Genomic DNA, 57,671 nt, shown 5'->3' on the forward strand with positions numbered 1-57,671 from the left:
CGTCCGCGCGCGACGGGAACCACTTGGATTTCACCTCGATGAGCACGTCGAGATCGAACCGGTCGAGCGGACCGACGTCGTGGAACCGCAGGATCACGTCCCCGCCCCGCAGATCCCCGTCGTAGGGCTCCTCGGGGCACTCGACCGCCAGCGAGACACTGCGCGGAAGGGTCCGGGCGAGTTCCTTCTTCACCTCGGTGCTGACGCGATCGGCGCAGGTGACGTCGATGATGGGCATGCATTCATCCAAGCAGTCGAGAAACCATCGCTGCCGTACCGGTCCGCTCCCGGCTGATCACGCGGGCCGGGCCGGTGCCGACTGCACGCGCCATGCCCCGAGGCGGTGGGGTCCCCGGGCCTGTCGTACCGCCGCGCTAGGTCGAGGCGAGGTCCGCTTCGTAGCGATCGGTCAGCGCCGCGACCCGGTCGGCCGGCCAGGGGCAACGCACCTCGCCCTGCGACGCGGCGAAGAAGAGTTCGAGGTGGACGTGCCAGGCGGCGAGCAGTTCGGCACGGGCCGAGGCGAGTTCGCGAGGGACGGTCTGGGTCAGTGCGACGTGGACGCCGAGGTCGGGGTCGGCGTGGAACTCGAACCGGACGACGCCCGCGGCGGTGCCGTCGTGGCGCCACTCGTACGCCAGCGCGGTGGGCGGCTCGACCACGGTGAGCGGGCCCGCCTCGACGTGCTGGTTGGTCGCGCGCAGTGGCGCTGTCTCGCCGACGGCGGGGGCACCGTCCTCGACCAGCAGCCCCCACAGCGTCTCCACCGGCTGCCACATCATGTCGCGGTCGAAGCGCAGGACGTAGCCGTCGGCGGTGGTCTCGCAGGTACCGGTGTCGAGGCCGAAGGCGGCGATGTAGTGCTCGAGGTCGGCGAGCCAGGCGCCCTCCGCTGCGGCGGGCGCGGCGCCGTCCAGGGCGGCGGCGAGGGCGGCCAGGCAGCGGTCCCAGCCGACCGCGGTCCGCGCGGCGCCGCGCCTGCCCGCGGCACCGCCGCCGAGTACGTGGGTGAACACCAACAGGGTGCCCGCGCCGTCGGGCACGAGTTCGAAACGCAGTACGTCCCGATTCCAGCGGAACATGTAGACCTTCGGCGGATCCACTTCCAGCACTTCGCCCTCGGAGGTGGCGTCGGTGGTGTCCGGCGCGTCGGCAAAGGTGAACCGCATCGTCGCGCCGGGACGGACCTCGGTGTCGACGGTCGCCGGGAACCAGGCGGCCATCTCGCGCGGATCGCTGATCGCGCGCCACACCTTCTCCGGCGGGTGCGCGAACCGGCGTTCCATCCGCAGGGTGGGGGCGCCATCGAGAGTGTGCAGGTGAGCTCGGGGGTCGGTCATCGTCGTCCTTTCCGCGGGGCGGGCTCGTCGGGCATCGTGTCGAGGTGGCGTTCGAGGGCGTCGAAACCGGCTTCCCACATCCGCCGGTACGGCGCGAGCCACGCTTCGATCTCGGCCAGCGGCTCGGGTCGCAGCCGGTACCACCGTCGCTGCGCGTCCTGGCGCACCGCGACCAGTCCCGCGCCGCGCAACACCTTGAGATGTTTGGAGACCGTCGGCTGGGCCAGGCGCAGCTCCTCGACCAGATCCCCCACCAGCCGCTCCCGCTCCCGCAGCAGATCCAGGATCTGCCGGCGACGGGGTTCGGCCAGTGCCTCGAACGTTGATGCCATACCGGCAATATAGCCGATTGGGAATATAACGGCCAGCGCGGCCGCCTGCCGACGGCGCGCTGGAGCGCGTTAGGCGCTGAGCATCATGCAGAAAACCAACGACCACCCGCCGTAAACAAAAAGTGGCGCAAATCACCGGGGCGTGAATACCACTGCGGTGCAGAAGTTTTCGTGAGAGCGGGCGCAAACAGCAAGGACAGCGCCGCCGACGGAGACCGTAACGAAATATCGCCGCACTCCAATATGGGATCGGTGCCCGGGCCGATGACGGATCCAGTCCCGGGTACCCCGCACCGGGGAAGCCGCCAGGCACACCGAGGCGGTTCCCCCGGATCCGAACCCGAGAACGACCCGTGACCGTGGGGAGGACTGCTGATGACCCAGGTGCATCGACCCGACGACGAAGCACCACAAACCCGTTCGGCCCAGCCCGCCGTCGCCGCGGTGGCGATCGCCGTCGCGGCGGCGATCCTGATCGTGCTGATGGTCGTGGCCCGCGCGCCCGAACCGGGCGACACCGACCGACCCGCCCCGGCGACCGCGGCGCCGAGCGGCCCGGCGCAGCCGGCCACCGTGGGATGCCCCGGGCCCCGTCCGGTCGCCGACCCCGAGCTGGCCGCGTTCGTCGGCGGACTGGATCTGCCCGCCGGCGCCGAGGTGATCGCCGCGGACATCGACACCGAGGTCGGATTCCCCGGCAAGATCGGCGTCGAGATCGACTTGTGCCTACCGGATTCGGCCGGCGTGGCGGCGCTGCGGCCGGTCGCGACCCGCATCGCGGGCGCACTGCAACCGACCGCGCTCGGGGCGCGCACGGTCGTGCTCACCGTCACCGACCTCGCGCCCGACCGACGGGTGGAGGCCCGCCTCGAAGACCCGAACTTCCCGCTGAGCCGGTGGAAGACCCAGCCGTCGCGCGCCGCCGAACTCGTGCAGTGGCACGTGGTCACCGAGTAGCCGCCGTCGCCGGTCAGCTCGGGGACTGCGACGCCGCGGCGTGCGGGTCGAGATCACGCAGGGTCAGGCGGTGCCGCGGAGGCCGGTCCAGGATCCGGTGCCGCGTCACCGCCTGGTCCGCGCCCACCCGCAGCAGTTCCCCGACCGGCAGATTCTCCCAACCGGGGTCCTCGTCCATCCGTTCGCTGGCGACGACGACCGCCGGGTACCGGGCCAACGGTCCCGACCGCGCGCGCATCCGCCCCGCCGAACCGCTGTGCTCGAGATGCCTGCCGTGCCGCCCACCGGCGCTGCGCCGCAGCACGAACAGATCGTGGGTGTCCGGGTAGCGCAACGCCCAGAGTTCGGTCGCGGTGATGAGCACCAGGTTGATCGCGAAGACCGGCAGGGTCGCGGCCACCCAGCGGGTGGCCGCCGCGATCCCGGCGCCGACGTCGCCGCCGTGCGCCTCGATCTGCATGGTGATCAGGGCGAACAACCGCTCGGAATCGGTGTCACCCGCGACGAGCGCGCGGTACTCGCCGAGCTCGGCGTCCAAGCGCTCCAGATCGCCGAGCACGCCGTTGTGCGCGAACAGCCTGCCGTGCTGGGTGAACGGATGAGTGTTGACCGCCGACAGGCCGCCGGTCGATGCGTAACGGATGTGGGCGAGGAAGGTCTGCGAGACGAATTCCTGGGCCTCCCGACCGAAGGCGGCGTCCCGGTAGGCCGCGATCGGCTGCTTGCGCACCACGGGCGCGCCGTGCTCGTCGAAGACCCCGAGCCCGGTGCCGTCCGGTTCGCGGCGGCTCTGCTCGGCGAGACTGTCCGGAGCCTCGAGCAACCAGAAGGTCGCGTGCACCCGCTCGGGCGCGGCCGACAGGCCGAACAGACGACACATGGGCTCCTCCTGTCCCGGGCGGTCACCGCGTGCCGGGCACGTACCCCCGTCCGTGCGACGGAAACCGGTCAGCCCAGCTCGATCCGCACGATGGCACTGTCCGGCCACAGCGTCCGGGCCCGCGCCCGCCGCCCGCGCCCGCGCCATCGTGGAATGGGGCATCGCCTGCACCTGCCCCACCTTGGCCGAATGCAGCTGCGGCGCGCACCTGCACGCCCCGCCAGCGGCGACCACCGGTCCGCGATAACTACCGAATCGCCGTTCACTTTCCGCTATCCTCCGTGGGCAGAGCAACCCGACCGCATCGTCTCACCGAGGAGCCGCATGTACCCCGGCGCACACGTCGACAGCTTCCCCGACAAACCGGCCCTGATCATGGCCGAGAGCGGCGAGGTACTGACCTACCGCGAGCTCGAGGACAACTCCGTCCGGCTCGCCCGCCACCTCCGGGCGGCGGGCCTGCGGCCCGGCGACCACCTCGCCCTGCTCTCCGGCAACGACCCGAAGGTCTACGAGGTCTACTGGGCCGCTCTGCGATCCGGGCTTTACATCACCGCGGTCAACCGGCATCTGTCGCCGAGCGAGATCAGCTACATCGTCGACGACTGCGGCGCCCGCGCACTGATCGTCTCCGCGGCGCTCGCCGAGTCCGCGGAGAAGGTCGTCGCCGAGACGCCCGCCGTCGAGATCCGCCTCGCCTTCGGCGGCGACGTGCCCGGCCACGCCTCCTACGAGGACGCCCTCGCCGCGTCCTCCCCCGAACCGCTGTCCGACCAGCCGCGCGGCGCGGACATGCTCTACTCCTCCGGCACCACCGGCCGGCCCAAGGGCATCAAGCAGCCGCTGCCGCAGCGCCAGGTCGGCGACGCACCCGGCGACACCTACACCGCCATCTTCGGCCCGCTCTACGGTTTCGGCACCGAGACCGTCTACCTCTCCCCCGCACCGCTGTATCACGCGGCGCCGCTGCGGTTCGGCGGCGTGGTGCACGCCTTGGGCGGCACCGTCGTCGTGATGGAGAAGTTCGACGCCGAGGCCGCGCTGGCCGCGATCGAGCGCTACCGCGTCACGCACAGCCAGTGGGTGCCGACGATGTTCGTGCGCATGCTCAAGCTCGACGAGCAGGTGCGCACGCGCTACGACGTGTCCAGCCTGAAGGTGGCCGTGCACGCGGCCGCCCCGTGCCCGATCGACGTCAAGCGCGCGATGATCGACTGGTGGGGGCCGATCCTGCACGAGTACTACGCCTCCACCGAGGCCAACGGCGCCACCTTCATCGACAGCGAGCAGTGGTTGCGCAAGCCCGGCTCGGTCGGCAAGGCGGGGCTCGGCGTCATCCGGATCTGCGGCGAGGACGGCAAGGAACTGCCCACGGGCGAGGTCGGCACGGTGTACTTCGAGCGCGAGGACGTGCCCTTCGCCTACCACAACGACCCGGCCAAGACCGCCGACGCGGTCCATCCCGACCATCCCACCTGGACGACCACCGGCGACATCGGCTACGTCGACGACGAGGGCTACCTGTTCCTCACCGACCGCAAGGCGTTCATGATCATCTCCGGCGGCGTGAACATCTACCCGCAGGAGATCGAGGACGCACTCGCCCTGCACCCCAAGGTGTTCGACGTCGCGGTGATCGGCGTGCCCGACGAGGAGATGGGCGAATCGGTCAAGGCCGTCGTCCAGCCCGCGCCCGGCGCCGACCCCGGCCCCGACCTGGCCGCCGAACTGCGTGACTACCTGCGCGAGCGCATCGCCCACTACAAGGTGCCCCGCAGTTTCGACTTCGCCGACGACCTGCCCCGCACCCCCACCGGCAAACTCGTCAAGGGAAAGCTGCGCGCCCGGTATCTGTGATCGGGGTGGGCCGTCCTCGTCGGCGTGCACCGGCCCACCGGGACGGTCCGTGACGGACCGGCGTACCGGGCCGGGAACCGCTCAACGGGCGGGCACCGAGGCGCGCGGCTCGCCGGACGTCGTCGGGTCCGTCGGCTTCTTCGCGGGCAGCACCACCGCGGCCGCGATCGCGGCGAGGGCGAACAGGGCGGCGGTGACGGCCAAGCCGAGGGCGTAGCCGCTGTTGAGGGCCGCCGGATCGGTCGCGCCGCCGGTGCGCGCGGCGGCGACCGTGGCCAGCGCCGCCACGCCGACGCTGCCGCCCAGCTGGCGGGCGCTGTTGAACACGCCCGAGGCCATCCCCGCCTCATGCGCGGGCACGCCGATCGTGGCGGCGCCGGCGACCGGCGCCAGACACAAGCCCATGCCGAGTCCGCCGAACAGCGCCGGGCCGAGCACATCGGTGAGCACGCTGCCGTCCGGGCTGATCAGGGCGAACCAGCCCATCCCGACCGCGGCCAGCGACCCGCCCGCCACGATGAGTCCGCGCGGCGCGCGCACCGCGCCCAGACGCAGCGCCAGTACGGTCCCGACGACCACGGCCAGCGAGAACGGCAGGAACGCCACCCCGGTCGCGCCCGCGCTCATGCCCAGCACCTGCTGCATGTACAGCGACGCCAGGTAGAAGGCCGCGAATTGTCCTGCCCCGGCCAGGAATACGAAGAGATTCGCCCCGCCGGCCCACCGGCTGCCGAGCAGGCTCAGCCGGACCAGCGGCGCGGCCACCCGCGTCTCCACCGCGACGAAGCAGGCGAGCAGGGCGGCGGCCGCGGCGAGCGTCGCCAGGGTGACCGGCGAGGTCCAGCCCACGTGGTCGGTGCGCACGACGCCGATCACCAGCAGGCCCACACCCGCGGTGGCGAGCAGGGCGCCGAAGACATCGAGACGATCGCGCGCGGCGGCCCGCCGGTCGGCGGTCACCCCGGCGAGCACCGCGGCCAGCGCGAGCAGCACGAACGGGATGTTGATCCACAGGACCCAGCGCCAGTCGGCGTATTCGGTCAACACGCCGCCCAGCAGGACGCCGCCCGCGCCACCGACAGCGTTGGTCGCACTCCACACCGCCAACGCGCGCGCCCGCGCCCGCCCTTCGGTGAAGGTGGTGGTGAGCGTGGCCAGCGTCGCGGGCGCGATGGCGGCCGCCGCCACGCCCTGCACGGCGCGCGCCGCCACCAGCTGCCACGGTGCCTGCGCGAATCCACCGGCCGCCGAGCCTGCTCCGAACACCATCAGACCCACGACGAACACCCGCCGCCTGCCCACCAGATCGCACGCCCTGCCCCCGAGCAGCAGGAATCCACCGAAGGTGAGCGCGTAGACATGCACCACCCAGGACAGATCCACCGGCGCGAACCCGAGGTCGGCGCGGATCGCGGGCAGCGCGACGTTCATGACGGCCATGTCCAGTGCGACCAGGAACTGCGCGACCGCCACCGCGGTGAGCGCGGCACGGTGGCGCCCGTCGACATCGTTTTTATACATGTATAAAAACTAACCAGCCGATCGGGTGCTGTCCACACCTTCCCCCGCCCATGCGCCAGGATGGGTACATGCCCGACACGTCCGCGCGCACCGGCCGCCCGCCGAAGATCTCCCGCGCCGAGATCGTCGCCGCCGCCGAGTCGATCATCGACGCCGAGGGCGTCGACAAACTGACGATGCGCCGGGTGGCCGCCGAACTCGGCTGCACCGCGATGGCGCTCTACCACCACGTCCGCGACAAGGACGACCTGTTACGCCTGGTGCTCGACGACTACGCCGACCGCGTGCAGTGGCCGGCGCTGCCGGACGACCCCCGCGAGCGGATCATCGTGGCGGCCACGGCGATGCACGAGGTGCTCTCGGCCCGCCCGTGGATCGTGGAGGTTCTCACGCGCGGCGACCTGTTCGGGATCTCCGCGCTCTGGGTCGCCGAGACGATCGTCGACGCGGCGTGCGCGTACGGCCTCGCGCCCGCCGACGCCGTCGGCGTCTACCGGACGATCTGGCACTACACCGCGGGCGAGATCATCGTCCGCACCGGCTCCGCGCGCCGCGCCGCCGAAGGCCGCCCCACCTTCCGCGAGCAGGTCTTCGCCGACCTCGACCCCGACGTCTACCCGCGGCTGGCCGAATGGGGCCCGCGGTTCGTGACCCTCCCCGACAGCACCTACGCCACCGGGCTCCCGGCACTGGTCGACGGTTTGCTGCACCGAGCGGGCGACCGCTAGGCCACCCGGTCGGCGGAGGCTCAGCGGGTGGTGTAGCCGCCGTCGATCGACAGTGCCGCGCCGGTGACGAAGGACGACTCGTCGCTGAGCAGGAAGGCGCAGAACGCGGCGATCTCCTCCGCCGTGCCGATCCGGCCGAGCGGATGCAGTCCCGCCACGTGCGCCTCCCCCTCCAGGGTGGCGCCCATCGACGTGCGGAAGCCCGGCGTATCGATCGCACCCGAGAGGACCGCGTTCACCCGCACACCGCGCTCGGCGCCCTCGAGCGCGACCGCCCGGGTGAGTCCGACGACGCCGTGCTTGGCGGCCACATACGGTGCCACCGTGGCCATTCCGACCACGCCGAGATTGGAGGCGTTGTTGAGGATGGCGCCGCCGCCGGACGCGGCGATGGCCGGAACCTGGTGGCGCAGGCCGTGGAAGACGCTGGTCAGGTTCAGCCCGAGATCGGCTTCCCACTGGCCGGGCGTGAGTTCGTGCACCGACCCGGCCGCGGTCACCCCGCCCGCGTTGTTGAACGCCGCGTCGAGCCGCCCGAACCGCCCCATCGCGGTGCCGGTCAGCCGTTCCATATCGGTGGCGACGGTGACGTCGGTCGGCACGAACACCGCCGTGCCGCCCTCGGCGCGGATCTCGGCCGCCAGCCGCTCCCCCGCCGCCACGCCGCGCGCGCCCAGCACGACCGCGGCGCCCTCGGCGGCCACCCGCCGGGCCACCGCCCGCCCGACCCCCGAGCTCGCGCCCGTCACCAGTACCACCTTGTCGGCGAATCGCATTGCCATGACCGGTCTTTCCTTCCGCTTCGGAGTTCCTGCCACTCCAGTCAAGCGGTCGGCCGCCCGGTGTTCCGGCGGTTTCCGGACATCACGTTGACGTGTCATGTAATCGGCTCGCGGGCTCCACACAGCCACCGTCCGCGATCGCAGCGCCCGCGCCCCGGTCGGCCGTCCGTGTGCCAGGATCGATTCCATTCAGTAGTGCTATGCACCACAGGTACCGGTGGGGTCGGCTACCCGAGACCGATGCCCGCGGCCGCCAGCTCCTGCCGCACCGTGTCGAGAGCGAGGATCTCGTGGATCCACGTGGGCGTGGTGAGGCGTCGGTGTGCCGCTGCCCGGACGGTCAGGGCGGCGACCACCGCGGTGGCCAGTGATTGGCCACGGCCGGTGGCCCAGCGTGTCGGACCGTCGGCGGGCCGGGCGAGGATCACCCACCGGTCTCCGCCCGGCATTCGCCGTGGCGTCAGCGCACGGAGCGCGGGCGCCCACGTCAGCGCGGCCAACCCGGTGGTGGCCAGGCGGGAGTCCATTCGCAGATAGGTGCGGACGGGAACGGCGAAATCGCGGGTGAGCCGGTGCTGATCGGCGAAGTCGGCGCGGAGCGCGGGAAACGGTGGGTAGCCGGACGGTGCGGGCAGGGCGAAGCGCGCGGGCCGGGTGAAGTTGCGGACGGCGCTGCCGTCGGCGTCGGCGAAGTGCCGTCCCAGCAGCCCGTAGGTCCAGGCGGTGGCGGCCGGGCCGTGGCGTTCGCCAGCGCCGAGTCCCACCATGATGTCGACGGGGCCGGGCCCGTTCGCCAGCGCGTCGACGGCGAGCAGGGTGGTCAGCCCGGGCGCCAGTCCGACTCCGAGGACGACCGGCCCGTCCACGCGCTCCAGGGCCCGCACGTAGCCGGAGGTGGCCGAGATCTCCAGGAACGCGATGCCGCGACCGGCGCACGCCGCGGCGAGCCGGACGTCTTCGGTGCCCGCGCAGTTCACCACGGTCGATACTCCCGCGAGTGCTGCCGCGACGCTGTCCAGGTCGGTGACGTCGAGCGCCCGGTCCGCCCGCGTCGCGTCGCGTCCGGCGGCGAGCGCCGGGATGCCCTGCGCGCGGAGCAGCCGGACCAGGTGAGCGCCGACGGCTCCGTAGCCACCCAGCACCAGCACGGTCATCGGATCGCCTCCGATGCCGGGCTCCCCGGCTGGCCGCCGCGCGGCGGGAGCAGTTGCCCGACCAGGGCGTCGGTGGCCCAGGCTTCCCACTCGGCGCCGGTCCAGCCGCGGTCGTGCACGAGCAGCCGGTAGGTCTCGGGAGCCAGGGTGGCGAGGGCGATGTCGGCGGCACGGGCGGCGGTGAGGCCCGCCCGCAGCGGCGTCTTGGCGGCGAGCGCCTCGGCCAGCCGGAGCTGGACGGTGTGCCGCTGGGAGACGTTGATCTGCCAGAGTTCGGCGAGCTCGGCGTCGGTCGCCGCGGCCGAGCGGATCACCTCGAGCAGCGGACTCACCCGCGCGTAAATCGTTGCCGCGGCCGCGACTTGGAGCCTGATCTGTTCGGCGGGCGCGGCGGCCATCGCCGCCGCGAACCAGGGCCGGTCCATGGTGGCCACCGGTTCGGTGTCGCCGGCGATCTCGACATCGAGGAGCTCGGACAAGATCGCGCGTTTCGTGGCGAACGTGAAGTACAGCGTCTGCACCGCCATGCCGGCCTGCTCGGCGATGGCCTTCATGGTGGTCGCGGTGTAGCCGCGGGTGGTGAACAGTTCCCGTGCCGCGGCGAGCATCTTCGCCCGATTGGCCGAGGCCTTGGCGGCCCGCACGCCGGTGGTCTTCCCTGTCATGCCGCACATCCTACTTGACTAGAGCGGTACTCCAGTGAACTATCTTCACTGTAGTGGCGCTCTAATGAAAGGTTGTGCTCATGTCGGGCAGAGGTGTACTCGGGGCGCGGGACCGGCTGGTCCTGTTCCTGATCACGGTGGTCGAACTGGTGGTTTTCCTGGACACCACCGTGCTGAACGTGGCGCTGCCCAGCATCGGCACGGACCTCGGGCTCGACGAGGCGGGACTGGGTTGGGTGACCAACGCCTACTTGTTGGCCTTCGGCGGGTTCATGCTGCTCGGCGGGCGCGCCGCCGACCTGCTCGGGCCGCGCCGGGTGTTCGCGGGCGGCCTCGCCGTGTTCACGGCGGCCTCCGCGCTGGCCGGATTCGCCGGCACACCGGCGGTTCTCATCGCCGCCCGGGCCCTACAGGGCCTCGGCGCGGCCGTGGTGATCCCCGCCCAATTGGCGCTGCTGGCCGCGACGTTCACCGGCCCCGCCGCGCGACATCGCGCCTTCGGGGTGTGGAGCGCGATGGGGGCGGCGGGCGCCGCGATCGGCACCGCGGTCGGTGGGCCACTCACCGATCTGTTCGGCTGGCCGTCGATATTCCTGATCAACCTGCCGGTGGGCGTGGCGGCGCTGGCCTTCGTCCGCGTGCTCCCGCCGGATCCGCCGCTCCCGGTCCGTGCCGTCCGCCGGCTCGACGTGCCGGGGGCGATCACCGGCACCGCCGCGCTGTTGATCATCGGGTACGCCGTCGGCGCGCTCGGCGACGCCTCGACGCGCACCCTCGCGACGGGACTGCTGGTGACGGGTCTCGCGCTGCTGGCCTGCTTCGTGGCGCTCGAAGCCCGCAGCACCCGGCCGTTGATGCCGTTGCGGCTGTTCACCGTTCGCCAGGTGAGCGGATCGGCTCTGGTCAACGCGCTGGTGGGCGCCGCCCACGTCCCCACCTTCGCACTGCTGGCGTTGTACCTGCAGAACACCCAGCACTACAGTCCCACCGCGTCCGGCCTCGCGGTGCTGCCGGTGGCCGTGGTGAACATCGTCGTCTCCCGCACACTGATCCCGTACGCGCTGGACCGGCTCGGCTCCTGGCGGGTGCTGGCCGGGGGCCTCGGGCTCCAGGCGGTGGCCATGGCGCTGTTCGCCCGCCTGCCCGAGCACGGCAGCTATCTCATCGATGTGCTGCCGGGGGCGGTCCTGCTCGGCATCGGCCTGCCCGCCGCGTTCGTCGGCGTGACAGCGCCCGCGGTGACCGCCGTCGACAAGGCCGACGCCGGGATCGCCGCGGGCATCGTCAACACCGCCCAGCGCGTCGGGTCGGGCATCGGGGTCACGGCGGTGCTGCTGCTCGCCGAGGTGGTGGCCCGGCACTCCACCGCCCCCGACGCCTACCGGATCGGGCTGAATCTCGCCTTCGCCGCCGCGGCCGCCCTCGCCGCGATCGGCGCCCTGCTCACCATCGCCCTGCTCCGCACCGAGACGACGCCGACCGCGGAGTCCGCGACGCCGGCCGCGGTGCCGGAGTGACGCGGGAGAACTCGCGACGCCCGGCCTCGTCGACCCTTCCGAACGCCCGGATCAGCCCGCGGCTTCGGGACGGTCGGCGAGGCCGAGTCGTAGATGCTCGCTGTGGTAGACCGCTTCGTCGAGCAGTTGGGCGACGTGGTCGTCGTAGAGGCGGTAGACGATCTTGCGGCCGACGCGGCTGCCGGTGACCAGTCCCAGGTTGCGCAGCAACCGCAGCTGGTGCGAGACCGCCGACTGTTCCATGCCGACGGCCTCGGCCAGTTCGGTGACCGGGCTCGGGCCCTGACGGAGTTCGGACAGGATCAGCAGGCGGCTCGGCGTGGCCAGCGCCTGCAGAGTCGTGGCGACCTGCGCCGCGGCGTCGGCATCCAACCGCGCCGTGGGGCGGCTGCGCCCCTCGACTCCGTGTCCCATGACCCAGGAGTGTACGCCGGACCGCGCCCGTCGCCGCGCACAATAAATGAAGACGTGTTCATGCTTTCTGATATCGTGCCTACCGTCCGTGACGCCGTGCAGGAGGTAGCCCGTGTCCGCGCCGACCCGAACCCCGGCCCGCCCGGTGCCCGCGCCACCGCGGCGCAGCCGCACCCCGATGTTCGCGCTACCCGAAACCCGCTGGGCCGCAGCGGCGCTCGCGCTGTTCCTCGCGGGCTTGGCGGCGCAGCTGGCCGGCGCGCCGCCGTGGACGTGGTGGACGCTGTATCTGGCCTGCTACGTCACCGGCGGCTGGGAACCCGGTCTGGCGGGGCTGCGGGCGCTACGGGGCCGCACGCTCGACGTGGATCTGCTCATGGTCGCCGCGGCGATCGGCGCGGCGGCGATCGGCCAGATCACCGACGGCGCCCTGTTGATCGTCATCTTCGCCACCTCGGGCGCGCTCGAGGCCATCGCGACCGCCCGCACCGAGGACTCGGTGCGCGGACTGCTCGACCTGGCACCCGACACCGCCACCCGCGTCGTCGACGGTGCCGAGCAGACCGTGCGGGCGGCCGATCTCGAGATCGGCGACGAGGTGCTGGTGCGCCCCGGCGAGCGGATCGCGGCCGACGGAACGGTGGTGTCCGGCGGCAGCGACGTGGATCAGGCCACCATCACCGGCGAGCCGCTGCCGGTGGGCAAGACGGCCGGCGACGAGGTCTTCGCAGGCACCTCGAACGGCACCGGGACGCTGCGGATCCGGGTGGACCGGCGCGCCGCCGACTCGGTGGTGGCCCGGATCGCCGCGATGGTCGAGGAGGCGGTGCGGACCAAGGCGCGCACGCAGCTGTTCATCGAGAAGGTCGAGCAGCGGTACTCGGTCGGCATGGTGGTGGCCACCCTGGCCGTGTTCGCGGTGCCGATGCTGCTCGGCGACACCCTGCAACGGGCGCTGCTGCGGGCGATGACCTTCATGATCGTCGCCTCCCCCTGCGCGGTGGTGCTGGCGACCATGCCGCCGCTGCTGGCCGCCATCGCCACCGCGGGGCGGCACGGCGTGCTGGTCAAGTCGGCGGTGGTGATGGAACGCCTCGGCACCACCACCCGGGTCGCATTCGACAAGACCGGCACCCTGACCCGCGGCGTCCCCCGGGTCGCCGAGCTGCACGTCCTCGACGCCGCCCACTCCCCCGACGAGGTGCTGCGCCTGGCCGCGGCCGCCGAACATCCCAGCGAACACCCGCTGGCGGCCGCCGTCGTGGGTGCGGCCCGTGAGCGCGGTCTGCGGCTTCCGCCCGCGGCGGACTTCGTGGCCGTTCCCGGCCGGGGCGTGGCCGCGACCGTGGCGGGCAAGCGCGTCGAGGTCGGCTCCCCCGCCGGAATCGCGCGACCCGCGCCGCAGCTGGCCGCCGCGGTCGGGCGCGCCCACGACGCGGGGCACACCGCCGTCGTCGTGCGCTGCGACCAGCACCCGATCGGGGTACTGGAGGTGGCGGATCAGCTGCGCTCCGAGGCGCCCGCGGCGGTGGCCGCCACGGCGGCGCTGACGGACGCGCCGCCGCTGCTGATGACCGGCGACAACCATGCCACCGCGACCCGCGTCGGCACGGCCACCGGCATCGGCGACGTCCACGCGGAGCTGCTCCCCGAGGACAAGGTCGAGCTCGTGCGCGCGCAGCAGGCGGCCGGGCACACCGTCGCGATGGTCGGTGACGGCATCAACGACGCCCCGGCGCTCGCGACCGCCGACCTCGGCATCGCGATGGGTGGCGCGGGATCGGACCTCGCGCTGCGCACCGCCGATGCCATCGTCGTCCACGACGACCTCACCACCGTGCCCGCGGTGATCGCGCTGTCCCAGCGCGCCCGGCGGGTGGTCGTCGCCAACCTCACAATCGCCGCGACCTTCATCGTGGTGCTGGTCGCCTGGGACCTGCTGGGCACCCTGCCGCTGCCGCTCGGCGTCGCCGGGCACGAGGGCTCCACGATCCTGGTCGCCCTCAACGGGCTGCGACTGCTGCGCGGCGCGGCCTGGGACCGCGCCGCGCGCACCGCCGCCTGAGCTCAGGCGCGCACGGGATTCGGCGGTAGTCGCCCAGGGCGTCGTCGAGGCGCTTGGCGTCGCGACGCACCCCGATGGCGGTGATGATCTCCATCACACCGAGCACGATCAACCACACCCCGGCGACGAGGGTGAGGGTCGCGACCGAGGTGACCGGCCAGACGATCAGCACGATGCCGGCCACCACGGTCACCAGGCCGAAGAAGCCCTGCCAGCCACGGCCGGGCAGCGCCGGTTCCGAGATCGCCGCGACCAGCACCGAGACGCCGCGGAAGAGCCAGCCGATGCCGATCCACAGCCCGAGCAGCAGGATCGAGGCCAGCTCGTCGCGGAAGCAGAACACGCCGATCACGATCGACAGCACGCCGCTGAGGAAGTACAGCACCCGCATGCCCGCGGTCCTGGTGGCACCGAAGGCCGCCATGAGCTGCAGAACACCGGACACCACCAGGTAGATGCCGAACAGGATGCCCGCCACGACCAGCGTCTTGCCGGGCCACACCAGGACGACAATGCCGAGAATCACCGAGAGCACGCCGGTCACCAGAACGGTTTGCCAAGCAGCCTTGGCAAGCGCCCGAACGGGACCTTCCACCACTTCGTCGGTCGTCATGACCTGATGCTATGCAGTGGCGGACAAGTTATCTGGAGATTTGCCGGAACACGCCGGGCGACGCTATCGCCCCTCCCCGGCGATATTGACCATCCACGCGACGCCGAAGCGGTCCTGGCACATGCCGAACTCGTCGCCCCACATCTGCTTCTCCAACGGCACCGTGACGGTGCCGCCTTCGCTGAGCTTGTTCCACCACCCGCGCAGCCGGTCGGCGTCGTCGCCGCTGAGACTGACCGAAATACTGCTTCCCGGTTGATATTCCATGCCGGGCGGGGTGTCGGAGGCCATCAGCGTGAAGCCGTCGGGCGTCTCGAGCTGGCCGTGCATGACCAGGTCGGCGCCCTCGTCGGGGGCGTCGCCGAACTCGCCGAACGTGCTGATGTTCAGGGTGCCGCCGAAGACGTCGCGGTAGAACTCGAGCGCCTGGCGCGCGTTGGCACCGAAACCGAGGTACGGGTTGAGCAGGCAGGCCATGCGAACGCTCCTTGTCCGTCGAGGGTGAAGGTGTCGCGACCTCAGTGAGATTACTGCGCGGCGGAGGGGGTGCGATCGATTACGCCGCACCCGCCGCACGTTTATCGCCGCGACGGCTTGGGAAGTCATCCCTAAGTGATTCTCGTCGGGCGCGCCGACCGGTGCGTACGGACCGGGATTTCCCGCATCGGCGCCGAAGGTGGCTAGGAGAGACAGGGTGGCGGTAGTACTCGTGCTGCAGGCACGCGGACTGGGTGATCTCCTCACCGCGGTCCCGGCGCTTCGCGCGCTGCGTCGAGCCAAGCCGAGCGACCACATCGTGCTGGCGGCCCCGCAGCGGCTCAAGCCGATCGTCGATCTGATCGCCTCGGTCGACACGCTGGTGCCGACCCCGTCGGCCGGTGCGCTGCGCTGGGATGGGCCGGGCCCGGACCTCGCGGTCAACCTGCACGGCCCCGGCCCGGAGAGCATCGCCGAACTCGCCCGGCTGCGTCCCGGCCGCATCCTCAGCTATCGCCACGCGGCCTTCCCCGAGGTGGACGGACCCGAGTGGGAGCAGGACATGCACTACACCGAGCGGTGGTGCCATCTGCTCGAGTCCGACGGCATCGTCGCCGACCGCCGCAATCTCGGCCTGGTGCCGCCGGTGGCGACCACCAGCCATCGCGACTGCGTGGTGGTGCACGTCGGCGCGGGAGCGCCCGCGCGGCGCTGGCCGCCGGACCGGTTCGCGGCGGTGGTGCGCCATCTGCTGGTGCTCGGCCGCGACGTGGTGCTCACCGGCGACGAGTTCGAGCGTGACATCGCGCTCACCGTCGCCGCCAGGGCGGGCCTGCCCCGCCACCGCGTGCTGGCGGGCGAACAGAACCTGATCGAACTGGCCGCGACGGTGGCCGAGGCGTCGCTGGTGGTCAGCGGTGACACCGGCGTGGCGCATCTGGCGACCGCGTTCGGCACCCGCACGGTGCTGATGTTCGGGCCGACCCCGCCGCACTGGGCGGGCCCACCCCCGCACCTGCTGGCCAGGCACGCGGTGCTGTGGGCGGGACAGTTGGGCGATCCGTTCGCCGACACCCCCGATCCCGGCCTGTTGAAGATCACCGTCCCCGACGTCATGGCCGCCATCGACAAGCAGCTCAGTCGTCGTCCGTGGCCGGGCACCGCCACCGCCGGGCAGCGCGCGGCCGGGTACCGGCAGGTGGGCTGAGCGCCTAGTTCGCCGCCCCTTCGGCGCGCGCTTCGTGCAGGGCGGCCGCGTAGGCGGCCAGGGCGCTCGGCCAGAACTGTTCGAGGTAGTCGCGGGCGTCGCCGAGGCCGCGCGGATCGAGGGTGTAGAGCCTGCGGTTGCCCCGGGGGCGGACCATCACCAGCCGCGCGGCGCGCAGCACCTTCAGATGCTGCGACACCGCCGAGCTGCTCACCCCGACGATCGCGGCGAGTTCGCCGACCGACCGCGGGGTGGCGGGTAGCGCCTCGAAGATCGCCCGGCGGGTGGGGTCGGCGAGTGCTTCCAGGGCACGAACTCCGTTAGTCGGCACTTCAACAGTGTGATCAACACGCTGGAACCGTTCAAGATCTCGCCAGTAACGCATTCGCCCTGCTCGTAAACGTAGGCGCGCCGCATCGTTACCACTTCGTAACTCGCCACCAGCGCTTTTGCCACCCTGTGAGGGTAGCCACAGCATTGCTGCAGGTCGCGGGCGCTGCCGTACGTTCGAGACATGCCCGTGACCGATCCGTTATCTTTCCTCCGGCCCGGCGCACCGCGTTCGCGCCGCCAGCGTGTCGCCGGCCGCGCCGTCGCCCTGTCCGCCGCGCTCGGCGTGTCGTTCGGTGTCTTCGCCGCCGCCGACCCGGCCGACGGTACCGCCTCGGCGACCGCCGCGGTCGCCGACGCCACCGAGGAGACGGTGCAGTTCACCGCCTTCACCCCCCGCGAAGCGCAGATGCCGCAGATCGTGCCCGAGCCGGTGCTGTGGGAGCAGCATCGCCTCGCCGTCGAAGCCGCGCGCCCGAAGACCGTCCGCCCGGTCGCCGGCGTGCTCACCTCCCACTTCGGCGCCCGCTGGGGCGCCCAGCACAACGGCTTGGACTTCGGCGACCCGATCGGCGCGCCGATCGCCGCCGTCACCGATGGCGTCGTCATCGAGGCGGGGCCGGCCAGCGGCTTCGGCCTGTGGGTGCGCGTGCAGCAGGACGACGGCACCGTCGGCGTCTACGGCCACGTCAACGACATCCTCGCCACCGTTGGCCAGCAGGTCCGCGCGGGCGACGTCATCGCCACCGTCGGCAACCGCGGCTACTCCACCGGCCCGCACCTGCACTACGAGGTGCACGCGCCCGGCGTCGGCCCGATCGACCCGGCCCCGTGGCTGGCCGCCCGCGGCGTGGACGTGTTCGCGCCGTCGCACTGATCCACCCCCACCGCGCGTGGATGAGGGGCGCGCGGATACCCCACCTGCCCGCGAATCTCCGGATTCGCGGGCAGGTTTCGTTCTCCCGGACCACCTACCCGAGGGTGAGGCCGAGGGCGCGCGCGATACCGGCGTACGAGGCGAGAACCCCGCTGCGGCGGGACGTGACGGGGCACCGGGCGGCCCTACCGTCGGCCCATGTCCACCACCGTCGTCCGCTCGCCGCGGCACCGTCAGCCGGTCGCCCGGCCGCCCCGCGGCCGCATGCACCGCCCCCTGCTCGTCATGGTCACCGCCATGGCCGCGCTCGCCCTCGTCTGCCTGGCCGGCATGCTCGTCGACGACCGCGTGCTGCTCGGTGAGTCCGTGTGGCGCAAACCCTTCAAGTTCGCGGTGGCGTTCGCCGTCTACGGACTGACCCTGGCCTGGCTGCTCGCGCTGCCGCACCGTGGCAGGCGCATCACGTGGTGGCTGGGCACGCTGTTCGCCGTCACCGGGATCGTCGACGTCGGATTCATCGCGCTACAGGCCGCGCGCGGCACGTTCAGCCATTTCAACACCGCCGACGACCCGGTCAACGCGGTCGGGCAGATGGTGTTCACCTCCGGTGTGCCCGGGCTCTTCCTGGCGAGCCTGCTGATCGGCGCGGTGATCGCCCGCCAGCGGCCGGCTGATCTGCCCACGACCCGCGCCATCCACGGCGGACTCGCGCTGGCGGTGACCGGAATGGCGCTGGCCTACACGATGGGGTTCACCGGCGGCAGGCGGGTGCGCGACGCCGACGGCGAGATCGTGGAGCTGTCCGCCGGGCACACCGTGCACGACGGCACGGACGGCAACGCTGCACTCGATGCCGGGCTGCCGCTGACCGGCTGGAGCACCGTGGGCGGTGACCTGCGGATCCCCCATTTCGTCGGCTTGCACGGCATCCAGGTGCTGCTCGCGACGGTGCTCGTCCTGGGCCTGCTGGCGCGACGGAGGCCGTGGCTGCGACCGCAGCGGGTGCGGGCCCGGCTCGTCGGTGTCGTGGCGCTGGGCTACGCGGGTCTGCTGGGGCTGGTGTTCTGGCAGGCGATGCGAGCGCAACCGCTGCTGCGGCCCGACGCCTGGACTTTGCTGGCCGCCGGGGCCCTGACAGCCGCGGTGGCGGCGGGCGTGGCGGCGGTCCGGGCCGGCGCTCGGGTCGACGCCGCCGTTCGGGCTGACGCAGCCGTTCAGGTCAACGCAGCCGTTCGGCCTCGCGGGTGAGTTTCACCAGCGTGGTGCTCAGCGCGAGCAGTTCGTCGGTGTCGGCGCCCTCGGCGATCGCGGTCGCGACGTCCTCGGCGGCGCAGCGCGCGGCGAACCAGCGGTCGGCCAGATCCGCGGCCTCCTGGGCGCTCAGGATCACCGAATCCTCCGGGATGCCGGTGCCCTTGACGCTGTTGCGGTGTTCGTAGGCGCGCTGCCGGCACGACTGACGGCAGTAGCGGCGCCGCCGCCCGGACTCGGAGTCCACGATCTCCCGCCCACACCACAGGCAGGTCAGCAAGCGCCGCGTCATGGGGCAGAAGACTAGTGCGTGCGCGTCCGCCGCGCGCGCGGACCCGGCGGGCGTGTCGGCGGTGCCGGGGACGGGCCCGCGGCCCGGGGCCGACTAGAATGGAACGGTTCATCGTCGCCGTGTCGGGAACGATGACGCCGGCCCGTGCGTTGTACGGATGTCGAGCGAAGACCGGGCACCGGTCGCCGGCGCAACAAGACTCGAGCACACAGGGAGAGGCACACCATGGCAGATCGCGTACTCCGGGGCAGTCGGCTCGGAGCGGTGAGCTACGAGACCGATCGCGACCACGACCTCGCTCCTCGTCGCATCGCCCGGTACCGGACCGACAACGGCGAAGAGTTCGACGTGCCGTTCGCCGACGACGCCGAGATCCCCCCGACCTGGCTGTGCCGCAACGGTCAGGAAGGCGTCCTCGTCGAGGGCACCACGCAGGAGACCAAGAAGGTCAAGCCGCCGCGCACGCACTGGGACATGCTGCTGGAGCGCCGCAGCAAGGAGGAGCTCGAGGAACTGCTCAAGGAGCGCCTCGAACTGCTCAAGACCCGCCGCCGCGGCTGAGACGTCGCACCACGAGAAAAGGCCGTTTCCCTCGGATCACGAGGGAAACGGCCTTTTCCGTGCCGCCGCGGGTCAGCGGCTGGCGACCTTGCGGTACCGCAGCAACGCCAGCGGCATGGCCACGGCCAGGATCACGATCGAACAGATCACCGCGTACTCCACGCAGTGCTCGGCGGGCCAGCCGGTCGGCTGGGCGAAGAACGGCGGCGCGCCGTTGTCGAACAGCTTGCGGCCGGTCGCCGAGACGGCGGTGATCGGATTCCACTCCGCGATCACCTTCAGCGGCCCGGGCAGCGCGCCCGCGGAGATGAACGCCGAGGAGATGAACGTCAGCGGGAACAGCCAGATCAGGCCCGCGCTCTGGGCGACCTCCACCGTCGGCGAGAGCAGCCCGGTGAGCGCGCCGACCCACGACATCGCGAACGCGAAGAGCAGGATGATCCCGAAGGCCAGCGCCGCGTCGGCGATACCGCCGTTGATCCGCCAGCCGACGATGTAGCCGCAGCCGACCATCACCGCCAGGCTGAGGATGTTCACCACCAGGTCCGACAACGTGCGCCCCATCAGCACCGCCATGCGCGACATCGGCAGCGCGCGCATCCGGTCGATGATGCCCTTCTGCAGGTCACCGGCCAGGCCGACGGTGGTGAAGGCGGCGTTGAAGGCCACCGTCTGGGTGAAGATGCCCGCCAGCAGGAACTCCCGGTACTGGCTGCCGCCCAGGGACGCGCCGAAGATGTAGGCGAACAGGAACACGAACATCAGCGGCTGGATGGTGGCGGTCACCAGCAGGGTCGGCACCCGCAGGATCGTCAGCAGGTTGCGGTGCGCCACGATCGCGCTGTCGCGGAAGACCCGCAGCTTCGGCGGGGTGATCTCGCGGGGCACCTCCGCGGTCGGGGTCTCGCCGAGTTCCGGTGCGAGGGCGGGGGCGGTCACGACAGGATCTCCTCGGGTACGTCGTCGGTTTCCGGCTCGGTCGCGGGGGTCGCGGGGGTGCCGGTGAGGGACAGGAACACATCGTCGAGACTGGGCCGGTGCACGCTCGCGTCGAGCACGCACACCCCGGCGTCGTCGAGCCTGCGCAGCGCCTCGACCATCGTGCGGGTACCGTCGCCGACCACCACCGAGACGTCGTCGCCGCCGTCCTCCCGGCGGGGTTCGCCGATGCCGACCTGGGCGAGCACGGTCAGCGCCGGCTGCACGTCCTGGCCGGGCGCCAGCGTGACGGTGAGCCGGTCGCCGCCGATCGAGGACTTCAGTTCCTCGGCCGAGCCGCGCGCGATGACGCGCCCGTGGTCGATGACGGTGATCCGGTCGGCGAGCAGATCGGCCTCCTCCAGGTACTGCGTGGTGAGCAGCACCGTCGTGCCGTCCTGGACGAGTTCGCCGATGACGCGCCACATGTCGAGCCGCCCGCGCGGGTCGAGCCCGGTGGTCGGCTCGTCGAGCACCACCACCGGCGGCCGGGCCACCAGCGCACCGGCGAGATCGAGCCGGCGTGCCATACCGCCGGAGTAGGTGCCCGCGCGGCGGTCGGCCGCGTGTTCGAGCCCGAGCGCGCCGAGCAGTTCCCGGGCGCGGGCGGCGGCCTGGCGCCGGGTCATGCCGTAGAGCCGGGCCACCATCCGCAGGTTCTCGAAGCCGGTGAGGTTGGCATCGATCGCCGCGTACTGGCCGGACAGGCCGATCCGCGGGCGCGCGCTCGCCGGGTCGCGCAGCACGTCCACCCCCGCGACCCGGACGCTGCCCGCGGTGGGCCGCAGCAACGTGGTGACGATGCGCACCGTCGTGGTCTTGCCCGCGCCGTTGGGACCGAGCAGGCCCATCACGGTGCCGGCCGGGATCTCCAGGTCGACGTCGTCGAGAACCCGTGCCTTGCCGTAGTTCTTGACCAGTCCGTGTACTTCCACCGCCAGGCTCATAGGTGCCCGCCTTCGTTCCGGCTCGCGCCGGTGCCGTCACTCACCAGGGTTCTCCTTCGTCGTGGCCTGGTCGCCGTCCAGCCGGCCGCGCAGCAGCGGGCCGATCAGGGCGAGCGCCTCGGGGGTCGTCATCGCCGCGTGCGCGCACGGCACCTGGTGCTCGTGCACGGTCCCGGCCACGTACGGCGACCACGCCGCCGCACGCCGGTCCGGGTCGGCGCGGTTGATCTCGTCCGCGGCGGCGTGGAAGAACAGCAGGTCGCCGTCGAAGACACGGGGCCGGAAGTCCCGCGCCAGCACGGTGCCGGTGCGGTATTCGCGGAACAGGGCGTCCAGGTGCTCGTCGGTGAGCGCCGCGAACGGCCCCGGTTGTGCGCGCAGCAGGCGCGCGGCCGCGATCGGGTCCAGGTCGGCGGCGTCCGCCTCGATCGCGACGCCGAACTCCGCGAGGATGTCCGCCGCCGAGGGGGTCGCCACGGCCATCCAGCGCTCGCCGAGCCGGTGGCTGTCGAGCATGGCCAGCAGCGCCACCTCCTCCCCCGCCGCCCGCAGCTGCACCGCCATCTCGTGCGCGATGAGCCCGCCCAGCGACCAGCCGAGCAGGTGGTACGGGCCGTGCGGCTGGATGGAGCGGATGGCGGCCACGTAGTGCTCGGCCGCCTCGGTCATGTCCGCGAACCCGGCGGCGCCGCTGACGTGCGGCGACTGCAGCCCGTACACCGGCACGTCGGTGGGCAGGTGCGCGAGCAGCCCGCTGTAGCACCAGGACAACCCGACGCCCGGCGGGACACAGAACAGGGCGGGGCGGGCGCTGCCCGGCCGCAACGGCAACACCGGCGCCAGCGCCGCGGCGACCATCGCCGCCGGGTCGTCGGCCAGCTTCGCCGCCACCGCGGCCGGCGTGGCGTCACCGAACATCGCCTGCACCGGCACGTCGATACCGGCGGCCCGCAGTTCGGCCACCACCTTCGTCGCCAACAGCGAGTTGCCGCCGAGTTCGAAGAAGCCGTCGTCGACGCCGACCCTGGCCACGCCGAGTACCGAGGCGTAGGCCGCGCACAGGGCGGCCTCGACGGCGGTGGACGGCGCGCGGTACTCGACGGTTCCGGCGAACACCGGCTCCGGCAGCTGCCGGCGGTCGAGCTTGCCGGTGGGGCTCAGCGGCACCTCGTCGATCAACATGATCGACTGCGGCACCATGTAATTCGGCACCAGCGCGGCCACGTGCGCGGTCAGTTCGCGAGCGGTCACGGTGCTGCCCGGCCGCGGCTTCACATACGCCACCAGCGCGGTGCTGCCCGCCGCGGTGCGGTGTCCGAGCGTGGTGGCCAGTTCCACGTCGGCGTGCCGTGCCAGGGCGGCGTCGATCTCACCGAGTTCGATGCGGAATCCGCGGATCTTCACCTGGTGGTCGACCCGGCCGACGTATTCGACCTCGCCCGGCGTCTGCGGCCGCCACCGCACCAGGTCACCGGTGCGGTACATCCGCTCGCCCGGCTTGCCGTACGGGTTGGCGATGAACCGCTGCGCGGTCAGCCCCGGCCGGTTCAGATAGCCCCTGGCCAGCGCGTTGCCGGACAGGTGCAGCTCGCCGGTGACGCCCATCGGCGCCGGATGCAGCCGCCGGTCCAGGACACCGACACCGACGCCGCGGATCGGGCCGCCGATGGTGATCGGCCCGTCCGGGTACAGCGGCGCGGACATCATCGTCACGATGGTGGTCTCGGTCGGCCCGTAGACGTTGTAGAGGTTGCGGCCCACCGACCACCGGTTGGCCAGATCCGGCGGCAGCGCCTCACCACCGACCAGCACGTGCCGCGTCTCGGTGACGCCGCTCGGGTCGACCGTGCCCAGCGCGGAGGTGGTGATGAACGCGTGCGTGATCCGCTCCGCGACCAGCACGCGCGTGAGTTCCGCGCCGCCGACCACCCCGGTCGGGGCGATGACGAGCGTGGCCGCGCCGCCGAGGGCGAACAGCAGGTCGAGCATCGCGGCATCGAAGCTCGGCGTCGCGAAGTTCAGCACCCGGTCGGTCGGGCGCACGTCGAAACGCTGCGCGCACTCGGCGGCGAAGTTGGACAGGCCGCCGTGGGTGACCACCACGCCCTTCGGGGTGCCGGTCGAGCCCGAGGTGTAGATGACATAGGCCGGGTTCTCCAGCCGCAGCGGCGCGGTGCGCTCGGCCTGGGTGATCGGTTCCGGCGCAGCGGCCAGCACCCGGGCCCGGAACTCCGGATCGTCCAACAGGATCCACCCGCCCTCGACGGGCAGGGTGGCACGGTGGGCGCTCACCGTGAGCCCCAGGACCGCACCGGAATCGGCGAACATGTGGGCGATCCGCTCGGCCGGGTAGAGCGGATCGATCGGCACGAACGCCGCGCCGGTCTTGGCCACCGCCAGCACCGCGGCCACCGATTCCACCGACCGGGTGAAGCCCAGCGCGACCAGGCTCTCCGGGCCGACGCCGTGCTCGATCAGCACCCGCGCCAGCCGGTTGGTCCAGCGGTCGAGCGCGTCGTAGGTGACCTCGGTGCCCTCGCAGCGCAGCGCGACCGCCCGCCGGTCGTGCTGCACCGCCGCCTCGAACACCTCGGGGAAGGTGACCGGCCGGTCGGCCTCGGTGCCGCGCACCGCCGCCAGGCCGGACCATTCGGCCGGGTCGAGCAGTTGCAGATCGCCGACCGCACTGGTCGGGTTGGCGGCGATCGCGGCGAGCAGCCTGCGCAGCCGCTTGCCGAGCGCGCGGGCGGTGTCCTCGTCGAACAGGTCGGCGGCATAGGTCACCGCGACGGCGATCCCGTCGGGTTCGCGCAGCGGGGTGTGCGATTCGGTGAGCGTGAACTGCAGGTCGAACTTCGCGATGCCGGTGTCGATGTCCTCGGACTCGATGCGCAGCCCGGGCAGTTCCAGCACGCGCACCGGCTGGTTGCGGACCGAGAGCATCACCTGGAACAGCGGGTGATGTGCCTGCGAGCGTGCCGGATTGAGCACCTCGACCAGCCGCTCGAACGGCACGTCGGCGTGGGCGAAGGCGTCGAGGTCGGTCTCGCGGACGGTGCGCAGCAGGTCGGCGAACCCGGCGTCGGGGTCGATGCGGGTGCGCAACACCAGCGTGTTGACGAACATGCCGATCATGCGGTCCAGCGCCGGATGGCCGCGCCCGGCCACGGCGGTGCCGACGGTGATGTCGTCGGTGCCGGTCATCCGGTGCAGCAGCACCGCGAGCGCGGCGTGCAGCAGCATGAACATGCTGACGTTGTGCGTGGCCGCCACGCGCTGTAGTTCCCGGTGCGTGAAGGCGTCGATGGTGCAGCCGACGGTGCCGCCCCGGTAGGACGGCGCGGGCGGGCGCGGGCGGTCGGCGGGAACGGCCAGCAGTTCCGGGCTGCCGTCCAGCGCGCGCACCCAGTAGTCGAGCTGCCTGTTCAGCACCGAGCCGGGATCGTCCTCGGTGCCGAGCGTCTCGCGCTGCCACAGCGTGTAATCGGCGTACTGCAGCTCCGGTTCGGGCAGCTCGATCTCGCGTCCGGCCGCGGCGGCGCGGTAGGCGGCCGCGACCTCGACGGCCAGCGGTTCCAGCGACCAGCCGTCGATGGCGATGTGGTGCACGACCAGGACGAGGACGTTCTCGTCGGCGGTGGCCGGGGTGGCGGTGCCGAGGTCGTCCGGGTCGGCGACGGTGATCAGCGCCGCCCGCAGCGGCGGGGCCGCGGCGAGATCGAATCCGCCCGCGGCGAACCCGCGGACGGTCGCGGCCACCTCCGCCTCGGTCACGGTGGCGGTGTAGAGGGTGACGGCGGCCGCGGCGGGATCGAGCACCACCTGCGCGGGTTCGCCGTCCCGCTCCGGGTACACCGTGCGCAGCACCTCGTGGCGGCGCTGCACCTCGTGCAGGGCCGCGACCAGCGCGGGCAGTTCGAGCCGTCCGTGCAGTCGCAGCACGATGGGCACGTTGTAGGCGCCCGCGGTCCGGTCGCCGTCGCCGCCGCCCGCGTTGAACCGGTCGAGGAACCACAGCCTGCGCTGCGCCGCCGACAGTGGCACGTGGTCGGGGCGTGGTCGTTTCGTCGGCTGCGGGCCTTCGTCGGCGGCGCCGGTACGACCGTCCAGGGCGGCGGCCAGCGCGGCGACCGTCGGATGGGTGAACACGCCGCGGACCTCGAGCCGGGTGCCGGTGGCGGCGGCCAGGCGCGCGACCAGCTGGGTCGCCAGCAGCGAGTTGCCGCCGATGGCGAAGAAATCGGCGTCGGCCCGCACATCCTCGACGTCGAGCAGCTCGCCCATCACCCGCGCGACCAGCCGTTCGGTCGCGGTCTCGGGTGCGCGTCCCTCGGCCGCGCCGGTCTGCTCGGGTTCGGGCAGGGCGGCCCGGTCGAGCTTGCCGACCGGGGTCAGCGGGATCCGGTCCAGCACGGTGATGCTCGCGGGCACCATGTGCGCGGGCAGCCGGGCCGCGAGGTGGGCGCGCACCGCGGCGATGTCGAGGTGCGCATCGGTGGCCTGGACGTAGGAGACCAGCCGGTCGGCACCGTTGATCGCGCGCACCTCGGTGTGGGCGAAGCGGATGTCGGGGTGGGCGGTGAGTGCGGCGCTGATCTCGCCGAGCTCGATGCGGAACCCGCGCATCTTCACCTGGAAGTCGCTGCGGCCCAGGTACACCAGTTCGCGGTCCGCCGTCCAGCGCACCACGTCACCGGTGCGGTACATCCGCGCCCCGGGCGGACCGAAGGGATCGGCGACGAAGCGCGCCGCCGTCAGCCCGTACCGGTCCAGGTAGCCCTGCGCCACGCCCGGCCCCGCGAGGTAGAGCTCGCCGGGGACGCCGACCGGCACCGGACGCAGCCGCTCGTCGAGCACCACGGCCCGCGCCCCGCGCACCAGGGTGCCGATGGTGATCGGGTCGCCGACCGCCAGCGGCGCCGACAGGGTGGCCACGATCGTGGTCTCGGTGGGTCCGTAGGCGTTGAGCAGGCGACGGCCGTCGGCCCAGCGGGTCACCAGTTCGGGTCCGAGCGCCTCACCGCCGACCATCAGGCCGCGCAGGTGCGGCAGCGCCCACCGCTGCCGGTCGATGGTCGCCAGCGCGGCCGGGGTGATGAAGGCGTGCGTGATCCGTTCCCGCTCCAGCAGTTCGGCGAGTTCGTCGCCGCCGTACACCTCGGGCGGGCAGATCACCATGGTGGCGCCGGGTCCGAGGGCCAGCAGCAGATCCAGCATCGCCGCGTCGAAGCTCGGGGTGGCGAAATGCAGGGTGCGCGAATCGGGGGTGGTGTCGAGCCGGTCGCGCAGTTCGTCGGCGAAGTTCGACAGGCCGGCCTGGGTGACCGCGACGCCCTTCGGTGTCCCGGTCGAGCCCGAGGTGTAGACCAGGTAGGCCAGATCGGTGACCGCGGCGGGCCGGGTCGGCTCGTCGGCGCGCAGGGGGTCGGCGGTGTAGCCGTCGAGCTCGGCGCGGAAGGCCGGATCGTCGAGCACCAGCCAGTGCGTCGAGGCGGCGGGGGCGAGCCGTTCGGCGTGCTCGGCCCGGGTGAGACCGAGGGCGCTGCCGGAGTCGGTGAGCATGTGCCGCACCCGCTCGGCCGGGTACTTCGGGTCGACCGGGACGAAGGCGGCGCCGGTCTTGGCGACGGCGAGGGCGGTGAGCACGGAATCGATCGAGCGGGTCAGCCCGAGCGCGATCCGGTCACCCGCACCGAGACCGCGGGCGATCAGCGCACGCGCCAACCGGTTCGCGCGCCGGTCGAGATCGCGGTAGCTCAGCGCGGTGCCGTCACCGACGGCGACCACCGCGGTGCGGCTCGGGTCGCGGGCCACGGTGGCGGCGAAGTACTGCGCGAGCGTGCGCGGCGCGGCGGCCTCGGGGCCGGTGACGGGCGCGAAGTGGGCCCGTTCGCGGTCGGTGCGCGCGTCGATGTCGCGGATCGGCACCGCCGGGTCGGCGGCCACCGCGGCCAGGATCCGCATCAGCCGTCCGGCCAGCGTCTCGACGGTGGCGGCGTCGAACAACTCGGTGGCGTAGACGAATTCGGCGGTCGAGCCGAGCCCCGCGGCGTCCTGGGCGACGCGCAGTTCCAGGTCGAACTTGGCCGCGGCGATGTCGAGTTCCTCGGCGTGCAGCGCCAGCCCGGGCAGCCGCAGGGTGGGGGCCGGACCGTCCTGGACGGTGAGCGCGACCTGCACGACCGGCCGCTGCGCACCCGCGGTCCGGCCGATCTCCTCCACCACCCGTTCGAAGGGCACGTCGGCGTGCGCGATCGCGGCCAGTTCGTTGTCCCGGTCGGCGCGCAGCAGCGCGGTGAAGGCCGCGTCCGGGTCGACGTCGGACCGCAGCAGCAGGGTGTTGACGAACATGCCGACCAGCTCGTCGAGCGCGGTGTCGGTGCGACCGGCCACCGGCGTGCCGATGACGATGTCGCGCCCGCCGGTGACCGCGCGCAGCAGCACCGCCAGCGCGGAGCGCAGCACCATGAACATGCTGACGCCCTGCGCCCTGGCCAGGTCGGCGAGCGCGCGCCGGACCTGGTCGGGCACCGCGAATGCCACCGACGCCGCGTGGTACTCCGGTTCGGCGGGGCGGGGCCGGTCGTAGGGCAGCGGCAGTTCCTCGGGCAGGTCGGCCAGCGCGTCGCGCCAGTAGGCCAGCTGGGCGCCCGCCACGCTGTCGGCGTCGGCGGCATCGCCCAGGCAGGCGCGCTGCCACAGCCCGAAGTCGGCGTACTGCACCGGCAGCGGCGTCCAGGCGGGTGCCGCGCCGCCGCGGCGGGCCTCGTAGGCGGCGGCGAGGTCGCGGGTCAGCGGGGCCAGCGACCAACCGTCGGCGGCGATGTGATGCAGCACGATCCCGAGCAGATGCCGCCGGGGCGCGGTGCGCAGCACGGTGAGGCGGAGCGGGGTGTCCACGGTGAGGTCGAAGCTGCCGCGGGCGAGTGCGGCCAGCTGCTCGCGGGCGGCCGGTTCGTCGGCGTCGACGATCTCGACGGCGGGCACCGCGCGCGCGGTCGGCAGCACGACCTGGTGGGCACCCGCGCCGTCCTCCGGGTACACCGTGCGCAGCACTTCGTGCCGGGCGATCACGTCGGCCAGCGCGGCGCGCAGCGCGACCGTGTCGAGCGCCCCGTCGATGCGCAGGACGAACGCGATGTTGTAGGCGCTGGACTCGGGGGCGAAGCGGTTGAGGAACCACAGCCGCTGCTGCGGCAGCGACAGCGGGATCCGCGCCGGACGCGGCCGCACCGCGGTGAGCGGAACGCGGTGCGTGCGCGGCGCCGCCCCCAGGCGAGTGGCCACCCCCGCCACGGTCGGCGCCTCGAAGATCTCCCGCACCGGCAGCTCGGCCCCGAACTCGGTGTGCAGGGCGGCGGTGAGACGGGTGGCCAGCAGCGAGGTGCCGCCGATGTCGAAGAAGCTGTCCTCGGCGCCGGGCACCGGGCGGCCGAGCACGTGCTCGAACACCGCCGCCACCCGCCGCTCCACGTCGGTGCGGGGCGGACGGCCTGCCCCGGCGGCCGCGAACACCGGCGCGGGCAGCGCCTTGCGATCGAGCTTGCCCGAGGGCGTCACCGGCACCTCGTCCAGCACGACCACCGCGGCGGGCACCATGTAGCCGGGCAGCCGGTCGCGCACGGTGGCCAGCACGTCGGCGCCGCGCAGCGCCACGCCGGGTTCGGCGGTCACGTACGCGGCAAGCCGCGGCTCGTTGTGCTCGTCGACATGCACGACCGTGAGCGCGAAGGCCACCCCCTGGTGGGTGCGCAGCACATGGTCGATCTCGCGCAGCTCGATGCGGAAGCCGCGGATCTTCACCTGGTCGTCGGCGCGGCCCAGGAAGCGCAGGCCGCCCGCGGCGTCGATCACCACCAGATCGCCGGTGCGGTACATCCGCTCGCCGCGCCGCCCGTACGGGTTGGCCGGGAAGCGTTGCGCGGTCAGGCCGTTGCGGCCGAGGTAGCAGCGGGCCAGGCCGGGGCCGGACAGGTACAGCTCACCCGGCGTGCCCGGCGGTACCGGACGCAGCCGCCGGTCCAGCACGAACAGTCGCATGCCGCGCACCGGCAGACCCAGCGGGACCGGCTGACCGGCCATCATCGGCTTGGACGCGGTGGCGGCGACGGTGGCCTCCGACGGGCCGTACATGTTGTGCATGCGGTGGTGCACGGTCCAGGTGTCGACCAGCTCGTCCGAGCACGCCTCGCCGCCGACGATCACCGCGGCCAGATCGTGCAGCCCCTCGTCGGGCACCGTCGCCAGCGCCGCCGGCGTGATGAACGCGTGCGTCACCCGTTCGGCGCGCAGCAGGTCGGCCAGTTCCCGCCCGCCGTACAGGCCGGCCGGGGCGATGACCATGGTGGCGCCCGCCGCGAAGGCCAGCAGCAGTTCCAGCACCGAGGCGTCGAAGCTCGGTGAGGAGAAGTGCAGGGTGCGGGCGGTGTCGGTGATGCCGAACAGCTGGATCTGCTCGTGGGCGAGCGAGGCCAGGCCCGCGTGGGTGACCACGACCGCCTTGGGGGTGCCCGTCGAGCCGGAGGTGTAGATCAGGTACGCCGGATGCGCGACGCGCAGCGGGAGCCTGCGGTCGGCGTCGGTGACCGGCCGCGGCGAGGCGCTGTCGCAGGCCGCGGTCAGTTCCGGCGCGCCGAGCACCAGCCAGTCCCGGGGTGTCCGGGCGTGCCGTCCCCGGGTGGTCGTCGGCCATTCCGGCAGGGCGGCAAGGCATTCGGGCAGGGTCAGGCCGAGCAGCGCGCCGGAATCGGCGAGCATGTGCGCGATCCGCTCCCCCGGGTAGCCGGGGTCGACGGGCACGTACGCGGCACCGGTCTTGGCGACCGCCCAGATCGCGGTGATCGCGTCGAGGCCGCGCGGCATGGCCACCGCCACCACGGTCTCCGGCGCGGCACCGTGGGCGATGAGCACCCGCGCCAGGCGGTTGGCGCGCTCGTCGAGCTCCCGGTAGGTGGTGTCGAGCCCGTGGTGGCGCACCGCGACGGCGTCGGGCACGCGTTCGGCGGTCTCGGTGAGCATCCGCGCCAGCGTGATCGGCGGGACCGCGGGCGCGGCGGGCAACGGCACCAGATTGGCGAACTCGCGGTCGTCGAGCAGGTCGATGTCACCGACCGGCGCGGCGGGCGCGGCGAGGGCGGCGTCGAGCACGGTCACGAAGCGGCGGGCGAAGGTCTCGACCGTGGCGTGATCGAATACGTCGGTGGCATAGACGAATTCGGCGTCCAGCGCGCTGTCGGCCGCGGTGTCGTGCACCTCGAGGTGCAGGTCGAACTTGGCGACCGCGCTGTCCAGCGGCAGCACCTCGGCGGTGACGCCGGGCAGCTCGAGCGCCAGATCCGGGGTGCGGTCGTAGGACAGCATCACCTGGAACAGCGGATGCCGGGCGGTCGAGCGCTCGGGGTTGACGACCTCCACCAACCGCTCGAACGGGACGTCGGCGTTGGCGAAGGCGTTGAGGTCGGTCTCGCGCACCGCGTCGAGAACCTGCTCGAAGCCGGCCGCGGGGGCGATCTCGGTCCGCAGCACCAGGGTGTTGACGAACATGCCGACCAGCTCGTCCAGCGCCGGATCCGAGCGGCCCGCGATCGGGGTGCCCACGGCGATGTCGCTGCTCGCGCTCAACCGCGCCAGCAGGGTGGCCAGTGCCGCGTGCAACACCATGAACAGGCTGACGCCGCGTCCGGCCGCCACCGCCAGTGCCGCGGCCCGGGTGTCGGCGGGGATGGTGAACCGCACCCGCTGCGCCTCGCCGGTCCGCCGCAGCGGCCGGGGGCGGTCCAGGGGCAGGTCGAGCTGGTCGGGCAGCCCGGCCAGCGCGGTACGCCAGTAGGCAAGCTGCCTGCCGAGCCCGCTGTGCGGGTCGGCCTCGTCGCCGAGCAGCGCGCGCTGCCACAGGGTGAAGTCGGCGTATTGCACCGGCAGCGGCGTCCAGCGCGGCGCCGTCCCCTGCGCCCGGGCCGTCACGGCGGCCACCAGGTCGCGGACCAGCGGCGCGATGGACCAGCCGTCACCGCAGATGTGGTGCAGCACCAGCACGAGCACGTGGCTGCGCGGTCCGGTCGACCACAGCGCCACCCGCACCGGCGCCTGGTTGCGCAGATCGAAGCCGTAGCCGGCGAATTCGGCGGCGAGCGCGGTGACATCGGCGCCGGTGGCGTCCACCGGATCGAGGGTCAGCGGAATGTCGGCTGCCGGGTGGATCAGCTGATACGGGCCGTCCGGGCCCTCGGGGAATGTGGTGCGCAGGCTCTCGTGCCGGTCGATGACGTCGATGAGCCCCGCGCGCAGCGCGGCGTGGTCGAGCACACCGTCCAGGCGCAGCGCCAGCGGCATGTTGTAGACGGCGGCGTGCTCGTCGAAACGGTTGAGGATCCACAGCCGCTGCTGCGCCGGCGAGAGCGGGATGCGCGCGGGCCTGCGGGCGGGGACCAGGCGCGGCGGGGCGGCGATCGGTGCACGGCGGCCGACCCGCTCGGCCAGCGCGGACACGGTCGGGGCCTCGAACAGGTCGCGGATGGTGAGCGCCGCGCCGAGATCGGTGTTGATCCTGCCGACGGCGCGGGCGGCGATGAGCGAGTTGCCGCCGAGGTCGAAGAAGCCGTCCTCGATCCCGATCTCGTCGAGGGCGAGCACCTCGGCGAAGATCGCGGCCACCGCGTGTTCGACCTCGGTGCGCGGACGGAGGCCGCCGTTCGCGGCGACCGGGAGCTGCGGGGCGGGCAGTGCCTTGCGGTCGATCTTGCCGTTGGCGTTCAACGGCAGCTCGTCCAGCACCATCAGCACCGCGGGCACCATGTAGCCGGGCAGCCTGCGGCGCAGTCCCGCGAGCACGTCGGCGGTGTCCACGGTGGCGCCGGGTGCGGCCACGGCGTAGCCCACCAGCTCGTCGCCGGTGCGGCCGCGGCGGGCCACGCACACCGCCCGCGCCACCCGCTCGTCGGCCAGCAGCGCCGCCTCGATCTCGCCGAGTTCGATGCGCTGGCCGCGGATCTTGACCTGGAAATCGGTGCGGCCCAGGTATTCCAGAACGCCGGGTTCCTCCGGCGCGGTATCGGGCCGCCAACGCGCGAGATCCCCGGTGCGATACATGCGCGCACCGGGGGTGAAGGGGTCGGCCACGAACCGTTCGGCGGTCAGCTGGGGTCTGCCCAGGTAGCCGCGGGCCAGCTGCACGCCGGCCAGGTAGAGTTCGCCGACCACGCCGGGCGGCACCGGGCGCAGGCCCGCGTCGAGCACGTAGGTTCTGGTGTTCCACACCGGCGAGCCGATGGGCACGGTGTCCGGATCCGGCGGGCACGGCCAGTAGGTGACGTCGACCGCGGCCTCGGTGGGGCCGTAGAGATTGTGCAGCCGCGGGCCGCCCGCGTCCGGTGCGCCGAGGGCGGCGTGGAATTCGCGCACGGTGGCGGCGGGCAGCGCTTCGCCGCTGCAGAACACCTGCCGCAGGCTGCCGCAGCCGCGCACATCGGCATCGGTCACGAACACCGACAGCATCGACGGCACGAAATGAGCTGTGGTGACGCGTTTCTCGGCGATCACCCCGGCCAGGTAGGCCGGATCGCGGTGCCCGTCGGGCGCGGCGAGCACCAGGCGGGCGCCGACCTGCAGCGGCCAGAAGAACTCCCAGACCGAGACGTCGAAGGTGGCGGGCGTCTTCTGCAGCACCGCGTCACCGGCGTCGAGCGGGTACTCGTGCTGCATCCAGCGCAGCCGGTTGACGATCGCGGCGTGGCTGATGCCGACGCCCTTGGGTCTGCCCGTGGAGCCGGAGGTGAACAGCACGTACGCCAGGTGGTCGGGGCGTAGCGGAGCGCGCCGGTCGGCGTCGGTGACCGGGGCGGCGTCATAGCCGGACAGGGGCACCGTGTCGAGCGCGAGCACGGGCACGTCGGCGGGCAGCGCCGGCCCCTCGCCGGCCGCGACGAGCAGGCACACCGGGTCGGCCTGAGCGTGAATGTCGGCGCGGCGCTCGACCGGATGGTCCGGGTCCAGCGGCAGGTAGGCCGCGCCCGCGCGGATGATCGCGTACATGCCGACGACGAGGTCGATACCGCGCCGCAGGCACAGCCCGACGACGGTCTCGGGGCCCGCGCCGCGGGCGATGAGCAGGCGGGCCAGCCGGTTGGTGCGCTCGTCGAGTTCGCGATAGGTCAACGCGGTGTCGTCGAACTCGAGCGCGACGGCGTCCGGGCACATGGCGGCCCGTGCGGCGAACAGGTCGGCCAGGGTGGCGGGGGCGACCTCGGCGGCGGTGTCGTTCCAGCGGTGCACCACCAGCTCGTGTTCGGCCGGGGTGATGGCCTGCAGCGCCCGGACCGGGGTGCCGGGCTCGGCGGCGACGAATTCGGCGAGGTAGTCGACGAACCGCCGGTGATGCGCGGCGACCTCCCGCTCGGCGTAGAGCAGGCGGTTGGCTTCGAAATCCAGGTGGGTGCGGCCCCGGCTGTTGTAGACGTTGACCGACAGGTCCTCGACCGGGCCGGTGGCCAGCACGTGCAGTTCGCCGACGAGGCTGCCGAAGCGCAGCTCCGGGTCGAACAGCATGATGTTGACCATCGGCCCGAAGAACCCGCGGGTGTTCGGGGAGTAGCCGCCGTCGCGGCGGATGTCGTCGTGCCGGTAGCGCTGGTGGCGGAGCGCGCCGGTGATCTTCAGCTCGGCGGCGCGCACCAGGTCGGCGACGGTGGTGTCCTCGTCGACGCCGAGCCGCAGCGGCACCACGTTCGACAGCACGCCCGCCGAGCGGCGCAGCGCCACGGTGGTGCGGGCGGCGACGGGCAGGCTGAGCACCACGTCCGGATCGCCGGTCACCGAGCGCACGTAGGCGGCCAACGCCGCGACCAGCAGTGTCGAGGCGTTGGTGCCGAACGCGGCGGCCGCGGCGTCGAGCGCGGCGTCCAGGCTCGCGTCGAGCACGCCCTGGGCCAGCCGCCGCCCCGGGTCGGGGGTTGGGACCGCGGCCACGGTGGACAGGCTCACCGGTTCGCCCGCGCCGGCGAGCTGTTCGCGCCAGTACTCGCGATCGCGTTCACAGCGGGCCGAGTCGCGATAGGCCGACTCCTCGGCGTACAGGGTGGCCAGCGGGGTGGCCCGGGAGACCGAGGGCTCGGTGTGCCGCTCGAGGGCGGTGTAGATCTCGGCGGTGCGGGTCAGGCCGGACATCGCGCCGTAGCCGTCGATGACGATGTGATGGGCGCGGCCGTACCAGAGGTACTCGGCGTCGCCGATCCGCAGGATCACGTTGGTGACCAGCGGATCGTTCTCGAGGTCGATGGGCGAGGCCGCGTGCTCGTTCATCCAGCGCATCGCCGCCGCGCGCGGGTCGGGCCTGCCGCGCAGATCCAGGCGCCCCCAACCCGGCCTGCGGTCCGGGTCGATCACCTGGTGCGGCACACCGTCGATCTCGACCAGCCGCAGATACCCGCTCTGATTCTCCGCACCGCAGCGCTCGACCGCGTACAGCAGCCTGCCCACGTCGAGATCACCCGTGATCTCCACGTACTGGGCGATGGTCAGCGGGACGTCGGGCCGGATGCGCTGGGCGTACCACAGCGCGGTCTGCGCGGGTGAGAGAGGGAAAGGCTGGGTCGGGAAGCCACCCGAAACACATTCGTCGACGCGATCGGTGGCACACGAACTCATCAATCACTCCGTTCTTCCGCAGCTGACACGAGTCCCCGAGCACCGGACGGCCCTCGCGCACGAGCGCGAAGGCCGCAGGACGTGATACACGCCTTAGATTCGGAGCCCTTGCGCGGGTGGATTGCCAGAGACTGCGATTCCATGCATCGCGAACCGGCTTGAGCCACCGGCGAATTCGCAAGCTACTTTTCAGCTAACAGGACCACGTCCAGGGGATCATGATCGAACCGCCTCCCCAGACCGGCACGCCGGCGCGGGATATCGGCGCGGAAGCAATCCTTCAGCGAATACCGCTTCGTACAGTGTCGGGAACTGCGGAGCAAACCGGATCTTCCACCCGAAGCGGGCGGTGGCGGCTCGGTTGCCCGGCCCGGTCGCCCCCCGGTCCGTCGGTCGGCTCGGTCGCCCCCGGCTCGATCGGACGGCTCGGCCGCCCCGGCCCAATCGGTCGGCTCAGTCGCTCCGGCCCGACCGGACGGCTCGGCCGCCCCGGCCCGACCGGACGGCTCGGCCGCCCCGGCCCGACCGGACGGCTCGGCCGCCCGCGTCAGTCGCCCAGCTCGGTCGCCCCGGCCCGATCGCCCGGCGCGGTCGCCCCGGGCCCGATCGGTCGGCTCAGTCGCCCCGGGCCCGATCGCACGGCTCGATCGCTCCGGCCCGATCGGACGGCTCGATCGCCCCGGCTCGATCGCCCCGGCTCGATCGCTCCGGCCCGACCGGACGGCTCGATCGCTCCGGCCCGACCGGACGGCTCGGCCGCCCCCGGCGAGATCGCCGCGCTTGGTCGCCCCGTTCGATCAGCGCCTTTTTCGCCCGGCTCAGTCGCCCTGCTCAGCGACCGGCTGGACGTCGCCGGCGGTGGCGTCGCCGGCGGTGGCGTCGCTGTCGGTGGCGTTGCTGTCGGTGGCGTCGCTGTCGGTGGCGTCGCTGTCGGTGGCGTCGCCGGCGGCATCCGTGGCGGCGGTGGCTCGGCGGCGCCGCACCGCGACGAGCACCAGCGCGCCCGCCGTCAGCGCCACCGCGAGCAGTTCCGGACCGCCGCCCAGCCGGGTGGCGAGCGTCGTGTCGGAGCGCAGCGGCAGCTCGGCCACCAGGGCCGCGGGCACGAACAGCTGGGTGGACTCGGCGACGGCGCCGTCGGCGGTGATGATCGCGCTCACCCCCGAGGTCGCGGCGACCACCAGCGCGCGCCCGTGCTCGACCGCCCGCACCCGTGACATCGCCAGCTGCTGGTAGGTCATCTCGCTGTCGCCGAAGGTGGCGTTGTTGGTGGGCACGGTCAGCAGCTGCGCGCCGGCGGCCAGCGAGTCGCGGAAGGCGCGGTCGAACGCGACCTCGTAGCAGGTGGCCACCCCGATCTCGACATCGGCGGCCCGCACCGTGCCGTCCCCGTCACCCGGCACGAAATATCCGGCGCGGTCGGCGTATTCGGAGAACAACCGGAAGAACGAGCGCATCGGCAGGTACTCGCCGAAGGGCTGCACGATCTTCTTGTCGTGGCGCTCCCCCGGCCCGGCCGCACCGTTCCAGACCATCACCGAGTTCGTGGTGGTGCGGTCGTCGTTGACGAGCACGGCACCGACCAGGATCGGCGCGCCGATCGCCTGCGAGGCGCGGCTGATGAGGGCGGCGGCGTCGGCATTGCGCAGCGGGTCGATGTCGGAGGAGTTCTCCGGCCAGATCACCACGTCCGGGCGCGGGGCGCGCCCCGCGGCGACGTCGGCGGCGAGTTCCTCGGTGCGGCGGACATGGTTGTCCAGCACGGCCCGGCGTTGCGCGTTGAAGTCCAGGCCGAGGCGCGGCACGCTGCCCTGGACCGCGGCGACCGTGATCGTACGGTCCCCGGTCTCAGGGTCGGGCAGCGCGGACCGGAGGATCACTCCGGCGACCGGCATGATAGCCGCACAGCAGGCCGCGACGACAATCGCGCTGCGCGACCAGCGGTTCCGCGCGGACCGGTCGGCGGAGCGGACCGCCGCCCACACCGACAGCGCCAGTGCCACGAGGCCGCTGCCGGTCAGCGCGACGGCGAATCCGATCAGCGGCGCACCGCCGATCATCGCCCACGGCAGGTACCAGCCGTCGGCCTGGCCGAACGCCAGCCTGCCCCAGGGAAATCCGCCGAACGGGAAACTCGACCGCGCCCACTCCACGCTGACCCACGCCAGCGCGACCCACACCGGCCAGCCGGGCAACCGGCCCACCAGGCGCACCAGCACCCCGAACAGGCCGACATACACCGCGCACGCGGTCGACAGGGCCAGCCACGGCAGCGGTCCCACGTAGATGCCCGTCCACGGCAGCAGCGGCACGAAGAAGCCGAGGCCGGCCAGCATTCCGTACCCGAACCCGCCGCGCAGCCGGGTGCCGTCGCGCAGCACCGCCACCAGCACAGCCACCCCGACCGGCGCGAGGAACCACAGCGGACGCGGCGGGAAGCTGCCGAAGATCAGCAGACCCGCGACGATCGCGGCGAGCACGCGCCACCACACCGCCGGACTGCCGATCGCCCGCCGCCCCGTCGCGCGCGCACCCTCGCCCGACATGCTCATGCCTGGTAGATCGTGACGCCGCGGTGCACCGTGCGCAGGCAGCGCGGCAGCGGCGAATCCGGTTCCAGCGCAGGCAGTCCTGGCACTCGCGAGCGCGGGTCGGTGGACCAGCGCTGCACCGAGTCGGCGGCGGCCGCCACCACGAGTTCGCCCGCCTCCCAGATCGCATACGACGCCGGTGCGCCCGGCACCAGGGTGCCCGCGACACCGTCGCGGACCCCGCCCGCCCGCCAGGCACCGCGGGTGGCGGCGGCGAACGCGGCACGCGGGGAGATGCCGTGCCCCGGCGTGCGGTGCAGGCTCGCGGCCCGCACGGCCGCCCACGGGTTCAGCTCGGTGACCGGCGCGTCGGAGCCGATCGCCAACGCGATGCCCGCTGCCGCCATCGCCGCGTAGGGGTTGAGCCCGGCGGCGCGTTCGGCGCCCAGCCGCGCGGCGTACATGCCGTCGGGCCCGCCCCAGGTCGCGTCGAAAACCGGCTGGACACTGGCGATCACACCCCACCGGGCGAGTGCGTCGATCTGCGCGGCGTCGAGCATCTCGGCGTGCTCGACGCGGTGCCCGCGCGCGGCCACGGCCGGACCGCCCAGCGCGGCGACGGCCTGCTCGAAGCCCGCCACCACCGCGTCCATGCCCGCGTCCCCGATGACGTGGAAGCCCGCCTGGATACCCGCCTCGGTGCAGGCGCGCACGTGCGCGCCGATCGCGTCGGCGTCGAGATAGGACACCCCGATGCCCGGCCCGTCGGCGTAGGGCGCGCGCAGCAGGGCGGTGCGCGAACCGAGCGAGCCGTCGACGAACAGATCACCACCGAGCGCGTGCGCGCCGACCTCGGCCAGCAGCGCCGTCGCCTCCGCCGCCGAGCCGACCGCCTGCCCCCAGTACGCGCGCACCTCGACACCGTGCTCGACGTCGAGCAGCTCGCGGAGATCGTCACGGCCGGCGATGTCGGGGCCCGCGCATTCGTGCACCGCGACGATCCCGTGCGCCGCCGCGGCATCGAGCGCGGCCCGTCGGGCGCGGTCGCGCTGGGCGCGGTCCAGGCCGGCCAGCGCGGCCGCGCGGACCAGATGGTGGGCGTCGGCCCGTAGCGGCGCACCGGGCGTGTGACCCCGGGTTCCGGCGGGCACGAGGGCGAGCAGGGCCGAGGAGACCGCGGCCGAGTGCGCGTCCACGCGCGCCAGATAGACGCGCCGTCCTGGCCCGGCGGCCGCGTCCAGTTCCTCGGCCGAGGGCGCGCGCCGCTCCGGCCAGCGCGTCTCGTCCCAGCCGGTGCCGAGCACCGTGGCCTCGGGATGCTCGGCGGCGTGGGCGCGCACCGCGGCCAGGCATTCGGCCAGCGATCCGGTGGCGGTGAGGTCGAGCCCGATCAGTCGCAGGCCGAGCGCGGTGACGTGCACGTGCGGGTCGACGAAGGCCGGGGCGACGAACGCGCCGTCCAGGTCGACGATCTCGGCATCGGGGTGCAGCGCCCGGCCCGGCTGCTCCGCGCCCAGCCATACGATCGTGCCGTCCTGCACCGCCATCGCGGTCGCGTCGGGCGAACTCGAACTGTAGAAACGGCCACCGATCAGCAACTGGGTACGCACGGCTCCCCAGTCTGCCGCACGCCGATCCGCCGCCCGACCCCAGGCGGGCGCCGCCCGGGTCCGGACACCGGCCGGTTCAGGAGGGGTCGATGGCGCGGCGGGTGCCCCGGCCGTCGTGGTACCACTGCTGCACCACGACACCGTCGACCACGCCGTCGGCGTCGACCACCACGCCGTCGTAGCGGGCGGTGCGCACCAGGCGGCCGACGCGGCGCGCGGCCAGCGCGGTCACCGCCGGGCGCACCAGCCCGCGGGTGAGCGGCAGCAGCAGGAGCAGGCCGAGCACCGAGGTCACCAGGCCCGGCACGAACATCAGCGCACCGCCGAGGGCGACGAGCACGCCGTCGGCGACCGCGGTGCCCGGTGTGACCTCGCCCCGGCCGACGCGCCGGAACTGATCGAACACCCGCCTGCCCTGCGCGCCGACGAGCACCATGCCCGCCGCCGACCCCGCGATCAGCAGCAACACCGTCGGCAGCACACCGATCCACTGGCCGACCGCGACCAGCGCGGCGACCTCGACGATCACGTACAGCACGAACAACAGGGCGGGCATGGGCGCTCCTTCCGGACGATCTACCCTTCCCAACGTCCGAACGCCGGAGATTTCTCCCGAGCCGGTCAGCCGCCCGGCCGCACCAGCCCGGTTTCGTAGGCCAGCACCACCGCCTGCACCCGGTCGCGCAGCCCGAGCTTGGTCAGCACCCGCCCGACGTGCGTCTTCACCGTGGCCTCGGACAGGAACAGCTCCGCGGCGATCTCGGCGTTCGAGCGACCGGCGGCGATCTGCTCGAGCACCTCCCGCTCGCGGGCGGTGAGCACGTCCAGCACCGCGGCGTCGCGCATACCCGCCGGATCGTCGGCGATGAGCCGGTCGAGCAGCCGCTTGGTGACCTTCGGCGAGACCACCGCGTCACCGGCGGCGACGCTGCGCACCGCCGAGACCAGATCCTCGGGCGGGGTGTCCTTGAGCAGGAACCCGCTCGCGCCCGCGCGCAGCGCGCCGAGCGCGTGTTCGTCGAGGTCGAAGGTGGTCATGACCAGGACCTTGCAGCCGTCGCCGGATTCCAGGATGCGGGTGGTGGCGGTGACACCGTCGACCACGGGCATGCGCAAGTCCATCAGCACCACGTCGGGGCGCAACTCCCTGGCGCGGGAGACCGCGACGGCGCCGTTCTCGGCCTCCCCGATCACCTCGATGTCGGGGTGCGCGCCGAGCACCATCTTCAGGCCCATGCGCATCAATTCCTGGTCGTCGACGACTAGTACGGTGATCGGCACCGATCCAATCTAACGTCGCGTCCGGCCCGCTCCGAACGGCGCCGCGGCGGCGACGGTGGTGTCGGTGCTCGTCGTTAGGCTGTCCGGTTCGCTGAATCCAGTCGTGATGGAGCCCCATGAACGAAGATGTTCGACGCCTCGAGATCGCCATGATCGAGCGGCGTACCTGGTCCGACCGGGAACACCGTTCGGTGTGCCGGACGGACTCCCGCCTGTGCGACCCGTCCCGCCGGCTGGTGTGGCTGGGGTACGACGAGGAGTCGACCCCGCGGGTGTCCTTCCGGCTCGACGCCGGGGGCGCGCCGGTCGACAGCGCGGGCCGGCGCATCGGCCTCGACGTCGCCCGGGTGGCCGTCGCCCACCCGCTGCACCTGGCGCACGAGCTGCCGCGCTGGGCGGCGCGGTTCGCCGAAGAACGCGTGCGCCAGCCCTTTCCGCAACTGGCGCGGGAGGTGCACCGGCTCACCGAACGCGAGCGCCGGTCCACCGCGCTCGAGCGGTTCGCGCACCGGATGGTGCCCGCGCACGCGCTGTCGCGGCTGCTGCGCTCCGGCTGGCGGCTGGGCAGGCCGGTCGACGGCGTGCACGACCACCTCTACCGGCCGGTCGGCGGCGACCTGTGGGTGCTGCTGCATCTGGACGACGGTCTCGACGCCGACGACCCGTGGACCGGGTCCGAACGGGTGATCGAGGCGGTCGAGTTGTCCGGCAAGCCCGCGGCGCCGTGGTGGAGCCGCTGCGGGGACACCGCGTTCGGCGTGCTCGATCCGGTCACGGCCAGCGAGGTCGTGCGCGAACTCACCCACGCGCTCGACTGACTCCGGTGCCGCGGCGGGTCATTCGTGGAGCTCGAGCGGAATCGTCGCGCACACCCGCCAGCTGCCGTCCGGTTCGCGCCCGGCCTCGAGTGTGCCACCGAGCACGGCGACGCGCTCGCGCATGCCGAGCAGGCCAAGGCCGCTGCCCCGGATCGCGGCCGCGGGATCGGGGTCAGGGCCGTGCACCGGCACTCCGCCGGAGTCGACGACCTCGACGAGGATGTCGTGGTCGCGCCGGTGCACCCGCACCCACGCCTTGGGATGGGCACCGGCGTGGCGCAAGGTGTTGGTCAGCGACTCCTGCACGATGCGGTGGATGCCGAGGCTCACCTCCGGGGCGATGGCGTCGATGTCGCCGGTCAGCTCGAGGTCCACGGCCAGGCCGGTACCGCGCATCATCTCCACGACCTTCGCGATGCCGGCGCTGCCGTGTTGCGGCAGCTGGTCGGGGGCGTGCTCGGTGCGCAGCAGCGCGACGGTGCGGCGCAGCTCGCGCAGTGCCTCGCGGCCGGTGCCCGCGATCACGCCGAGCGCCTGTTCGGCGGCGTCGGGGTCGCGGCGCAACGCGTAGCGCGCGCCGTCGGCCTGGACGATGATCACCGACACCGCGTGCGCGACCACGTCGTGCAGTTCGCGCGCGATGCGGGTGCGCTCGCGGGCGACCGCCTCGTGGGTGCGCCTGCGCATCTCGTCGTCGGCGACGGCCAGCCGGGCCGCGACCTCGGCGTCGTAGGCGTGCCGGGCGCCGTTGAACTCGGCCAGGGTCCAGCACAGGGCGTAGTAGACCGCGACGAACGGCAACGTCGTCGGGACCGGCTGCCCCAGCAGCGCCAGGGCCACCAGCGAGTCCACCGTCAGGCCGAGCAACAGGATCAGGCCCTCGCGCCGGCCGACGTAGGCGACCAGGGTGTAGAGCATGATGCCCAGCGCCAGCAGCGCCGGATGCGCCACGGGATCGTCGAGCAGGTGGCCGACGACCGAGGTGGTGATCCCCAGGACCAGCATGACCGCGGCCATCGACCGCGGGTAGCGCCGCCGGAACGCCACCGGCAGCGGCAGCAGGCCCGACAGCACCAGGTAGACGGCCTTCTGGTCGGCGTCGCCGATTCCGGTGAGGTCGAGCAGCAGCAGGGCGAAGGCCATCATCGAATCCGCTACGAGTGGCTTGCCGCGCAGCCACAGACTGAACCGTCGCACCGTCTCAGACTAGGGGCGCGGGCACCGATCGCCGGGATTCATCCGATGTCTGATTGGCTTGCCGGGTGGATTTCGCAGACTGGAGCGCCCTGCTGGCGGCCGCGGCCGCCGCGGGCTGGGTGGACGCGGTGGTCGGCGGCGGCGGCCTGATCGTGCTGCCCACGTTGTTCCTGGTGTCGCCCGGTATCGCGCCCGCCACCGCGCTGGGCACCAACAAGCTCGCCGCCGTCGCGGGCACCACCGCCTCGGTGCTCACCTTCGCCCGCAAGGTGCCGATCCGGTGGAAGCTGCTGCTGCCCGCCGCGGTGATCGCCGCGGTGGCCTCGGGGCTCGGCGCGGCGGCGGTGTCGCTGATCGACCGCGACCTGTTCATCCCGATCGTCATGGTGGTGCTGGTCGGCGTCGCGGTGTTCGTCACGCTGCGGCCCACCATCGGCATCACGATGGCCACCGATCCGCCGACGCGGCGCAAGACGATCCTGGTGGTGGCCCTCGCCGCGGGCCTCATCGGGGCCTACGACGGCCTGCTCGGCCCCGGCACCGGGACGTTCCTCATCATCACCTTCGCCACCCTGCTCGGCACCGAGTTCGTGCGGGCCGCGGCGATGGCGAAGGTGATCAACTGCGGCTCCAACGTCGGCGCGCTGATCTTCTTCGGGCTCACCGGCCACATCCTGGTCGCGCTCGGCGCGGCGATGGCGGTGGCCAATGTGGCGGGCGCGATCGCGGGCTCGCGGATGGCGCTGCGCAAGGGCGCGGAGTTCGTGCGGATCGTGCTGCTGGTCGTGGTGGTGGTGATGGTCGTCCGGCTCGGCTGGCAGCAGTTCGGCTGATCGCCCGGTCAGGCGGTGTGCGATTCGGGTTCGGACCGGGCCGGGGCGGCGCCCGCCGCCAGCCACGGCTGCAGCACCCGCGTGGTGGTCTCGTGGATGCGGCGCTGCAGGCGCTCGCCGTCCTCGGCGGCGTGCGGCTGCTGGAACAGCACGGTCAGCGCACCGGACACCGCGCCCACCACGGCGCCGACCAGCGCGGCCGCGCCCACCTCGTCGAACTCGTCGGGGAAGGCCGCGTGCAGGTGCCTGCCGATCTCGCGCTGGGTCACCAGCTGGGCGTGGGCGACGCGGCCGCTCACCGCGGGCACGGTCCGCGAGACCTGCGCGCGCATCGCCGCGATCCGGGAGCTCAGGTCGTCCACCAGGTGTTCGCCGGGATTGTCGCCGGCGGCCCGCAACGCGCGCAGCAGCACCTCCACCGGGCGCTCGCCGGGCCTGCGTGCGGCGATCGCGGCGACGGCGGCGCGCACCCGCTCGTCGGGGTCGGGGAAGAGCAACTCCTCCTTGCTGGCGAAGTAGTTGAAGAACGTGCGCGTGCCCACCTCCGCGGCGGCGGCGATGTCGGCCACCGTGGTCTGTTCGTAGCCCTGGGTCTCGAAGAGTTCGATGGCGGCCTCGAGCAACGCGCGGCGGGTACGTTCACGTTTGCGGTCACGAAGAGCAGAAGGCGGCACGCGGGCACAGTACGACATCGGCCGTCCACCGCGTGGTAACCACCGTGTCGCGCGCGCCGTCGGTGCCTGTGCTCACCGGCATTTCGGCCGTTCGCCGGACCCTCACCCGACCGCCGTGCGCGCCCGCGCGGTACCGTTGCCGGGGTGAGCACCGCGACTTCCGGCGGCCCACGGCGGGCCGTCGACGCCGAATTCCGCGCGCTACCACTGGCCGCGCTCGCCGACGCCGCGCTCACCGCGGCCCGCGCCGCCGGCGCCGAGCACGCCGACCTGCGCGTGCACCGGTTGCGCACCCAATCGATCCGGTTGCGCGACGGGCGCGTGGAGGCCGTGGCCGACAGCACCGACCTGGGTTTCGCGGTCCGTGTGATCGTCGACGGCACCTGGGGTTTCGCCTCCCACGCCGCGCTCACCCCGGCGACGGCCGCCGAGGTGGCCCGGCGCGCGGTCACCGTCGCGACCGCGCTGCGCGCACTCAACCGCGAGCGCGTGGAACTCGCTCCCGAACCCCGCTATCCCGGCGCGGAATGGGTGTCCGCCTACGACATCGATCCCTTCACCGTGCCGACGGCGGAGAAGGTGGCGCTGCTGCAGGATTATTCGGAGCGCCTCGCCGCCGCCGACGGCGTCGACCACGTGAGCGCCGCGGTGCTCCAGGTCAAGGAGCAGACCTACTACGCCGACACCGCGGGGACGGTCCTCACCCAGCAGCGGGTGCGGCTGCATCCGCAGCTGGAGGCGATCACCGTGGACTCGGCGGCGGGCGTGTTCGAGACCATGCGCACCCTGGCCGCGCCCGCCGGCCGCGGCTGGGAGTACGTCACCGGCGCCGACGGCGTGTGGGACTGGGACGCCGAGCTGGCCCGCATCCCCGGCTGGCTGGCCGAGAAGGTCAAGGCCCCGACCGTCACCCCGGGCCCCACCGACCTGGTGATCGACCCGACCAACCTGTGGCTGACCATCCACGAGTCCATCGGCCACGCCACCGAATACGACCGCGCGATCGGCTACGAATCCGCCTACGCGGGCACCTCCTTCGCCACGCCGGACAAACTGGGCACGCTGCGATACGGCACGCCGATCATGCACGTCACCGGTGACCGCACCGAACCGCACGGGCTGGCCACCGTCGGCTACGACGACGAGGGCGTCGCCGGGCAGCGCTGGGATCTGGTGCGCGACGGCGTGCTGGTCGGCTATCAGCTCGACCGCGCGTTCGCCCCGCGCCTCGGCCTGGACCGCTCCAACGGCTGCTCCTACGCCGATTCCGCGCACCACGTGCCGATCCAGCGGATGGCCAACGTGTCGCTGCAACCCGACCCCGCCCGCGACACCAGCACCGCCGAGCTGATCGGCCGGGTCGAGGACGGGCTCTACATCGTCGGCGACAAATCGTGGTCGATCGACATGCAGCGCTACAACTTCCAGTTCACCGGGCAGCGGTTCTTCCGCATCCGCAACGGCGAGCTGGCCGGGCAGGTGCGCGATGTCGCCTACCAGGCCACCACCACCGACTTCTGGGGCGCGATGGAGGCCGTGGGCGGGCCGTCGACCTGGCAGCTCGGCGGTGCGTTCAACTGCGGCAAGGCGCAGCCGGGCCAGGTCGCGGCGGTCAGCCACGGTTGTCCGTCGATCCTGGTGCGCGGCATCACCATTCTCAACACCCGGACGGAGGCAGGCCGGTGAGCGTGCAGGGGGTGCCGCCCGCGGGCGCGGTCGTGGAGCAGGCGCTGGCGCTGGCCCGCGCCGACGAGACCATCGTGATGGTCACCGACGCGCACGAGGCCTCGCTGCGCTGGGCGGGCAATTCGATGACCACCAACGGCGCCTCGGTGTCGCGGCAGTGGGCGGTCGTCTCGATCTTCCGGGACGGGCCGCGGGCCGCGCGCGTGGGCAGCGTCGGCTCCACCAGCGTCGATCCCGCCGAGGTGGCGACGGTGGTGCGCGCGGCCGAGGCGGCGGCCCGGTCCGCCGAACCGGCGAAAGACGCCATGCCGCTGCTGGATTCCACCGACTCGGTCGAGGACTGGGCCGCCGAGCCCGGCACCACCGGCATCGAGGTGTTCACCGATCTGGCTCGCGGTCTCGCGGACGGCTTCGACGCCGCCGACCGGCTCTACGGTTTCGCCCACCACCAGGTCCACACCACCTGGCTGGGCACCTCGACCGGCCTGCGCAGGCGGTTCGTCCAGCCGACCGGCTCGGTGGAGATCAACGGCAAACGCGGACCGCGGGACGCGCCGTCGAGCGCGTGGGTGGGGGTGGGCACCACCGACTTCACCGACGTCGACGTGCCCGCGCTGCTCAGCGAACTGTCCGGGCGGCTGGACTGGGCGGCGCGGCGGGTCGAGCTGCCCGCGGGCCGCTACGAGACGCTGCTCCCGCCCTCGGCGGTCGCGGATCTGATGATCTCGCTGATGTGGGCGATGGAGGGCCGGGGCGCGCACGAGGGCCACAACGCCTTCGCCCGGCCCGGCGGCGGTACCCGGATCGGGGAACGGCTCACCGAGCTGCCCTTGACGTTGTGGTCGGATCCGCGTGCCGAGGGCCTGGCGTATCGGCCGTTCGTCGCCACCCCCGAATCCTCGGAGACGCTGTCGGTCTTCGACAACGGCCTGCTCGCCGACCGCGTCGACTGGGTGCGCGAGGGCGTGGTGCACGCGCTGGCCTATCCGCGCGCCACCGCTGCCGAATTCGGCGCCACGCCGACAGTTCCGGGCGAGAACCTGCTGCTCACCGGCGGCTCGGCGGCGAGCACCGCCGAGTTGGTCGCGCGCACCGAGCGCGGCCTGCTGCTGACCACGCTGTGGTACATCCGCGAGGTCGACCCGGCCACGCTGTTGCTGACCGGCTTGACCCGCGACGGCGTCTACCTGGTGGAGGACGGCCGGGTCACCGCCGAGGTCAACAACTTCCGCTTCAACGAGAGCCCGCTGGATCTGCTGCGCCGGGTCACCGAGGCCGGCGCCACCGAGGCGACGCTGCCGCGGGAGTGGAAGGACTGGTTCACCCGCGCGGCCATGCCGCCGTTGCGGATTCCCGACTTCCACATGTCGTCGGTGAGCCAGGCCACCTGAGGCTCAGTAGGGCCTGCTCACCTCGTAGGTGCCGTCGAGGTCGGTGATCGTCACCGACACCGTCTGCGCGGCGGCGCCGACCCGCACACTGCAGTCGTAGCTGGCGCCGGGCACGATCTCGATACTGGCCGGGCAGCGCACGTCGCGCACGTCGGTGATGCCGTAGGAGTCGGTGAGCACCGTTGTCACCCCGCGCTGCACGGCTGCCCGGTCCAGCTCGGTGGCGGCGGCCGTGTTCGACGTCGCCGCGGCGGAGCTCGAGGCCGTCGGGGCGGTGGTCGCCGCCGCCGGGGCGGTGGTGCGTACCGGCGGCACGGTGGTGAGCGCGGGCAGGATCGGCGCCGGGTTCTGCGCGGTGGGGGCGGCGGCCACCGACGTACTCGGCGGCGCCTCCGACATGGCGCTCTCGCGCAGATTGACCACCACCAGTCCGGCGATCACCCCGGCCACCGCGATGGCGACGGCGGCCACGACGGCGGCCACCAGCACGGCAACCCAACCGCCGTCCGTGCTCTCGGGTTCCGGGGTCTCGGCGACCGGGTAGGGCTGCTGCGCCCTCGGTGGCCGCGTCGGTGCTGTCATGAACGATCCCTCCCCCCGGGGCAGGGGCGAGCCTTCATGTCCGCCTGGGGACTACCCCGGTGTGCCCGAGGAAGAATAGCCCAGCCGCGGCACCCGGCCCGTCCTGACCCGAAATCCGCACGCCCCATGATCATTCGGCCGGGGTGATCTCGAGCCCGATCGTGCCCGCCTTGCCGCGCCGCAGCGTGCTGCCCAGCAGCGCGACCGTGGCGAGCAGCTTGTATTTCCGCTTCAGCAGGGCGCGCACGTGCTCGGTGCCCGCCGCGTCGAGCACCCGCCCGGTCCCCGGCAGCACCGGCCCGGACAGCTTCTTGCCACGCGCGTCGCAGACCTGCACGGTGACGGCCGGATTGCGGCGCAACCGCTTGACCTTCCAGCTGTCGGTCACGGTCCACACGTACAGCTTGCCGTCCTCGGCCACCGCCCACACCGGGGTGCCGACCGGCGTGCCGTCCTTACGGTAGGTCGTCAGCATCACGTAATCGGCGGAACCGATCTCGCCGAGCGCATTCGTCATGTCCGCAGCCTAGTGCGGTGTGGCCGGGGCCGCCGGTCAGTCGGACATGTGGTATTCGCCCGCCTCCAGGCGCGCGACCAGTCCCCCGGTCCAGCGGGTCAGGGTGTCGAACACCCCGCTCCACAGTTCGAGCAGATCGGTCGCGTGCGGAACCTCGTGCCGGGCGGGGAATTCCGGGATCATCGCGAGCAGATCGTCGCGCACGGCGGCCGCGTTGTGCTGCTGTTCGCGCAGCCGTGCCACCACATGGGCGCGGGGCAGCGCGTCCATGAAGGCGATGGCGGCGCCGAGTTCCTCCATGTCGATGCTCACCAGCGCCCGGTCCAGCAGTGCCCGGAACTCCGCCTCGCCGGCCTCGGTGAGTTCGAACAGCGTCCGTCCCGGCCCCGCGCCACCGCTCTCGGTGCCCGCTTCGCGCAGTTTGCCTTCGGCGCAGAGCTGTTTGAGCGCGTGGTAGATCGACCCGGGTTTCACGTTCGTCCACGTCTCGGCGCGCCAGGACAGCAGTTCGCGGCGTACCGCGTACCCGTGCGCGGGCCCGTCCCGGCGCAGCACCCCGAGCACCAGCAGACGCACCGCCGACATACCGACTCCCTTCGACCGGACCGGATACTACTCAAACTTGACTTCCGCACGGCGACCCACCTAGCGTCAGCTAGTCAAACTTGAGTACCAGCCGAAGGAAGAGCGACCGATGGCCGACTCCCCCGTTCCCGTGCTGTGGACCTCCACGCCGAGCGTCACCCTCGACTTCTACCGAGCCCTCGGGTACACCGTGCTCGACGCGCAGACCAAGCCCTACGTCTATCTCGCGCTCGAATACGAGGGCTGTCCCGTGCATTTCGCGCCGCCACCGCCGGGGGTGCCGGTTCCGCTGGAGAACGTCGGCTGCCTGGTGATGGTCGACGACGTGGCGGCCAGGCACGCCGCGTTCACCGCCGCGATGCGCGCCGCCTACGGCAAGGTCCTCGCCAAGGGCTGCCCCCGGATCACCCGGTTCCGGCCCGGACAGAGCCGGTTCAGCCTCATCGACCCGGACGGCAACACCCTGCTGTTCATCCAGCGCGACGAGGCGCCGGAGGTCGACTACGGCGGCGCGTCCGAGCTCACCGGGCTGGCCAAGGTCATCGACAACGCCCGCATCCTGCGCGACTTCAAGGTCGACGACACCGCGGCGGCCCGGGTGCTGGAGGTGGGCCTGCGCCGCTACCGCGTCCTCGCGCCCGCCGTCGAGCAGGCCAAGGCGCTCGCGATGCTCGCCGAACTGGCCGTCGCCGCCGGGGACACCGCACGCGCGGAGCGATTCCGCGCCGACGTGGCCGGCCTGACCCTCACCGACGACGAGCGGGCCGCGGTCGCCGCGGAGTTGCGGGCCGGAACCGAACTGCAGCGATGGCTGTCGGATTCCCGGTGAGCCGTCTCAGGCGGCCCGGGTGAGGACCAGCGGCCCGTCGGCGGTGATCGCCACCGTGTGCTCGAAGTGCGCGGTCCGGGAGCCGTCGGCCGAGCGGACGGTCCAGCCGTCGGCGTCGTCGATGTAGATGCGGTCGGTGGTGCGGGCGAACCAGGGCTCGAGGGCGAGGGTGAGGCCGGGGCGCAGCTTCATGCCCCGGCCCGGGCGGCCGACATTGGCGACGTGCGGATCCTCGTGCATGGTGCGGCCGAGGCCGTGGCCGCCGAATTCGGTGTTGACGGGGTAGCCGTAGTCCGCGGCCACGGCGGCGATGGCGGCGGAGATGTCACCGAGGCGGTTGCCGGGCACCGCCGCCTCGATGGCGGCGGCCAGCGCGTCCTCGGTGGCGCGCACCAGGCGCTGGTCTTCCGCGCGGGCGGTGCCGACGATCACCGTGACGGCCGCGTCGGCCACCCAGCCGTCGATCGACACGGCCAGATCCATGCTCAGCACGTCACCGTCGCGCAGCCGGTAGTCGAACGGCATCCCGTGCAGCACCGCGTCGTTCACCGAGAGGCAGACGGTGTTGCGGAAGGGCCCGCGCCCGAAGGACGGCGCGTAGTCCCAATAACAGGACACCGCGCCGCGCTGCCGGATCCGTTCGCGCACATGGGCTTCCAGATCGAGCAGGTTGACGCCGACCTGCGCCCGAGCGCGCAGGTCGGCGAGCACATCGGCGACGAACGCACCCGTCACCCGCATCCGCTCGATCTCCGCCGCAGTCTTCAACTCGACCATGTCCTGCCCTTCGTGTCCGGTATTTAAATACCACCGTAGCCGGATCGGTATTTAAATACCAATCGGCGATTGCCCGCCGCCCCCGTCGCCACCTACCCTGGTGCGCATGGTCCGTCTCCCGCTCACGCCCGCCCAGATCGAGGCCGGCCGCCGCCTCGGCAGCCGACTGCGCGCCGCCCGCGCGGGGCGCGACCTCGGCGAGGTCGCCGCGGCGGCGGGCATCTCCCCGGAGACGCTGCGCAAGATCGAGACCGGACGGCTGCCCTCCCCCGCCTTCGGCACCGTGGTGGCGCTGAGCCAGGCGCTCGACCTGCCGCTGGACGAACTCGCCGCGGTGTGGCGGTCGGCCGGTCTGGCCGAATCCGCCTGAACCGGCCGTTTCGGGCACGGCGCCTAAGATCGCGTCGTGGACACGAGCGCGACCGTCACCCTGCCCGACGATTGGGAACCCCGACTACGGGCGGCACTGCGCGCCACCCCCGTCGCCGCCGCGACCGCCGGCCGGTTGCGGGTGCTGGGCGCGGGCCTCGACAGCGTCGCCCTCCTGCTCGAGCACGACGGGGAGCGATACGTGCTGCGCTGCCCGAAGGGAACCGACGGCGCCGCGGGCATCGCGCGCGAATCCCGCGTCCTGCCCGAACTCGCGCCCACCCTGGCGCTGCCGATCCCGCAGTTCCTCTGCACCGCACCGAATCCGCTCGGCCCCGGCGAGTTCTGCATCTACCCGGCCGTCCCCGGCGAATCGCTCACCGAGGACCAGTGGGTCGCGCGCGGGCTGGCCGAATCCGACGCCGCCGCCGGTCAGGTCGCGCGGTTCCTCGACCAACTGCACGCCTTTCCGGTCGACCGGGCCCGGCAGCTCGGCGTCGAAAACCGGGATATGCGCGACGAATTCACCGACTACCTGACCGAGGCCGACAGCGCGGTGCTGCCCCGCCTCGCCCCACCGGACGCGGCGACCCTGCGCGCCGCCTGGACCGCCTACCTCGCCGACGACGCCAACTTCGCCTACACCCCCACCCTGATCCACGCCGACGTGAGTCCCGATCACCTGCTGGTCACCGGGCAGCAGGTGACCGGCGTCATCGATTTCGGCGACCTCCAGATCGCCGACCCCGACTACGACCTGCTCTATCTGTGGACCGACGCGGGGCCCGACTTCGTCGAGCGCGTCCAGCACCACCGCGGCCGAACCGTGGACGCGCGGCTGCGCGCCAAACTCCGCTTCTGGACCTACGCCGATTCGGTGATCGACATCCTGCACGCGCTCGAGCACGACCTGCCCGATCTGCTCGACGAGAGCATGGACTACCTCGTCGAGGCCCTGCGCGCCTGATCGGAAAATCCGTTGCCGATCGGTCGCGGAAACCGTAGCGTCTGGTCGGTTCATGTCCGCGTACGGAAGGATTTCCCGTGCAGCCGCTCACCGAACGCGAGATCCGCTCGTCGTTCGTCAACTGCTCCAAGGGCGATGCCAAGCGCCTGCCGGTGCCCCGCGACCTCGCCGACCGCCCCTGGGACGACCTGGACTTCCTCGGCTGGAGCGACCCGTCGCTGCCCGGCCGCGCCTACCTGGTCGTGCCCCGCGCCGACGGCCCGGTCGGGGTCGCCCTGCGCTACGAGACCGGCGGGCCGGGCCGCCCGCAGCTGTGCGCGCTGTGCCTGACCACCCACACCGGGGGCGGCGTGTCCCTGCTCACGGCCCACAAGGCCGGCGAATCCGGTCGGCGCGGCAATTCCATCGGCACCTACATGTGCACCGACCTGGCCTGCTCCCTCTACGCCCGCGGCAAGAAGCGCCCGGCCGCCGGGGCCCGCTACCAGGAAGACCTCGGCCTCGACGAGAAGATCGCCCGCCTCAACGACAACCTCGACGCCTTCCTCGCCCGCCTCTACACCTGAACGCAGCCACCGGGTCTCCGAGCCCGCCGCGACACCGACCTCGTCCGACATCCACCGGTCGCGGCGGTCCCCGTGCGAGCATGACCGGTAACCGGTGGTTCGCCGACGCAGGTCGCGCGGGCCGGGAGTCGAGGAGCGCGCATGGCCGACAGAGGGTTTCGTTCGCGGGTGCCGGGGGCGGCCGAGGTGGCGGCGCGGTTGCCCAAGGGCGTGAGCGCGGCGCTGGGGGTGGCCGCGATCGCGGTGGGCGCACTGTTGGTGGTGCGGCCGTTGACCTCGTTGACGGCGCTGGCGGTGCTGGTGGCCTGCGGGTGCGTGGTGACCGGCGTCGGGGAACTGGTGTTGCCGCGCCGGGCGGGCCGGCCCGCGATGGCGCTGGCCGCCGGCTGGGTCCTGGTCGGTGTGCTCGTGCTGGTGCAGATGGGGTGGGCGATCGATCTGCTGCCGCGATTCGTGGCCGCGGTGCTGGTGGTCGGCGGGCTGGTGCGGGTGGCGGCGGTTCGCCGCGGCGCGCTCGACGACCGGCTCACCGCGGGCCTGCTCGGGGTGGCCGAGGTCGTGCTCGGCGTGGTGGCCTGGCTGTGGCCGGATGTGACGCTGCTGGTGGTCGCGGTGTTGTTCGGCATCAGGACGGTCGCCCTGGGCGCCGGGCTGCTGTGGGCGACGCGGCCGGGAGCGCATACCGCACGGATCGACACAGCGCCGCGCGGTCGGTTCGCACGGGTCGGGCGGGTGGCCGCGGCCGGGCTGGCGCTGGTGCTGGCGGTGGCCGCGGCGTCGGTGAGCGCGCATCTGCGGGCGGGGGTGCCGCACACCGAGGACTTCTACTCCGCACCGGGCGGCAAGGTTCCCGCCGAGCCGGGCCGCCTGCTGCTCGCGGAACCGTTCGACCGCGACATCCCCGACCAGGCCCGCGCCTGGCGCATCCTCTACTCGACCACCGACGCGGCCGGAAAACCCGCACTCGCCAGCGGTCTGGTGCTCGTGCCGCGCGACGCGCCGCCCGGCCCGCGCCCGGTGGTGGCGTGGGCGCACGGCACCACCGGTTACGCGACCGGCTGCGCACCCACCCTGCTCGCCCACCCACTGGCCTCCGGCGCGATGCCCGCCCTGCCCCAGTTGCTCGCCGAGGGCTGGGCGCTGGTCGCCACCGACTACACCGGCCTGGGCACCGCGGGCCCGCACCCGTATCTGATCGGCACCGGTGAGGGCCACTCGGTGCTGGACGCCGTGCGCGCGGCCCGGCACCTCGACGACATCGAACTGGCCGACCGCACCGTGGTGTGGGGTCACTCCCAAGGCGGGCACGCCGCGCTGTGGACCGGCCTGCTCGCGCCCACCTACGCACCGGACACGGACGTCGTCGCGGTCGCGGCGATGGCGCCGGCCAGCGACGCGGTCGGGCTCGTGCGGCATCTGCCCAGCGTGACCGGCGGTTCGGTGTTCTCCTCCTACGTGGTGGCCGCCTACACCGCCACCTACCCCGACGTCGGCTACGACACCTACATCATCCCGGCCGCGCGCACCCTGGTGCGCGACATGAGCCGACGCTGCCTGGCCGAACCCGGCATGCTGGTCTCGGTTCTCACCGCCTTGTCGATCGACAAGGACCACCCCATCTTCGCGATCGACCCGCTCCAGGGGCCGTTCGGTGCCCGGTTGCGGGAGAACACCCCGGCCGGAAGCCTCACCGTCCCGCTGCTGCTGGCCCAGGGCGGCGCCGACCCGCTGATCGCTCCCGCGATCCAGGACGCGTACGCGAAGGACCGCTGCGGCGAGGGCTGGAACATCGACTACCGCGTCTACCCCGGCCGCGACCACGTCGGCGTCGTCGCCGCCGACTCCCCGCTGATCCCCGACCTCATCTCCTGGACCCGCGACCGCTTCGCCGGACACCCGCAGACCCGTTCCTGCCCGAGCTGATCCCCGCGACCCCAGCGCTCGTCGCCGAGGACGGCGCAGCCGAAACGCGGGAGATCGCCCGCGCCGCTTCCGACGACGCCGCCACGGTCGACCGGTTCGGCTACTCCAGCTCCCCCTCGGTCTCCAGGTACACCTGGCGCAGGCGGTCCAGGGTCTGCTGTTCGGGGGCCGACCACATGCCGCGTTCGGCCGCTTCCAGGAGGCGTTCGGCGATGCCGTGCAGGGCCCAGGGGTTGGACTGCTGCATGAACTTGCGGTTGGTCTCGTCGAAGACGTAGCTCTCGCTGAGCTTTTCGTACATCCAGTCGGCGACCACGTCGGTGGTGGCGTCGTAGCCGAACAGGTAGTCGACGGTGGCGGCCATCTCGAACGCGCCCTTGTACCCGTGCCTGCGCATGGCCTCGAGCCAGCGCGGGTTCACCACGCGGGCACGGAAGACGCGGGTGGTCTCCTCGGAGAGGGTGCGGGTGCGCACGGCGTCGGGGCGGGTGCTGTCGCCGATGTAGGCCTGCGGGTTCGTGCCGGTGAGCGCGCGGACGGTGGCGACCATGCCGCCGTGGTACTGGAAGTAGTCGTCGGAGTCGGCGATGTCGTGTTCGCGGGTGTCGGTGTTCTTGGCCGCCACCGCGATCCGGCGGTAGGCGCTGCGCATGTCCTCGGCGGCGGGGGCGCCGTCGAGACCGCGACCGTAGGCGTAGCCGCCCCAGGCGGTGTAGACCTGGGCGAGGTCGTCGTCGCTGCGCCAGCTCTTGGAATCGATCAGCTGGAGCAGACCCGCGCCGTAGGTGCCCGGCTTGGAACCGAAGATGCGGGTGGTGGCACGGCGCCGGTCGCCGTGCTCGGCCACATCGGCGAGGGTGTGCGCGCGCACGTAGTTGTCCTCGGCGGGCTCGTCGAGGTCGGCGACGAGGCGGACCGCGTCGTCGAGCAGGGCCAGCACGTGCGGGAACGCGTCGCGGAAGAAGCCGCTGATGCGGACGGTGACGTCGATGCGCGGGCGGCCGAGTTCGGCGAGCGGGATCACCTCGAGGGTGGTGACGCGGCGGCTGGCCTCGTCCCACACCGGCCGCACGCCCAGCAGCGCGAGCACTTCAGCGATGTCGTCGCCGGAGGTCCGCATCGCCGAAGTGCCCCACACCGACAGACCCACCGAGCGCGGGTATTCGCCCTGATCGGCCAGGTAGCGTTGCAGCAGCGAGTCGGCCATCGCCTGGCCGGTCTCCCAGGCCAGCCGCGACGGCACCGCCTTGGGGTCCACCGAGTAGAAGTTGCGCCCGGTCGGCAGCACGTTGATCAGCCCGCGCAGCGGCGAGCCGCTGGGCCCGGCCGGGACGAAGCCGCCGTCGAGGGCGTGCAGCACCCGCGCGATCTCCTGACCGGTGCCGCGCAGCCGCGGCACCACCTCGGTGGCGGCGAACCGCAGGACCGCCGACACCGATTCCCGGTCGCCGCCCGCGTCGGCGAACAGCTGCCCGGCGAACCGGTCGATCAGGCCGTCGACGGCGTCCACCGACCAGTCCGCGGCCTGCAGGGCGAGCAGCAGTTCGCGCGCCCGCTCCTCCACCGCGTCCACCCGCTCGCGGCTCTCCGACCCGGATTCGTCCAGGCCCAACGCTTCGCGCAGGCCGGGCACGGTGGTCTCGCCGCCCCACAGCTGGCGGGCGCGCAGCATCGCCAGCACCAGGTCCACCTCGGCGGCCCCCACCGGAGGCTGTCCGAGCACGTGCAGGCCGTCGCGAATCTGCACGTCCTTGATCTCGCACAGCCAGCCGTCGACGTGCAGCAGCATGTCGTCGAAGGAGTCCTCGTCGGGACGCTCCTCGAGCCCGAGGTCGCGGTCCATCTCGGCCGCGCGCATGAGGGTCCAGATCTGCTGGCGGATCGCGGGCAGCTTGGCCGGGTCGAGCGCGGAGATGTTGGCGTGCTCGTCGAGCAACTGCTCGAGCCGGGCGATGTCGCCGTAGCTCTCGGCGCGCGCCATCGGCGGGATGAGGTGGTCGACCAGGGTGGCGTGGGCGCGGCGCTTGGCCTGGGTGCCCTCGCCGGGATCGTTGACCAGGAACGGGTAGATCAGCGGCAGGTCACCGAGCGCGGCGTCGGTGCCGCAGGCCGCCGACATGCCCAGCGTCTTGCCCGGCAGCCATTCCAGGTTGCCGTGCTTGCCGATGTGCACCATCGCGTCGGCGCCGAAGCCGCCCTGCTCGACGGGCGCGGCCAGCCAGCGGTAGGCGGCCAGGTAGTGGTGGCTGGGCGGCAGGTCGGGATCGTGGTAGATGGCGACCGGGTTCTCGCCGAAGCCGCGCGGCGGCTGCACCATGAGCACGATGTTGCCGAAACGCAGTGCGGCGATGACGATCTCGCCCTTCGGGTCGGCCGAGTGGTCGACGTAGAGGTCGCCGGGCGGCGGGCCCCACGCCTCGACCACCGCGTCGCGCAGCTCCGCGGGCAGGGTGCCGAACCAGGCGGTGTAGGTGTCGGCGCCGATGCGGATCGGGTTGCCCTCCAGTTGCTCGGCGGTCAGCCAGTCCGGGTCCTGGCCGCCCGCGGCGATGAGGGCGTGCATGAGGGCGTCGCCGTCGTGCTCGGCCAAGCCGGGCACCTCGCCCGGCTCGCCGAGGTCGTAACCGGCCGCGCGCAATTCGTGCAGCAGCGCGATGGTGCTGGCCGGGGTGTCCAGGCCGACGGCGTTGCCGATGCGGGCGTGCTTGGTCGGATACGCCGAGAGCATCAGCGCCAGCCGCTTGTCGGCCGCGGGGATGTGGCGCAGCCGGGCGTGCCGGACGGCGATGCCGGCCACCCGCGCGGCCCGCTCGGGGTCGGGCACATAGGTGGACAGCCCGTCGGCGTCGAACTCCTTGAACGAGAACGGCACGGTGATGATCCGGCCGTCGAACTCCGGCACCGCGACCTGGGTGGCGACGTCGAGCGGGGACAGGCCGTCGTCGTTGTCCTCCCACTGCGCGCGGCCGGTGGTCAAGCACAGGCCCTGCAGGATCGGCACGTCCAGCGCGGCCAGCGCGCCGACATCCCAGGCTTCGTCGTCACCACCGGCCGAGGCCGCGGCGGGTTTGGTGCCGCCCGCGGCGAGCACGGTCACCACCAGGGCGTCGGCGCGGCCGAGGGTGGCCAGCAGCTCCGGTTCGGCGGTG

At 72.7% G+C, this 57,671-nt stretch carries 45 protein-coding genes (2 of these 45 running past the window's edge); 18 read left to right on the plus strand and 27 right to left on the minus strand.

Annotation, left to right across the window (positions count from 1 at the left end):
• From CRM89_RS08595 to CRM89_RS08605, 3 genes are all read right to left on the minus strand, one after another.
• Positions 1 to 238 carry the 5' portion of a hypothetical protein gene (locus tag CRM89_RS08595; RefSeq protein WP_098083698.1) on the minus strand. 116 nt of this gene lie to the left of the window's left edge, so the window shows 238 of its 354 coding nt (coding positions 1-238); the start codon lies at positions 236 to 238; the stop codon falls past the left edge of the window.
• Between the two features lie 136 nt (positions 239 to 374).
• Entirely contained in the window at positions 375 to 1,340 is a 966-nt protein-coding gene (locus CRM89_RS08600) for an SRPBCC domain-containing protein (protein ID WP_098083699.1), read from the minus strand.
• Positions 1,337 to 1,672, minus strand: coding sequence for a helix-turn-helix transcriptional regulator (locus CRM89_RS08605; protein ID WP_060590780.1), 336 nt, complete (start codon positions 1,670 to 1,672; stop codon positions 1,337 to 1,339). Before CRM89_RS08605 ends, CRM89_RS08600 begins: the two co-directional genes overlap by 4 nt.
• A 375-nt stretch (positions 1,673 to 2,047) precedes the next feature.
• On the opposite strand from CRM89_RS08605, the gene CRM89_RS08610 reads away from it, so the two are divergent.
• A complete protein-coding gene (locus tag CRM89_RS08610; RefSeq protein ID WP_011209626.1) occupies positions 2,048 to 2,629 on the plus strand; it encodes a hypothetical protein in 582 nt (193 codons plus the stop codon).
• A gap of 13 nt (positions 2,630 to 2,642) precedes the next feature.
• Here CRM89_RS08610 and CRM89_RS08615 read toward each other — a convergent pair whose 3' ends face one another.
• Positions 2,643 to 3,509 (minus strand): class II glutamine amidotransferase, encoded by an 867-nt coding sequence (locus tag CRM89_RS08615; RefSeq protein WP_060590778.1) that lies wholly within the window; start codon positions 3,507 to 3,509, stop codon positions 2,643 to 2,645.
• A gap of 324 nt (positions 3,510 to 3,833) precedes the next feature.
• Here CRM89_RS08615 and CRM89_RS08625 point away from each other — a divergent pair, with 324 nt between their 5' ends.
• The gene (locus tag CRM89_RS08625; RefSeq protein WP_098083700.1) at positions 3,834 to 5,366 is read left to right on the plus strand and encodes an acyl-CoA synthetase; all 1,533 of its coding nucleotides are present in this window, start codon (positions 3,834 to 3,836) and stop codon (positions 5,364 to 5,366) included.
• A gap of 81 nt (positions 5,367 to 5,447) precedes the next feature.
• Here CRM89_RS08625 and CRM89_RS08630 read toward each other — a convergent pair whose 3' ends face one another.
• Positions 5,448 to 6,887, minus strand: a complete 1,440-nt coding sequence (locus tag CRM89_RS08630) for an MFS transporter (protein ID WP_098083701.1) — start codon at positions 6,885 to 6,887, stop codon at positions 5,448 to 5,450.
• 68 nt (positions 6,888 to 6,955) lie between these two features.
• On the opposite strand from CRM89_RS08630, the gene CRM89_RS08635 reads away from it, so the two are divergent.
• Positions 6,956 to 7,615 (plus strand): TetR/AcrR family transcriptional regulator, encoded by a 660-nt coding sequence (locus tag CRM89_RS08635; protein ID WP_098086929.1) that lies wholly within the window; start codon positions 6,956 to 6,958, stop codon positions 7,613 to 7,615.
• 20 nt (positions 7,616 to 7,635) lie between these two features.
• Here the strand turns inward: CRM89_RS08635 and CRM89_RS08640 are convergent, their stop codons facing one another.
• From CRM89_RS08640 to CRM89_RS08650, 3 genes are all read right to left on the minus strand, one after another.
• Entirely contained in the window at positions 7,636 to 8,397 is a 762-nt protein-coding gene (locus tag CRM89_RS08640) for an SDR family NAD(P)-dependent oxidoreductase (RefSeq protein WP_098083702.1), read from the minus strand.
• A gap of 227 nt (positions 8,398 to 8,624) precedes the next feature.
• Positions 8,625 to 9,551 (minus strand): NAD-dependent epimerase/dehydratase family protein, encoded by a 927-nt coding sequence (locus CRM89_RS08645; protein WP_098083703.1) that lies wholly within the window; start codon positions 9,549 to 9,551, stop codon positions 8,625 to 8,627.
• Positions 9,548 to 10,216, minus strand: coding sequence for a TetR/AcrR family transcriptional regulator (locus CRM89_RS08650; RefSeq protein ID WP_098086930.1), 669 nt, complete (start codon positions 10,214 to 10,216; stop codon positions 9,548 to 9,550). Before CRM89_RS08650 ends, CRM89_RS08645 begins: the two co-directional genes overlap by 4 nt.
• A gap of 80 nt (positions 10,217 to 10,296) precedes the next feature.
• On the opposite strand from CRM89_RS08650, the gene CRM89_RS08655 reads away from it, so the two are divergent.
• Positions 10,297 to 11,733 carry an MFS transporter gene (locus CRM89_RS08655; protein WP_172964464.1) on the plus strand — a complete coding sequence of 479 codons (1,437 nt, stop codon included), beginning with the start codon at positions 10,297 to 10,299 and terminating at the stop codon, positions 11,731 to 11,733.
• Positions 11,734 to 11,784: 51 nt separating this feature from the next.
• Here CRM89_RS08655 and CRM89_RS08660 read toward each other — a convergent pair whose 3' ends face one another.
• A complete protein-coding gene (locus CRM89_RS08660; protein WP_011209637.1) occupies positions 11,785 to 12,147 on the minus strand; it encodes a metalloregulator ArsR/SmtB family transcription factor in 363 nt (120 codons plus the stop codon).
• A gap of 112 nt (positions 12,148 to 12,259) precedes the next feature.
• Here CRM89_RS08660 and CRM89_RS08665 point away from each other — a divergent pair, with 112 nt between their 5' ends.
• Positions 12,260 to 14,212 carry a heavy metal translocating P-type ATPase gene (locus CRM89_RS08665; protein WP_098083705.1) on the plus strand — a complete coding sequence of 651 codons (1,953 nt, stop codon included), beginning with the start codon at positions 12,260 to 12,262 and terminating at the stop codon, positions 14,210 to 14,212.
• Here CRM89_RS08665 and CRM89_RS08670 read toward each other — a convergent pair.
• Complete coding sequence (locus tag CRM89_RS08670) at positions 14,151 to 14,825, minus strand: HdeD family acid-resistance protein (RefSeq protein WP_098083706.1); 675 nt, start codon at positions 14,823 to 14,825, stop codon at positions 14,151 to 14,153. The two genes, CRM89_RS08665 and CRM89_RS08670, sit on opposite strands and share 62 nt — an antisense overlap.
• A 63-nt stretch (positions 14,826 to 14,888) precedes the next feature.
• On the minus strand, positions 14,889 to 15,302 hold the full coding sequence (locus CRM89_RS08675; protein ID WP_011209640.1) for a VOC family protein: 414 nt from the start codon (positions 15,300 to 15,302) through the stop codon (positions 14,889 to 14,891).
• A 217-nt stretch (positions 15,303 to 15,519) separates the two neighbouring features.
• Here CRM89_RS08675 and CRM89_RS08680 point away from each other — a divergent pair, with 217 nt between their 5' ends.
• Entirely contained in the window at positions 15,520 to 16,509 is a 990-nt protein-coding gene (locus tag CRM89_RS08680) for a glycosyltransferase family 9 protein (protein WP_060590765.1), read from the plus strand.
• Positions 16,510 to 16,513: 4 nt separating this feature from the next.
• On the opposite strand, the gene CRM89_RS08685 is transcribed toward CRM89_RS08680, so the two are convergent.
• A complete protein-coding gene (locus CRM89_RS08685) occupies positions 16,514 to 16,840 on the minus strand; it encodes a helix-turn-helix transcriptional regulator (protein ID WP_060590763.1) in 327 nt (108 codons plus the stop codon).
• 183 nt (positions 16,841 to 17,023) lie between these two features.
• Between CRM89_RS08685 and CRM89_RS08690 the strand changes: the two genes are divergently transcribed.
• Entirely contained in the window at positions 17,024 to 17,716 is a 693-nt protein-coding gene (locus CRM89_RS08690; RefSeq protein WP_098083707.1) for a M23 family metallopeptidase, read from the plus strand.
• A 198-nt stretch (positions 17,717 to 17,914) separates the two neighbouring features.
• The gene (locus tag CRM89_RS08695) at positions 17,915 to 18,964 is read left to right on the plus strand and encodes a hypothetical protein (protein WP_098083708.1); all 1,050 of its coding nucleotides are present in this window, start codon (positions 17,915 to 17,917) and stop codon (positions 18,962 to 18,964) included.
• Here CRM89_RS08695 and CRM89_RS08700 read toward each other — a convergent pair.
• Complete coding sequence (locus tag CRM89_RS08700) at positions 18,936 to 19,259, minus strand: hypothetical protein (RefSeq protein WP_011209645.1); 324 nt, start codon at positions 19,257 to 19,259, stop codon at positions 18,936 to 18,938. The two genes, CRM89_RS08695 and CRM89_RS08700, sit on opposite strands and share 29 nt — an antisense overlap.
• Positions 19,260 to 19,484: 225 nt before the next feature.
• On the opposite strand from CRM89_RS08700, the gene CRM89_RS08705 reads away from it, so the two are divergent.
• The gene (locus CRM89_RS08705; RefSeq protein WP_011209646.1) at positions 19,485 to 19,820 is read left to right on the plus strand and encodes an RNA polymerase-binding protein RbpA; all 336 of its coding nucleotides are present in this window, start codon (positions 19,485 to 19,487) and stop codon (positions 19,818 to 19,820) included.
• Positions 19,821 to 19,892: 72 nt separating this feature from the next.
• Here the strand turns inward: CRM89_RS08705 and CRM89_RS08710 are convergent, their stop codons facing one another.
• From CRM89_RS08710 to CRM89_RS08740, 7 genes are all read right to left on the minus strand, one after another.
• On the minus strand, positions 19,893 to 20,708 hold the full coding sequence (locus CRM89_RS08710) for an ABC transporter permease (protein ID WP_098086931.1): 816 nt from the start codon (positions 20,706 to 20,708) through the stop codon (positions 19,893 to 19,895).
• A gap of 47 nt (positions 20,709 to 20,755) precedes the next feature.
• The gene (locus CRM89_RS08715) at positions 20,756 to 21,745 is read right to left on the minus strand and encodes a daunorubicin resistance protein DrrA family ABC transporter ATP-binding protein (protein ID WP_011209648.1); all 990 of its coding nucleotides are present in this window, start codon (positions 21,743 to 21,745) and stop codon (positions 20,756 to 20,758) included.
• A 36-nt stretch (positions 21,746 to 21,781) separates the two neighbouring features.
• A complete protein-coding gene (locus CRM89_RS08720; protein WP_228821708.1) occupies positions 21,782 to 35,386 on the minus strand; it encodes a non-ribosomal peptide synthetase in 13,605 nt (4,534 codons plus the stop codon).
• Between the two features lie 818 nt (positions 35,387 to 36,204).
• Positions 36,205 to 37,938, minus strand: coding sequence for an apolipoprotein N-acyltransferase (gene lnt, locus CRM89_RS08725; RefSeq protein ID WP_098083710.1), 1,734 nt, complete (start codon positions 37,936 to 37,938; stop codon positions 36,205 to 36,207).
• Positions 37,935 to 39,527, minus strand: a complete 1,593-nt coding sequence (locus tag CRM89_RS08730) for an amidohydrolase (RefSeq protein ID WP_098083711.1) — start codon at positions 39,525 to 39,527, stop codon at positions 37,935 to 37,937. Before CRM89_RS08730 ends, lnt begins: the two co-directional genes overlap by 4 nt.
• A 76-nt stretch (positions 39,528 to 39,603) precedes the next feature.
• Positions 39,604 to 40,083: an FxsA family protein gene (locus CRM89_RS08735; RefSeq protein ID WP_098083712.1), complete on the minus strand. Its 480-nt coding sequence runs from the start codon at positions 40,081 to 40,083 to the stop codon at positions 39,604 to 39,606.
• 65 nt (positions 40,084 to 40,148) lie between these two features.
• Entirely contained in the window at positions 40,149 to 40,808 is a 660-nt protein-coding gene (locus CRM89_RS08740) for a response regulator transcription factor (RefSeq protein ID WP_098083713.1), read from the minus strand.
• Between the two features lie 116 nt (positions 40,809 to 40,924).
• Between CRM89_RS08740 and CRM89_RS08745 the strand changes: the two genes are divergently transcribed.
• A complete protein-coding gene (locus CRM89_RS08745; RefSeq protein ID WP_098083714.1) occupies positions 40,925 to 41,626 on the plus strand; it encodes a DUF4132 domain-containing protein in 702 nt (233 codons plus the stop codon).
• 18 nt (positions 41,627 to 41,644) lie between these two features.
• On the opposite strand, the gene CRM89_RS08750 is transcribed toward CRM89_RS08745, so the two are convergent.
• Complete coding sequence (locus CRM89_RS08750; RefSeq protein ID WP_098083715.1) at positions 41,645 to 42,823, minus strand: sensor histidine kinase; 1,179 nt, start codon at positions 42,821 to 42,823, stop codon at positions 41,645 to 41,647.
• Between the two features lie 65 nt (positions 42,824 to 42,888).
• Between CRM89_RS08750 and CRM89_RS08755 the strand changes: the two genes are divergently transcribed.
• Entirely contained in the window at positions 42,889 to 43,656 is a 768-nt protein-coding gene (locus CRM89_RS08755; RefSeq protein WP_060590744.1) for a TSUP family transporter, read from the plus strand.
• 8 nt (positions 43,657 to 43,664) lie between these two features.
• On the opposite strand, the gene CRM89_RS08760 is transcribed toward CRM89_RS08755, so the two are convergent.
• On the minus strand, positions 43,665 to 44,330 hold the full coding sequence (locus tag CRM89_RS08760) for a TetR/AcrR family transcriptional regulator (RefSeq protein WP_229434659.1): 666 nt from the start codon (positions 44,328 to 44,330) through the stop codon (positions 43,665 to 43,667).
• A gap of 144 nt (positions 44,331 to 44,474) precedes the next feature.
• Here CRM89_RS08760 and CRM89_RS08765 point away from each other — a divergent pair, with 144 nt between their 5' ends.
• Together CRM89_RS08765 and CRM89_RS08770 are read left to right on the plus strand one after the other, a co-directional pair.
• A complete protein-coding gene (locus tag CRM89_RS08765) occupies positions 44,475 to 46,016 on the plus strand; it encodes a TldD/PmbA family protein (protein WP_098083716.1) in 1,542 nt (513 codons plus the stop codon).
• Positions 46,013 to 47,407: a metallopeptidase TldD-related protein gene (locus CRM89_RS08770; RefSeq protein ID WP_229434660.1), complete on the plus strand. Its 1,395-nt coding sequence runs from the start codon at positions 46,013 to 46,015 to the stop codon at positions 47,405 to 47,407. Before CRM89_RS08765 ends, CRM89_RS08770 begins: the two co-directional genes overlap by 4 nt.
• A 3-nt stretch (positions 47,408 to 47,410) precedes the next feature.
• Here the strand turns inward: CRM89_RS08770 and CRM89_RS08775 are convergent, their stop codons facing one another.
• From CRM89_RS08775 to CRM89_RS08785, 3 genes are all read right to left on the minus strand, one after another.
• The gene (locus tag CRM89_RS08775) at positions 47,411 to 47,989 is read right to left on the minus strand and encodes a DUF4333 domain-containing protein (protein ID WP_098083717.1); all 579 of its coding nucleotides are present in this window, start codon (positions 47,987 to 47,989) and stop codon (positions 47,411 to 47,413) included.
• A gap of 130 nt (positions 47,990 to 48,119) precedes the next feature.
• Positions 48,120 to 48,506: a PPOX class F420-dependent oxidoreductase gene (locus CRM89_RS08780; protein ID WP_060590740.1), complete on the minus strand. Its 387-nt coding sequence runs from the start codon at positions 48,504 to 48,506 to the stop codon at positions 48,120 to 48,122.
• Positions 48,507 to 48,542: 36 nt separating this feature from the next.
• Positions 48,543 to 49,091 (minus strand): PadR family transcriptional regulator, encoded by a 549-nt coding sequence (locus CRM89_RS08785; protein ID WP_098083718.1) that lies wholly within the window; start codon positions 49,089 to 49,091, stop codon positions 48,543 to 48,545.
• Between the two features lie 109 nt (positions 49,092 to 49,200).
• Between CRM89_RS08785 and CRM89_RS08790 the strand changes: the two genes are divergently transcribed.
• Positions 49,201 to 49,920, plus strand: a complete 720-nt coding sequence (locus CRM89_RS08790) for a glyoxalase (protein WP_098083719.1) — start codon at positions 49,201 to 49,203, stop codon at positions 49,918 to 49,920.
• A gap of 6 nt (positions 49,921 to 49,926) precedes the next feature.
• Here CRM89_RS08790 and map read toward each other — a convergent pair whose 3' ends face one another.
• The gene (gene map, locus CRM89_RS08795) at positions 49,927 to 50,697 is read right to left on the minus strand and encodes a type I methionyl aminopeptidase (RefSeq protein ID WP_098083720.1); all 771 of its coding nucleotides are present in this window, start codon (positions 50,695 to 50,697) and stop codon (positions 49,927 to 49,929) included.
• Between the two features lie 106 nt (positions 50,698 to 50,803).
• Here map and CRM89_RS08800 point away from each other — a divergent pair, with 106 nt between their 5' ends.
• The 4 genes from CRM89_RS08800 to CRM89_RS08815 all read left to right on the plus strand — a co-directional run bounded on the left by CRM89_RS08800 (position 50,804) and on the right by CRM89_RS08815 (position 54,522).
• Complete coding sequence (locus tag CRM89_RS08800; RefSeq protein WP_011209665.1) at positions 50,804 to 51,067, plus strand: helix-turn-helix transcriptional regulator; 264 nt, start codon at positions 50,804 to 50,806, stop codon at positions 51,065 to 51,067.
• A 36-nt stretch (positions 51,068 to 51,103) separates the two neighbouring features.
• Positions 51,104 to 52,033 (plus strand): phosphotransferase family protein, encoded by a 930-nt coding sequence (locus CRM89_RS08805; RefSeq protein WP_060590733.1) that lies wholly within the window; start codon positions 51,104 to 51,106, stop codon positions 52,031 to 52,033.
• Positions 52,034 to 52,110: 77 nt separating this feature from the next.
• Positions 52,111 to 52,599, plus strand: coding sequence for an FBP domain-containing protein (locus tag CRM89_RS08810; protein WP_011209667.1), 489 nt, complete (start codon positions 52,111 to 52,113; stop codon positions 52,597 to 52,599).
• 141 nt (positions 52,600 to 52,740) lie between these two features.
• Positions 52,741 to 54,522: a lipase family protein gene (locus CRM89_RS08815; RefSeq protein WP_098083721.1), complete on the plus strand. Its 1,782-nt coding sequence runs from the start codon at positions 52,741 to 52,743 to the stop codon at positions 54,520 to 54,522.
• Between the two features lie 100 nt (positions 54,523 to 54,622).
• Here the strand turns inward: CRM89_RS08815 and cobN are convergent, their stop codons facing one another.
• On the minus strand, positions 54,623 to 57,671 hold the 3' portion of the coding sequence (gene cobN, locus CRM89_RS08820) for a cobaltochelatase subunit CobN (RefSeq protein ID WP_098083722.1). The gene runs 578 nt beyond the window's last position; only the last 3,049 of its 3,627 coding nucleotides appear in the window; its start codon lies beyond the right edge, outside the window; it ends in the stop codon at positions 54,623 to 54,625.

This window comes from Nocardia sp. FDAARGOS_372, from assembly GCF_002554515.1.
In the GTDB taxonomy this organism is placed as follows: Bacteria; Actinomycetota; Actinomycetes; order Mycobacteriales; family Mycobacteriaceae; genus Nocardia; species Nocardia farcinica.

What these genes read in the sequence shown, in the direction of transcription:
- CRM89_RS08645 (WP_098083703.1), bottom strand. Translation starts at nt 9,551, where the DNA reads ATGACCGTGCTGGTGCTGGGTGGCTACGGAGCCGTCGGCGCTCACCTG.
- CRM89_RS08695 (WP_098083708.1), top strand. Translation starts at nt 17,915, where the DNA reads ATGTCCACCACCGTCGTCCGCTCGCCGCGGCACCGTCAGCCGGTCGCC.
- CRM89_RS08785 (WP_098083718.1), bottom strand. Translation starts at nt 49,091, where the DNA reads ATGTCGGCGGTGCGTCTGCTGGTGCTCGGGGTGCTGCGCCGGGACGGG.
- CRM89_RS08675 (WP_011209640.1), bottom strand. Translation starts at nt 15,302, where the DNA reads ATGGCCTGCCTGCTCAACCCGTACCTCGGTTTCGGTGCCAACGCGCGC.
- CRM89_RS08700 (WP_011209645.1), bottom strand. Translation starts at nt 19,259, where the DNA reads ATGACGCGGCGCTTGCTGACCTGCCTGTGGTGTGGGCGGGAGATCGTG.
- CRM89_RS08655 (WP_172964464.1), top strand. Translation starts at nt 10,297, where the DNA reads ATGTCGGGCAGAGGTGTACTCGGGGCGCGGGACCGGCTGGTCCTGTTC.
- CRM89_RS08815 (WP_098083721.1), top strand. Translation starts at nt 52,741, where the DNA reads ATGGCCGACAGAGGGTTTCGTTCGCGGGTGCCGGGGGCGGCCGAGGTG.
- CRM89_RS08790 (WP_098083719.1), top strand. Translation starts at nt 49,201, where the DNA reads ATGGCCGACTCCCCCGTTCCCGTGCTGTGGACCTCCACGCCGAGCGTC.
- CRM89_RS08625 (WP_098083700.1), top strand. Translation starts at nt 3,834, where the DNA reads ATGTACCCCGGCGCACACGTCGACAGCTTCCCCGACAAACCGGCCCTG.
- CRM89_RS08780 (WP_060590740.1), bottom strand. Translation starts at nt 48,506, where the DNA reads ATGACGAATGCGCTCGGCGAGATCGGTTCCGCCGATTACGTGATGCTG.
- CRM89_RS08800 (WP_011209665.1), top strand. Translation starts at nt 50,804, where the DNA reads ATGGTCCGTCTCCCGCTCACGCCCGCCCAGATCGAGGCCGGCCGCCGC.
- CRM89_RS08650 (WP_098086930.1), bottom strand. Translation starts at nt 10,216, where the DNA reads ATGACAGGGAAGACCACCGGCGTGCGGGCCGCCAAGGCCTCGGCCAAT.
- CRM89_RS08635 (WP_098086929.1), top strand. Translation starts at nt 6,956, where the DNA reads ATGCCCGACACGTCCGCGCGCACCGGCCGCCCGCCGAAGATCTCCCGC.
- CRM89_RS08690 (WP_098083707.1), top strand. Translation starts at nt 17,024, where the DNA reads ATGCCCGTGACCGATCCGTTATCTTTCCTCCGGCCCGGCGCACCGCGT.
- map (WP_098083720.1), bottom strand. Translation starts at nt 50,697, where the DNA reads ATGGTCGAGTTGAAGACTGCGGCGGAGATCGAGCGGATGCGGGTGACG.
- CRM89_RS08600 (WP_098083699.1), bottom strand. Translation starts at nt 1,340, where the DNA reads ATGACCGACCCCCGAGCTCACCTGCACACTCTCGATGGCGCCCCCACC.
- CRM89_RS08705 (WP_011209646.1), top strand. Translation starts at nt 19,485, where the DNA reads ATGGCAGATCGCGTACTCCGGGGCAGTCGGCTCGGAGCGGTGAGCTAC.
- CRM89_RS08715 (WP_011209648.1), bottom strand. Translation starts at nt 21,745, where the DNA reads ATGAGCCTGGCGGTGGAAGTACACGGACTGGTCAAGAACTACGGCAAG.
- CRM89_RS08775 (WP_098083717.1), bottom strand. Translation starts at nt 47,989, where the DNA reads ATGACAGCACCGACGCGGCCACCGAGGGCGCAGCAGCCCTACCCGGTC.
- CRM89_RS08745 (WP_098083714.1), top strand. Translation starts at nt 40,925, where the DNA reads ATGAACGAAGATGTTCGACGCCTCGAGATCGCCATGATCGAGCGGCGT.
- lnt (WP_098083710.1), bottom strand. Translation starts at nt 37,938, where the DNA reads ATGAGCATGTCGGGCGAGGGTGCGCGCGCGACGGGGCGGCGGGCGATC.
- CRM89_RS08610 (WP_011209626.1), top strand. Translation starts at nt 2,048, where the DNA reads ATGACCCAGGTGCATCGACCCGACGACGAAGCACCACAAACCCGTTCG.
- CRM89_RS08670 (WP_098083706.1), bottom strand. Translation starts at nt 14,825, where the DNA reads ATGACGACCGACGAAGTGGTGGAAGGTCCCGTTCGGGCGCTTGCCAAG.
- CRM89_RS08605 (WP_060590780.1), bottom strand. Translation starts at nt 1,672, where the DNA reads ATGGCATCAACGTTCGAGGCACTGGCCGAACCCCGTCGCCGGCAGATC.
- CRM89_RS08630 (WP_098083701.1), bottom strand. Translation starts at nt 6,887, where the DNA reads ATGTATAAAAACGATGTCGACGGGCGCCACCGTGCCGCGCTCACCGCG.
- CRM89_RS08615 (WP_060590778.1), bottom strand. Translation starts at nt 3,509, where the DNA reads ATGTGTCGTCTGTTCGGCCTGTCGGCCGCGCCCGAGCGGGTGCACGCG.
- CRM89_RS08660 (WP_011209637.1), bottom strand. Translation starts at nt 12,147, where the DNA reads ATGGGACACGGAGTCGAGGGGCGCAGCCGCCCCACGGCGCGGTTGGAT.
- CRM89_RS08720 (WP_228821708.1), bottom strand. Translation starts at nt 35,386, where the DNA reads ATGAGTTCGTGTGCCACCGATCGCGTCGACGAATGTGTTTCGGGTGGC.
- CRM89_RS08735 (WP_098083712.1), bottom strand. Translation starts at nt 40,083, where the DNA reads ATGCCCGCCCTGTTGTTCGTGCTGTACGTGATCGTCGAGGTCGCCGCG.
- CRM89_RS08640 (WP_098083702.1), bottom strand. Translation starts at nt 8,397, where the DNA reads ATGGCAATGCGATTCGCCGACAAGGTGGTACTGGTGACGGGCGCGAGC.